We start from the raw sequence: 57,378 nt of genomic DNA on the forward strand, positions 1-57,378 counted from the left end.
CCGTCGGTTGGCGCCGCGAGCTGCCCCCAGTCGCCTTCCCGCCCCCGACGGAAGCGGGGCTGAGCCCCGGCGGTGTCGCTGCCGGGAGCCCGTCGGTTGGCGCCGCGAGCTGCCCCCAGTCGCCTTCCCGCCCCCGACGGAAGCGGGGCTGAGCCCCGGCGGTGTCGCTGCCGGGAGCCCGTCGGCCGGCGCCGCGAGCCGCCCCCGCCCCCGCCCCCTCCCCGCCCCCGACGGAGGCGGGGCTGAGCCCCGGCGGCCGGTGCGGGAGGCGACTGCCGGTGGCCGGGAGTCGCTCCCAGCCCCTCCTCCGCCCTTTCCCGCCCACGGCTCCCTGCCTCCGCTCCCGCCTCCGCCCTGCCCGGCCCCGGCGGGACGCCGGGGCCGAGACCCGTCGGGCGTCGTCGGTTGGCGGAGCCGTTACGCTGGAGGCGTGGCAGTCGTCGATGTATCCGAAGAGCTCAAGTCCCTCTCCTCGACCATGGAGTCGATCGAGGCCGTTCTGGACCTCGACAAGCTGAGGGCAGACATCGCCGTGCTCGAGGAGCAGGCGGCCGCGCCGTCCCTGTGGGACAACCCGGACGAGGCGCAGAAGATCACCAGCAAGCTCTCCCACCTCCAAGCCGAGGTCAGGAAGGCGGAGGCGCTGCGCGGGCGGATCGACGATCTCGCCGTGCTCTTCGAGATGGCCGAGGAGGAGGACGACCCGGACACCCGCGCCGAGGCCGAGTCCGAGCTCGCCGCCGTCCGCAAGGCGCTGGACGAGATGGAGGTCCGGACGCTGCTCAGCGGTGAGTACGACTCCCGCGAAGCGCTCGTGAACATCCGCGCGGAGGCCGGCGGCGTCGACGCCGCCGACTTCGCCGAGAAGCTCCAGCGCATGTACCTGCGCTGGGCCGAGCAGCACGGATACAAGACCGAGGTCTACGAGACGTCGTACGCGGAAGAGGCCGGCATCAAGTCGACCACCTTCGCCGTCCAGGTGCCGTACGCCTACGGCACCCTCTCCGTCGAGCAGGGCACCCACCGCCTCGTGCGCATCTCGCCGTACGACAACCAGGGCCGCCGCCAGACCTCCTTCGCCGGCGTCGAGATCCTCCCCGTGGTCGAGCAGACCGACCACATCGAGATCGACGAGTCCGAGCTGCGCGTGGACGTGTACCGCTCCTCGGGCCCCGGCGGCCAGGGCGTCAACACCACCGACTCCGCGGTGCGCCTGACCCACATCCCCACCGGCATCGTCGTCTCCTGCCAGAACGAGCGGTCGCAGATCCAGAACAAGGCGACCGCCATGAACGTCCTCCAGGCCAAGCTCCTGGAGCGGCGCCGGCAGGAGGAGCAGGCCAAGATGGACGCCCTCAAGGGCGACGGCGGCAACTCCTGGGGCAACCAGATGCGGTCGTACGTGCTGCACCCGTACCAGATGGTCAAGGACCTGCGCACCGAGTACGAGGTGGGCAACCCCGAGGCCGTCTTCAACGGCGAGATCGACGGCTTCCTGGAGGCCGGAATTCGCTGGCGCAAGCAGCAGGAGAAGTAACTTTGTCGACTTGCCCATGACGGGCCGAACGATCGTGAACTGCCGCCCCCGTGGCGGCAGTTCTCGTTTGTCCCGGGAATGTCTGGGTTTTACGTCACACTCACACGCTTCAACTCCCCGCATTCCGCGCGCAACTGGACATCGCGCGCGCAACGGCCTTGACGTTGCTTTGAAAAATGGGAAGGGTGAAGCGTGGCATGCGTATCTCTGGGGCGCATGTGAACCGGGGGACTTGGCAACGCCTTTACCGCCCCCGTCGATCACGGCCGGCCCCATGCGCCCGCTCATTGACTATCAGCTACTGGGGGTAGCAACCAGATGACCAAGAAGACGCGGATCCGGGTCGCGCGGATAGCCGCCTGTGCCGTGATCGCCGCCGGTGCCTCGCTGACCGCGGCCGGCGCGGCCTCCGCCCTCTCCATCGGCGTCAGCGCCGACGAGACCGGCGTCTCCGCCAACGTCAACCTCGGTGCGGACGACGAGACGCCCGACCCGGGTCCGAGCGACACCGGAATCCCGACCGCACCGGCCACCAGCGAGCCCGCCTCCACGCCGCCCGCGAGCCAGGAGCCCTCCGAGTCGAGCGAGCCCACGGACGAGCCGACCCAGCCGACCGACGAGCCCACCGAGCCCACGGACGAGCCGACCAGCGACACCCCGTCCGACGGCAGCACCAGCGGCAGCGGCAGCGGCAGCCACGGCGGCGGCAACAACACCGGCACCGACGGCAACTCCGGCACCTCCGCCCAGGAGGCGGGTACCTCCTCCCTCACGGACACCGGCTCCGACACGTCGAACACCCAGGCCCAGGGTGGCGGCGACCAGCTCGCCGAGACCGGTGCCGCGCAGACGACCTTCCTGATCGTCGGCGCCGCCACCATGATCGCCGGTGGTGTCGGCTTCCGCGTCCTGCCGCGCCTCATGGGCGGCCGCGGCGGCGCCGCGGCCTGACGGTAGCCCTACGCTCACGGAGCGTACGAGCGACGCATGAGGAAGGGCCCGGAGCTACGGCTCCGGGCCCTTTCGCGCTGGGGTCGCGCCCCCGGGTCCGCGCCTGGGTAAGAACTTCGCTACGCGGTCTGGTGCGCCAACAGCGCCACCGCGGCGATCAGCACCGCCAGCAGCCCGATCAGCGCCATCGGGTTCAGACCGCCGAGGAAACTCTCCTGCTGAAGACGCTCGCGGTTGGCGCGGCACACGGGGCACCGGCCTTCGTTCACGGGCGCCGCACAGTTCGCGCACACCAACCGGTCGTACGTCATGCGCTCGCCCTCCTTGCACCGGCCATTACCTACACAACGCTCCGCGGAACGAGAACGTTCCCCTCCCACTGTGCCAGGTTCACCCCGAAAGAGCGCGGCCGTCCGCGGAGCCCGTACCGGTTCTCCGGGGCGTCGGGGGGAATCCGTCCCGGAACAAAACAGCACAAGCACCGCTCAACCATGACCGGCGCCTGCGCTTCCTCACCCGGTTCGCGTATGGTCACGCTCATCTACCCCCGGCGACCCGTGGTGCATCCGTGATCCGATTCGACAATGTCTCCAAGGTCTACCCCAAGCAGACCCGCCCCGCACTCAGGGATGTGTCCCTGGAAGTGGAGAAGGGCGAGTTCGTGTTCCTCGTGGGGTCCTCCGGCTCCGGAAAGTCCACCTTCCTGCGGCTGGTGCTCCGCGAGGAGCGATGCAGCCACGGCCAGGTGCACGTCCTGGGCAAGGACCTCGCCCGGCTGTCCAACTGGAAGGTGCCCCAGATGCGCCGCCAGCTCGGGACGGTCTTCCAGGACTTCCGGCTGCTGCCCAACAAGACGGTCGCCGAGAACGTGGCCTTCGCCCAGGAGGTCATCGGCAAGTCCAAGGGCGAGATCCGCAAGTCCGTGCCCCAGGTGCTCGACCTCGTCGGGCTCGGCGGCAAGGAGGACCGCATGCCCGGCGAGCTGTCCGGCGGTGAGCAGCAGCGCGTGGCCATCGCGCGCGCCTTCGTGAACCGGCCCAAACTGCTGATCGCGGACGAGCCCACGGGCAACCTCGACCCGCAGACCTCGGTCGGCATCATGAAGCTCCTGGACCGCATCAACCGCACCGGCACCACCGTGATCATGGCCACCCACGACCAGAACATCGTGGACCAGATGCGCAAGCGCGTCATCGAGCTGGAGAAGGGCCGCCTCGTCCGCGACCAGGCCCGCGGCGTCTACGGCTACCAGCACTGACCGCCACGACTTCGCAGACGTCCACGGAAAGGCATAACCCGACGCCATGCGCGCCTCGTTCGTAATGTCGGAGATCGGTGTCGGTCTCCGCCGCAATCTGACGATGACCTTCGCGGTCGTCGTCTCGGTCGCCCTGTCCCTGGCGCTCTTCGGCGGCTCGCTCCTCATGAGCGACCAGGTCAACACCATGAAGGGCTACTGGTACGACAAGGTCAACGTCTCGATCTTCCTCTGCAACAAGAGCGACGCCGAATCGGACCCCAACTGCGCCAAGGGCGCGGTCACCGAGGACCAGAAGAAGCAGATCAAGGCCGACCTCGACAAGATGACCTCGATCGTGCAGAAGGTCACCTACGAGTCGCAGGACGAGGCGTACAAGCACTACAAGGAGCAGTTCGGCGACTCGCCGCTGGCCGACTCCCTCACGCCGGACCAGATGCAGGAGTCGTACCGGATCAAGCTCAAGGACCCGCAGAAGTACCAGGTGGTCGCCACTGCCTTCGACGGCCGTGACGGGGTCCAGTCCGTGCAGGACCAGAAGGGCATCCTGGACAACCTCTTCGGTCTGCTCAACGGCATGAACTGGGCGGCCCGCATGGTCATGGCCCTGATGCTGGTGGTCGCCTTGATGCTGATCGTCAACACCGTGCGTGTCTCGGCGTTCAGCCGTCGGCGCGAGACCGGCATCATGCGCCTGGTCGGCGCCTCCGGCTTCTACATCCAGGCCCCGTTCATCGCGGAGGCCGCCGTCGCCGGTCTGATCGGCGGCACGGTGGCGTGCGGATTCCTGGTGGTGGCCCGCTACTTCATCATCGACCACGGCCTGGCCCTCTCCCAGAAGCTGAACCTGATCAACTTCATCGGCTGGGACGCGGTGCTGACGAAACTCCCGCTCATCCTGGCGACGAGCCTGCTGATGCCGGCGTTGGCCGCCTTCTTCGCGCTGCGCAAGTACCTGAAGGTTTGACCGCTCCCCTCCCGAGAGGGAGGGGATTCCTGGCTCGGACCGCCTCCTGGAGCAGCGCTCCAGGAGGTCTTGTGTCTTCGGTGCCAGCCGGGGCCAGACCGGCCCGGACGAGCATCACACGTGCGGAGTTCTTGTCCCGTGGGGACACCACTCCGCACGCGGTGCACGTGTAGGTTCGTTCCGACAACGGGAGGGCGTGCTTGGTTCTCGCTCCGCACCTTCCGCAGTCCATCGTGGTGTGGGCGGGATGCACGAGACGAATGTCCCGCCCATGTTTGCGAGCCATCTCGACCAGTGCCTTCTTCGTGGCGCCGATGGCGGCGTCGGCTGCTTTGCGGGCCATGGTCGTTCTGGCGAGGAACTTCGGTCGGAAGCCCTCGACCGCGATGACGTCGTGGTCGGTCACGACCCTTTTCGCCCACTTGCGTGCGCTGTCCTGCCGCTGCCGAGCGATCTTCGCGTAGGCCTCGGCGCGCCATTTTTTCGCCTCAAGATAGCCTTTCGAGACGGTCTGTCCTTTTCGGGGCTTGCGGCGAGCCATCATTCGGTCGTATCGAGTCATCCTTGTCTGAGCCTTGCGGCCATGCTGGGGGTGCGGAAGATCGTGTGCGTCGGAGGTCGTGGTGGCGGTCTCCTTGACACCCCAGTCCACGCCGAGCACGTGGCCCGTAGCGGGCAGCGGCTGCACCTTGGCAGTGATCACGAAGGAGCAGTACCAGTGCCCGGCGCGGTCCCGGTACACGCGTACCGAGGAGGGCGCGGCGGGCAGCCTCCGAGACCACACCACGGTCAGCACGATTCCCCCGGCGAGGTGTAGGCGGCCGCTCTTCAGCCGGAAACCACGTTTCGTGTAGTTCAGGCTCGGCGATGCGTCGCGCTTCTTCTTGTGCTTGGGCATTCCGGTCCGTTGCCGCTGTGGCAGGCGTCCCCTGATGTCTTTCTGCGCCTTCGCCCGGGGCTTGCCGAAGTAACGGATGACCTGCTGCTGCGGCACACTGCAGCCCGCAGCCAACCAGGGGGTCACAGCACGAGCAGCGGTCAACATGCGATCAAGTTGTGCCGGACCGCAGGTCTCGGCCGCCTGATGGGCCCTCTTCGATCGGGCCACACATTCGTTCCAGATCCATCGGCAGCGCCCCCACTCGGCCAGCAGCGCCTTCCGGGCGCAGGACGACACCCGCAGTCGATAGGTGTACCGGACATGCCCAGCCGCCGTCTCGGCCTCCTGGCGCCTCTGGGTCATGTCGTCGGTTCCTCTGGTCAGTCGTTCCGCGTCCGTCACCAGACCGTATGCGCGAAGTCCGAACGTCCGGCCGCTGTCGGGCCTTTGCCACTCTGGCGAGTGAACTCTTGATCACCGCGTGGACGATGCGTTCCCCATGGGACAGAGATGCGTGATGGATGCCACGAGGGCCGTACGGGCAACCGCCCGTGCGGCCCTTTTCGTTGTCCTAGACTCACCGGCATGTCAGGCCGAGAGCTGTTCTGTCAGTCCCGCCGGGTTCGCCGGGGGGCGGCTCTGACGTTGGTGTTCGCAGGGCTGTTGGTGACCGGGGCGGCCACCGGGGCGTTCCCCGACCCCGGGCAGCCCGACCGGAAGACACCCGCCAAGGACGCGCGTCCGGCGCCCCGGCGCGAGGACGTCGCCGAGGCCGCCGCCGAGGCCATGGCCGACGGCAAGTCCCCCGTGGAGGCCGCCGAACGGGCCGTGAGCCGCAGCGGGGACCGGTGGGCAGCGGTCTACTCCGAGGGCGAGTACCAGGAGTTCGAGGAAGCGCTCGACGGCCAGTACACGGGTGTGGGGCTGTGGGCGCGGCGGGAGCGGGACGGCCGTATCGAGGTGACCCGGGTGCAGGCCGGGTCGCCGGCGTCGGAGGCGGGCGTCCGGAAGGGCGACCGGCTGCGCAGCGTGGACGGGACGGACGTCGACGGGCGGCCCGTCACCGACGTCGTCTCGTTACTGCGCGGTGACGCCACCGACGCCCGCGCCGGTACGACCGTCACCCTCGGCCTCCAGCGAGGTACGCGCGCGTGGCGCGAGACCGTGCGCCGGGCGCTGCTGTCCACCGACTCGGTGACCGTGCGCAAGGCGGCCGCCGGCATCACCGTCATCAGGATCTCCGCCTTCACCAAGGGCTCGGGCGACCTGGTGCGCGACGCGGTCCGGCAGGCCCCCGCCGACGGCGGGATCGTCCTCGACCTGCGTGGCAACTCCGGCGGCCTGGTCACCGAGGCCGTCACCGCCGCCTCCGCCTTCCTCGACGGCGGCCTCGTCGCCACCTACGACGTGCACGGCGTGGAGCGCTCCCTGCACGCCGAGCCCGGCGGCGACACCGTCAGACCCCTGGTCGCGCTCGTCGACGGCGGCACCATGAGCGCGGCCGAGATGCTCACCGGCGCCCTCCAGGACCGCGGCCGCGCGGTCGTCCTCGGCACCCGCACCTTCGGCAAGGGCTCCATCCAGATGCCGACCCGGCTCCCCGACGGCTCGGTCGCCGAGCTCACCGTCGGCCACTACCGAACCCCCTCGGGCCACGCCGTCGACGGCCGGGGCATCACCCCCGACCTGGAGGTGGGCTCCGGGGCGCTGCGGCGGGCGGAGACCGTGCTGAGCGGGCTCGGCGACCCCTCGTAGCACCCGCATAACCGCTTCCCTCGCACCCCCTCCGTAGTGCGAAAATGGAGGGCACTATGGCCAAGGGAATGTACGTACCGAAAGAGTCCCAGCAGAAGCAGCAGGGGACGGCCGCCAAAGCCAGGGACGGCGAGAAGGGCGGCAAGCGCAAGATCGTCGCGCAGAACAAGAAGGCGCGGCACGACTACGCGATCATCGACACCTACGAGGCCGGCCTGGTGCTGTCCGGCACCGAGGTGAAGTCGCTGCGTCAGGGCCGGGCCTCGCTGGTCGACGGCTTCGTGCAGATCGACGGGAACGAGGCGTGGCTGCACAACGCCCACATCCCCGAGTACAGCCAGGGCACCTGGACCAACCACTCGGTGCGCCGCAAGCGCAAGCTGCTGCTGCACCGGGAGGAGATCGACAAGCTGGAGGCCAAGGCCCAGGAGACCGGTCACACGATCGTGCCCCTCGCCCTGTACTTCAAGGACGGCCGGGCCAAGGCGGAGATCGCCCTCGCGCGAGGCAAGAAGGAGTACGACAAGCGGCAGACCCTGCGCGAGCAGCAGGACCGCCGGGAGGCGGGGCGCGCCATCGCCGCGGCGAAGCGGCGGCAGCGGGGGGCGTAGGCGCGCGGGAATGCAGTGGCATCGGCGGGCGTTGGTCACGTACGATGGCACCAACACCGGGGGAAGCCGGTGTGAAGATTGAAAAATCAACATGGGGATGATCGGTTTCGACAGCGGATGTCGAGGCAGGGGAAGCGTGTCGAGAAAGCGGCCATGATCTCGTAAACCACAGGCCGAAAAAAATAATCGCCACTTCCAAGCGCGATTCCTCCCAGCAGGCCTTCGCCCTCGCTGCCTGATCTCAGGTAGCGATCGCGAGCCTCCTACACGGGAGTGTCAGCCCGGGGCTGTTCCCGACCCGGATCCTGGCATCAGCTAGGGAACTAAACCTTGATCCCGGTCACGGGGTGAAGAGGGAAATCTAACAGTGACTGGGCCCGTCGGCGACTTGTTCGCGTGATCGCCGGGGCCGAGAAAATCACAGCGAACTGCACACGGAGAAGCCCTGGTTCCGCACCGTTGGACGCGGGTTCGATTCCCGCCATCTCCACAGTCTCCATGTCACGAAGGCCCGGTGGTCCCCGACCACCGGGCCTTCGTCGTGTCCGCGAGGCCGCCGTCCGGCCGTCTTGTGAAGATTGACGCCGCTCAGTCAAAAAACCTTCACAGAGATTGCGCAGCTTCACTAAAGTGCCTACGCGCGTCGGGCCGAGCCGACCGTGAGGCAAAGAGATTCCACCATTTACAGCGACATGACTCAACGGATCAAAGAACTGCTGGACGGTGGCTTCTCAGCCGCGTCCGCACTTGGCGAAGAGATCCAGCACAGGGTTGAGTCCGGAGATTTCGAGTGGGCGACGCTGCTCGGCGCGGAGCTCGCCCGGAGGGCCGCTCATGAAGGCGCGGAGTCGTCCGAACACACCTTCCTGCTCGACCGGTTGCAGACCGCTCTCGCCGCAACGGCGGGCCGGCAGAGCCTGCGCGCTCTGATGTGCCTGCCAAGCACCCTGCAGACCGGAGAGCCGGCACGGACCAGGGCCGAGCGACGCCTGGCCCAGATGGTGGCCCTGGGGCAGCGGCCTGCGGACATCGTCCCGGTCGTCTATGGCGAGCAGCTCGGCACCGCGGCGTCGGACGAGTTCAGAGCCTGCCTGCTGCAGGAGCTGGTACTCGCAGGCGTCGCAGTCCCGGAGCACCCCCTGCTGCAATCCTTCGGCGAAGCGCTCGTGGCGGAGGAGCACCCGCTGGCACCTCTGCCGCTCCACCTGCTGCCGGCGGAGCGTGCGCTGCTCAGGCCAGAACACGCTCCGCACGACTGGACGTGGGCGTCGCCCCCGGCAACGGTGGCGAAGCACAGCGATCGACCCCCACTCCACGTCTCGCCGGAGATGCGTCGGCGCACGGTCGCGATCGATCCGGCGGACACCACCATCCCGGAAGTGGCCGGGGCCATGACCGCTGCGGTGCGGCACTGGCTTCAGGAGTCCAACGGCAGGGTCGCCGCGCAGGAGTTCTGGTCCGCGTCCCCTGTCTCACCGGACGACTTCGCAGCCGTCTTCGAGCGGCTGCCACTCACAGCATGGCCGATGGGGGAGGCCAGGCCCTTCCTATACTCGGCCGCCTCCGACAGAGTGCTGCAGGTGCTGCTCACCACGGCGGTGCGCAGCCCCGCCTACGGCACCGGCATGTTCGGTGCGTACGGGCGACTCGCTGCCTGGCGCTCCCTGGGCGGCCTGGTCGGCGCCGCCCCGGACGCGCCGATCGGTCACACGGCCATGCTGGTCGAACAGGCCCACTGGTTGATCGCCGACCCCTCGTCGGACTGGTTCCATCAAGTGGCCTGGGACCTCGCCGTGGTCGCCTTGCGACCAGGCGGCCAGGAGATCGCGGTCCTCACGGCAACGGACACGGACTGATTCCCGGTGACCACAGCACCGCCCGTGCGCGAGCCGCGTGGGTGACAACGGATACGTGATCGGAGCCAACCCAGTATGACCTGCGAAGAACCACGGTTCCTGCTCGTGCAGGCCCGGGGAGGGCCGTCGCCGCTGTACGAGCCGGAAGTCTCCTGGGCCGACCCGGACCACGACGCCTTCACCCGTGACGTCCCGCTGGATGACGACCGGCTGGCCCTCCCCAAGGAGCTGGCCGAAGCGCTGCACTGCTGGGTACTCACCCGCCCGAAGGAGGGTTTCGTCTCCCGTCCCGAGCTGCGGAGGCACGTCTCACAGGGCCTGGCTCTCGCCCAGCGGCTGGCCCGGCACCTCGGGCCGTCGTGGGCGGTGCGCTACCGGGACGAGCGCCACAGGTCGGCGAAGTGGGTGTGCTGGGGCTGCGACCGTCTCCACTGGGAACGCGACAGCCACGGCACGCCGCCACACCCGATCGACATCACGGTCGAGGGCGAGTTCAAGTACGGTCCCCTGCGCTCCGACGGGTTCGGGGACTTCTTCCCCGACGATCCGGCCGCCGCGCTGGACCTGTCCGAGGGGCTCATAGCCGATCTGTACGCATGGGCCAAGGGCATCGACGACACCCTCAACCTGGACCTGCGGTACCGGGAGGACGGCAAGTACGACGCTGAGTGGGAGAGGCTGTTCCGCACGGGCTCGGCACTCGCGCAACGCCTCGCGCACGAGATCGGTGAGTCGCGGACGGTGACCTACAAGGGCCTGGCGAACGGTGGTCTGGCCGCCATCACGTCGGTCAGCTGGCGAGGAGACCGGCAGTTGTAGCGCGAGGGTGTGTGCCCGAGGACCGGCCGCGCACGACGACCTTGGCGCCTGCACCCGCAGGATCCCGCTGGACAGTGACCGGCCGGCCCTCCCGGCGGACCTGGCCGACCGGGACGCCGTCACGGCCGAGGGCGAGCGGGTGGATTTCCTGCCCGCCGAGGTCCGTAGCGCGCTCGCCAATTGTGCGCGCCATTGCACTGCGGACGTGGCCCTCGGCGGCGTTCCGTTTCGGGGTGGTTCCCGGTGCGGAGCGCCGTTTCGTGTGTGCTGTCAGAGGGCCTCGCGCGGCGCCGTGCTCGCCCGTTCCGTCAGCCGAGGCGCCAGTAGCGTCGCCTCCGGCACGTCCGCTTCGCCGCCCAGTTTCCGCATCAGCAACTCCGCCGCCCGCTCCCCGAGTTCCGCGGCCGGCAGGGCCACCGAGGTGACCGGGACGCGGAGGGACGTCGCCAGTTCGTCGGGGCAGATCGCGGTGACCGACAGGTCGGTGGGGACGCGGAGGCCGAGGTGCTCGAAGGCTTCGACCAGGGGTTCCAGGGCCGCCTCGTTGTGGACGACGACGCCCGTCAACGCCGGCTGTTCGCGCAGCAGCCGCTCGGCGACCCGGCGTGCTCCGGCGGGGGTCGCCTCGCAGGGGTGGACGGAGGACGCCATCGCGTTGCGGTCGGCGGCGGCCGTGAACCCCTGGACCACCCGCTGGGCGAACGCGGTCTCCCGGACGTACACCTCCGGCGGCGACCCGACAAGCGCCACCACCCGGTGCCCCAGCCCCGCCAGTCGCTCCACGCACAGCTCACCGGCCGCACGGAAGTCCAGGTCGACGCAGGTCAGACCCTCGGCGGACGCGGGGAAGCCGATCAGCACCGACGGGCGTTCCAGCGTGCGCAGCAGCGGCAGCCGGGGGTCGTGGAGCTGGACGTCCATCACGATCAGGGCGTCGACCAGCGCCGTGTCGGCGACCCGGTGCAGGCCCTCCTCGCCCTCCTCCTGGGTGAGGAGCAGCACGTCGTGGTCGTACCGGCGGGCCGTGGTCACCACCGACACCGCGAACTGCATCACCACCGGGACGTGGATCCCGGTGCGTAAGGGGATCACCAGGGCGAGCACGTTGGAGCGGCTGCTGGCGAGGGCGCGGGCGCCGGCGTGCGGGCGGTAGCCCAGCTCCCGGACGGCCGCCTGGACACGGCGCCGGGTCTCCTCCGAGATTGGGCGCTTGCCGCTGAGCGCGTAGGACACGGTGCTGGGGGAGACCCCCGCGTGCCGGGCCACGTCCGTGATCTTCACCATCGGCCCAGCTCCAGCGAGAGGAACCCGGTACCGGCCGCCGCCCGCGCCGTCCGCTCCCCGGCCGCCAGGCTCCAGGCCGAAGCCGGCTCACTGCACGAGGCCCGCAGGGTGTTCCCCTCGCGTACGACGGTGAAGGTGACCTCCCCGACCGGGACCGTGACCTGCGCGCCACGCTCAAGGCCGTACGCCCGCAGGGTCACCCCGTCGGCGTGGTCGTAGTCGGGCCGGTCGGCCACCGCGCCCACCGGGATCACGGCTCCCGGCCGGACCAGCAGCGGAAGGCTCAGGAAGTCGTGGCGCTCGCGGATCCAGCGGGGGCCGGTGACCGTGCGGCCGGTAAGGAAGTGGGTCCAGGTGCCCTCGGGGCAGTAGTAGGCCACCTGTCCCTCGTCGTCGAACACCGGCGCCACCAGCAGGTCCGGCCCCAGCATGTACTGGCGTTCCAGATGCGCGCACCCGGGGTCGTCCGGGAACTCCAGCACCATCGCGCGCATCATCGGCAGCCCCTCGGCGGCAGCGGTGCGCGCCACCTCGTACAGGTACGGCATCAGGCTCAGCTTCAGCCGGGTGAAGTGCCGCAGCACGACCACCGACTCCTCGTCGAACAGCCACGGCACCCGGTACGACGACGAACCGTGCAGCCTGCTGTGCGAGGACAGCAGCCCGAAGGCCAGCCACCGCTTGAACAGCGCCGGGGTCGGGGTGCCCTCGAAGCCGCCGATGTCGTGGCTCCAGTAGCCGAAGCCGGACAGGCCGAGCGACAGACCGCCGCGCAGCGACTCGGCCATCGCCTCGTACGTCGACTCGCAGTCGCCGCCCCAGTGCACCGGGAACTGCTGGCTCCCGGCGGTCGCCGACCGCGCGAACACCACCGCCTCCCCCTCCCCGCGGTGCTTGCGCAGCACCTCGAAGACGGTCCGGTTGTACAGGTAGGTGTAGTAGTTGTGCATCCGCTCCGGGTCCGAGCCGTCGGACCAGGCCACGTCCACCGGGACGCGTTCCCCGAAGTCGGTCTTGAAGCAGTCGACACCCTGGGCGAGCAGGGCCGCCAGCTTGGCCGCGTACCAGTCACGCGCCGCCGGGGAGGTGAAGTCCACCAGCGCCATCCCCGGTTGCCACAGGTCCCACTGCCACACGCTGCCGTCCGGTCGCCGCAGCAGGTGCCCCAGCGCCTTGCCCTCGGCGAACAGCGGCGACCGCTGCGCGATGTACGGGTTGATCCACACGCACACCCGGAGCCCGCGCTCACGCAGCCGCCCCAGCATCCCCTCCGGATCCGGGAAGACCCGCGGGTCCCACTCGAAGTCGCACCAGTTGAACTCCCGCATCCAGAAGCAGTCGAAGTGGAAGACGGAGAGCGGAAGTTCGCGCTCCCGCATGCCGTCGATGAAGGACGTCACCGTCTTCTCGTCGTAGGAGGTGGTGAAGGACGTGGAGAGCCACAGGCCGAAGGACCAGGCCGGCGGGAGCGCCGGGCGGCCGGTCAGGGCCGTGTACGTGCGCAGGATCTCCTTCGGGCTCGGGCCGTGGATGACGTAGTACGTCAACTGCTGCGACTCCACGCTGAACTGGACCCGCGACACCGCCTCCGAGCCGACCTCGAACGACACCTTCCCCGGATGGTCGACGAAGACCCCGTACCCCGCGTCGGTGAGGTAGAACGGGACGTTCTTGTAGGCCTGTTCGGTGGCCGTGCCGCCGTCCGCGTTCCAGATGTCGACCACCTGGCCGTTCCTGACGAGCGGGCCGAAGCGTTCCCCGAGGCCGTAGACCGAGGTGCCGACGCCCAGGCCCAGTTGCTCCCGCAGGTAGTGGGCGCCGGTCGCGGAGTCCCGCATGATGCCCATGCCCTTGGGGCCGCTGGAGGTGAGGGTGCGGCCACCGGCGAGGAAGTCCAGCCGCCAGGGCGCGGTCCGGCTCAGCCGCAGCGACAGCGAACCGGAGACCAGGGTCGCGTACTCGTCGTCGTACGACACCTGGGACGCGAGGTCGGCCCGGCCCAGCTCGAAGTGCGGGCCGCGTGGCTGTTCGCCCTCGAAGTGGGTGAAGGTGACGCCGATGACGTCGGGCATCGGGGTGTGGGCGGTGATCGTCAGGACGGGTCCCCTCAGCAGGTCGCCGCGGTGGCGGATGGGCCGGGTCGGCGCATGGATCTCCAGCGCGCCCTCCGCGGCCGTGACGTCGAGGACCTCGACCGGGTGGTCCGCGGTGACGCCCTCGCGCAGCAGCCAGTAGCCGTCGGTGAACTTCACTCACGTACCCCCTACTTGACGGCGCCCACGGCGATGCCCCGGGTGAGCGTGCGCTGGAAGACGAGGAAGAAGACGATCGCCGGGAGCACGCCCAGCAGGGCGGCCGCGTTGGTCATCGTGGCGTCCATCAGGCGCTGGCCCTGGAGGACGCCGAGGGCGACGGAGACCGTCTGGTTGTCGTTGGAGATCAGCATGACCAGCGGCAGCAGGAACTCGTTCCAGGTCCAGATGAAGAAGAAGACCAGCAGCACGCCGAGGGTCGGGCGGCTGACCGGGACGACGATCCGGACCAGGATCTGCCACTTGTCGGCGCCGTCGATCCGGGCCGCCTCGATGATCTCGCGCGGGAACTGCCCGAGGACCGCGGAGAGGAGGTACGTCCCGAACGCCGACTGGATCACCGTGAACACGATGATCACGCTGAGCCTGGTGTCGTACAGGCCCGCCTGCTTGCTCAGGTAGTACAGCGGGTAGACCAGCGCTTCCTGCGGCAGCAGGTTGGCCAGCACGAAGAAGGCCAGCACCCAGGTGCGGCCCCGGATCCGGCCGACGCCGATCGCATAGGCGTTGAGGACGGACAGGACGCTGGCGAGCAGCGCCACCGAGCCGCTGATCAGGGTGGAGTTGACGAGCTTCTGGGTGTAGTCGACGCGCTGCCAGAAGTCCTTGAGGCCGTCGAGGTAGAGGCCGTGGGGGAGGCTCAGCGGGCCGCTTCGGGAGTACTCGGCCGGGGACTTCACCGCGTTGACCGCCACGATGAGGAACGGGACGACCATGAAGAGGGCGGCGAGGCAGAGGGCGAGCAGGACCGGGTAGCGGCGCAGTGCGGTCATGAGTCCTCCACCCGACTCTGCAGCTTCAGGCCCAGCACGGCCAGGGCCAGGATGATCACCGTGAGGACCGTGGAGATCGCCGAGCCGTAGCCGACCTGGGTCTTCTCGAAGAACGTGGTGAAGGAGAAGTAGGAGGGGACGTCGGTGGCGCCGCCGGGGCCGCCCTTCGTCAGCACGTACACCGCGCCGAAGACCTTCAGCGCGGCGATCGTGCACCAGGTCAGGACCACGTACACCTCGGGGCGGATCCCCGGCACCGTGATGTGCCGGAAGCGGCGCCACCAGCCGGCGCCGTCCAGCTCGGCCGCCTCGTACAACTGGGGGTCGACGCGGCCGAGCCCGGCCATGAAGACGACCAGCGGGAAGCCGAGCTGGACCCAGACGAGCACACCCATCACCGTGTAGAGGGCGAGGTCCGGGTCGCCGAGCCAGTCCTGCTGCCAGGAGCCCAGGCCGACCGCCTTCAGGAGGGCGTTGAGGGAACCGTTGTCCGGGGCCAGGATCCAGCTCCAGACGATGCCGGCCACCGCGACCGGCAGGACCTGCGGGAGGTAGAAGCAGGCGCGCAGGACCGCCGCGATCCGGGTGCCGAAGTGCTTGCCGACGTAGTCGAACAGGGCGGCGGCCAGCACCAGTCCGAGCACGGTGGGGAGCACCGCCATCGCGACGACCATGAAGAGGCTGTGCCGGAACGACGCCCAGAACTCGGAGTCGTGCAGCAGCTCACGGTAGTTGGCGAGCCCGGACCAGTGCGGGCTGCCCACGCCCTGCCAGTCGGTGAAGCCGAGGCCCGTGTTCATCAGGAACGGGACGACCACGACCGCGAGGAAGGCGAGGGCACCGGGGAGCAGGAACAGGGCGTACGAGTCCCGGCGCACCCTCACTTGGTGCCCTTGTCGTACGCCGTCTGGAGGTTGCTCAGGTAGGCGTCGGGTTTCTCGCTGCCCGTGATCAGCTTCTGGGTCTCGGAGACCAGGGTGTCGTAGAAGCCGGCGATCGGCCAGTCCGGGTAGAAGGCCAGGCCGTCGCGCTTGCTGACGGTGTTGAAGTCGGCGATGAGCTGCTTCGACTTGGGGTCGGTGATGGCGCCCGGGTCGGCCGCGACCGGGACTCCGCCCTTGTTGCCGAGCAGGTTCTGGATCTTCTTCGACATGGTGATGTCGATGAAGTCGTAGGCGAGGTCCTTGTTCCCGGAGTTCTTCGGTACGACCCACAGATTGCCGCCCGAGCCCAGGGTGAGGTTCGAGCCGGGCCACAGGAAGCTGCCCCAGTCGAACTTCGCCTCCGACTGGAAGCGGCCGTACCACCAGCTGCCGGAGAACAGGATCGGCGCCTTGCCCTGGATGAACGAGACGCCCGCCTGCTCGGCGGTGGTCCCGCTGGACGTCTTCGCGATGTAGCCCTTCTTCACCCAGTCGGCGAAGGTGTCCGCCGCGTACGTCCAGGCGGTGTCGTGGAAGTCGACCTTGCCCTTGTACAGCTCGTACCTGTCGACCCACGAGCGGTCGGCCTTCGACAGCGCCAGCTGGTACAGGTACTGCTGGGCCAGGTACTCGGAGCCCGCGTTGGCGAGCGGGGTGACCTTGTTCTGGACGAACTTCCCCATCGCCGCCGTGAGGTCGTCGAACGTCCTCGGCTCGGCGATCCCGTACTTCTTGAACAGGTCCTTGTTGTAGTAAACCATCGTGTACTCGGCGTAGTTGGGCACTCCGTACCACTTGCCGGAGCCCATCACGCCGTCGGCGTCGTACTGGCTGGTGGTGCGCACGCCCGCGCTGAGTTCCCTGTCCCAGCCGCGCTTGGCCGCCTCCGCGGTCAGGTCGGTCAGGAGCCCCTGCTTGGAGAGGAGTCCCGCCGTCGCGTTGCCCTTGTTGTACTCCATGAGGTCAGGGGCGTCGGAGGAGTTGAGGACCATCGGAGCGGTCTTCTGGATCTGCTCGAAGCTCTTCTCCTCGTACTTCACCTTCACGCCGGGATGGCTCGCCTCGAACTCCTTGACGGCCTCGTTCCAGGCGATGCCCATCGCGCTGTTCGGGGCCTCGTAGTGCCACAGCCGCAGCGTCTTGGCGTCGGACGTGCTGCCGCCCGAGCCGCCGCAGGAGGTCAGCAGCAGTGATCCGGAGAGGACCACCGCCGCCGCCGTCAGCCGTCGTATCCGCCCTGTTCGCGTTCGTGTCGTCGACATCCAGTGCCTCCAGGGGAGTTGTGGATGATGCTCGTCCCGCGTCGAATCGATTCGATGCCGGACGTCGAAGCGCTTCGACGATGGAAGGTAGGCGGAGGCTGCGGGACCGTCAATGGGGCCGACGGGATTTGTGCGAAGCGATTCGACTGATGGTGTGGATCAGGAAGGCCGTGGCGGCCGCGGTGACCGGGGTGAGGTAGGCGGCCGTCGGAGCGAGGTGCTCCGCCGCCCAGCCGCCGGCCGCGGAACCCGTCGCGACACCGGTCAGCAGGGCGGTGACGACGAGGCTCATCCCCTCGTTGAGGCGCCCCTCCGGGGTGCGGTCCTGGACCAGGGTCATCGCCGTCACCATGGTCGGCGCGGTCGCCATACCGGCCGCGAGCAGGGCAGGGGCGACGGCCCACAGCGAGTCGAGGGTGCGGGCCGCGAGCAGGGGCAGGGACATCAGGGCCGCCATCGCCAACAGGCAGACCGGCAGTCGTCGTTCGGCCGGGCCGGTAGGTCTGAGCGCCCCGTACACCAGGCCCGCCGCGCAGGACCCGGCGGCCTGGAGCGCGAGGACGGCACCGGCGGCCGAACGGTGGCCCTGCGCGTCGGCGTAGGCGATGGTGACGACCTCCATCGAGCCGAACACCGCACCGGTGGCGACGAAGCAGGCGAGGAGGGCGGCGAGACGCAGCGGGGTCCTCGCGGTGCTCGTGGCGGGCCGGGGCGGCGGCTCGGTGGCGCGCTGGGCGGTGAACAGCAGCATCCCGGTGAGCAGCAGCACCGCGCCGACCAGGGTGCCGGCCTCGGGGAAGAAGGTGCCGGTGAGGAAGGCGGCGAGGACCGGGCCGAGCATGAAGCACAGCTCGTCGGCGGCCTGTTCGAAGGAGTTGGCGGTGTGCAGGGCGTCCGGGTCATCGCGCAGCAGATGGGCCCAGCGGGCGCGGGACATGCCGCCCAGGTTGGGGGTGGTGGCGGTGGCCGCGTAGGCGGCGAACAGGGTCCAGTCCGGGGTGCCGAACCGGACGCAGAGCAGCAGGGCGAGGCTGCCGAGGACGGCGGTGACCGTGGCGGGCACCGCGACCCTGGCCTGCCCGTACCGGTCGACGAGCCGCGCGATCCACGGCCCGGCCACGCCGGTGGCGGCGAGGCCGGTCGCGGTGACGGCACCGGCCAGGGCGTACGAGCCACGGGCGCCGGCGATCATCACGACCGCGCTGACGCTGAACATGCCCATGGGGAGCCGGGCGATGAGGTTCCCGACGGTGAAGGCCCGGGTGCCGGGGCGGGCGAAGAGACGGCGGTAGGGGCCGGGCGGGCGGGATCCGGAGCGGGAGGGGGAGGGGGAGCGCGAGGGGCCGTCGAACCGGGGGCTGAAATCGACGGTGACGAGGGAGTCGGCGGTGACGGTGTGGGTGAACGCGCGGGGGGCCGGATGGGTTGGAGGGGTGGGGTGGGTCGAACGGGTGGGGCGGGTCGGCCTGATCGGCCGGGCTGGTTGCGGCATGGACACCACCGTCGCGCCGGGCGGTGCGTGGGGTCCAACACCTGATCAGCGCCGATTCACGCACCTGTGTTGTAAGTTCGCCCGATGTCGTCGCCCGCGTCGTCCGCCCGTATCGACCCCCGGCTCCTGCGCGTCTTCGTCACCGTCGCCGAGGAGCTGCACTTCACCCGTGCCGCCGCCCGGCTCTACGTCGCACAGCAGTCGCTCAGCCGGGATGTACGGCGGCTGGAGCGGGAGTTGGGCGCCGAGCTGTTCCTGCGCACCACCCGGCAGGTCACCCTGACCCCCGACGGCGTCCGGCTGCTGCCCTACGCCCGCCGGGTGCTGGCCGCCCAGGACGCGTTGCTCGCCGCGTTCGGGCAGGCCAGGCCGCTGCTGGTGGACCTGAACTCGCCGGGCCTCGAAACCGGCCGCCGGGTGCTGCACCGCGCCCGCGAACTCACCCCGGACTGCGAGCTGATGGCCCGCTACGAGAGCGGGCTCACCGGAGCGGCGGCCGAACTCCTCGCCGGGCGGCTCGACGTGTCCTTCGGACGGTTCGCGGGACTCGACCCGGCGCTGCGCTCCGGCCTCGAACACCTGCCCGTTCGATTCGAACCCATGGCCGTAATGCTTCCCTCGGACCACCGGCTGGCGGCCCTGGAGGCGGTGCCGCTGGCCGCGCTGGCGGGCGAGACCGTGTACGCCGGCGCCGGGAACGAACGCACTCTGGAATGGACCGACCTGGCCTTTCATCTCTTCGAGGGGCGACGGATCACCGTCGCCCCGCCGCTGCCGTTGGCTGTCGGCGAGGAGGAGTTCCAGCGCGTGATGGCCAAGGACCGGTATCCCGTTCTCGCGGTAGTGGGTTTTCCGGCCATACCTGGAAGCGTGTCGCGGCCCTTGGTCGATCCGGTGCCGTTGTCGCCCGTGTCGCTCGTGTGGCGAAAAGGGCTGGTCCATCCGGGAGTCGACGCGCTACGGCGGGCGGCAGCCGAGATCGGGCACGCGGAAGGGTGGCTTCAGCGACCGGCCGACGGGTGGATTCCGGCCAGTGATCAAGAGGTGATGGACGACCACAAATGACACATCCGGACAACGGCACCCTCGCGTGCGCTAGCTTCATGGCCCCGGGTACGGAGAGCTGGAAGGGGGCGCTCGGAACGGGTGGGGGCCCGATCCGTTGACGTGTGCTCGGGTTCGTCAGCGTGCCCGGAACTGTCCCGTGGGGGGATGTGCGCGCATGAGGAACTGGCGAGAAGAGACCCAACCGGTGGCGGGGAGTGCCGAGGAGGTGCCGCTGATCGGTTGCGCGGAGGACGTGCCGCTGGTCGGGGGAGACGAGCCCGGGGGCGCCGGGGCGGCGGGTACCGGGGCAGCCGGTGCCGGTGCCGGTGCCGGTGCCGGGCCGAGTGGGTTCCGGGTGAGCGGTGGTGGTGGCGTCGGCGCCGGGGCGGCCGAGGCGGCCGAGGCGGTGACAGAGGTGCTGCGGACGGCGGAGCCGTTACGGAACCCCTGGAGCATCGTCGAGGCGGCCGCGGGCCGTCCGCGGGCCCCCCACCGGACGACCGTCGAGCACGACGCCGGCGAGGTGCGGACCCGCCCCGGCGAGCGGGAGACCTCCGACGCACCCGTCCCCGCGTCCGCGGACGCGGGGACGCGCCGCAGCCGCCGGTTCCGCAGGATCGGGATGGCCATCGGGCTGGCCTGCGCCGCCTACGCGGCCGTCATCGTCGTCACCCTGCTGTCCGGCAGCTCGGACGCGCCCTGGCTGCCGCTGCCCGGGCAGCACGGCGACCAGCCGGCCGGCCGGGTCGAGAACTCACCGGCGCCCAGCGGCTCCGCCCGGTCCTCGGACGGCGGCTCCTCGGTGGCGGGCCCGGCCGTGAGCGACGGCACGACCCCCTCGGCCGGCGCGTCGCCCCGGGCGTCCGGCACCGGCAAGCCGGGAGCGGCCCGGCCGAGCCCGTCGACGTCGGCGAAGGCGACCCCGCCGGCCGGGGTCAGGGCCACCGGCTCCTCGCCGGACCCCGGGGCGTCGTCCACGGACGCATCACCGACCGCGTCGTCACCGTCACCGGCCACCCCGGCCTCCCCGCCGGTCTCACCCTCGGCCGGACCCAGCGAGTCGGCGACGCCGACCGGGGGCGGTTCTTGAACGGGCACGGTCGCCTAGGGGCCGGTCGCGGCTCCGCCACCGGTCGCCGCGGAACGACCGGCCTCGGTGTCGGGAGCTACCCGTCCCTGCGCCGCTGGGACGGCATCACCTTCTCCACGGCTTTTTGGATGTGCGTGACGGTCTGGCCACTGTTCACGCGTAAAACACGGTCCGTCTCGGCCGACCACCGCGGCGTGATCTCCGCATTCACGTCTGCGTCACCGCCCATGGTGATGGTATCGGCCCGGCATGGTTACTCTCTGGCGTTTTCTCTAGGCAGCCGTGACACGTAAATGCCGAACTCGGCCAGGGACTTCTCCAGGTCCTCCCGCCCTGCGTCGTCCCCGGGCAGGAGCGAGAGCCGGGGCCTCGCGAAGCGTTCGGCTCCCGTGTGCACTGCGCTCGCGAGGTCAGGGACAGACGAGCGGTCGATCACCTTCCCGTCGTGAACGGTCTCGATCGAGCCGTCCTTCGCGCGCCGGAACGTCAGCGAGAAGGACGAGTCGACGGCGGACGTCGTGAAGAACCGGTCTCGGCCCGGCAGGAAACGGCGCAGACCGTCCAAGAGGAGGGTTAGCGAAAGGTAGATCATCATCGCTTGGTCCGGGGTGTGGTCCCGGGAGCTCGCCTCTCCGCGGTCACCCCGGACGTCGATGTGCCCCAGGTCGAACCCGGACGGCGGGGGTGCCTCGCTCTCGTCCACGGAGAACACGAACTCCATCGAGACCACTCCTTCCTTTCAGACGGCGCTCTTCCCCATGGGGAAGAACGTGATGATGTTGTTTCCGTCGTGCGAGTCGACGGTCACGCTGTACCGCGCGCTGTGCCCATTGACGGTCATTCTCTTCTCGAAGGTTTGGATGCGCTTGGCGGGATCCGAGATGCGGGTGCCGCGCTTGACGATCGTCTTGGCGGCGGCGTGAACCTGTTCCCTTGTCGTCGTGGGCGGCATCATGTCCGCGTGCCTGGTCGACGGGTTCGTGCCGGTGATATGCCTGGACTCGATGTGGATCCACCCCTTCTTGAGGTCGCCGGTCTCCAGACGCGGTGTCGTACGGCACAGTGCGAGTCCGAAGGGGTCGATCCACACCATCGGGTTGGGTACGTACCAGCCGGGGTTCGGGCCGCCGCCCAAGCCGATCGGGTCGAGGCTCAAGTACCGCCCCAGAGCGGGGTCGTAGTACCGGTGGTAGTTGTAGTGCAGCCCGGTCTCGTCGTCGTGGTACTGGCCGGGGAAGCGGAACGGGCACGACGTTCCGATGCCTGGATCGGCCAGCGGCAAGCCCCACAGCGTGGTGCGCAGCCGCCAGCCCGTCTCGCCTGTGTCGTCGATCAACTCCGTCGGCGCACCGACGAGGTCGGTGACGATGGCGTAGAACCGCGCGTCGATGTCCGCCTGCGGCGTGGAGGGCGTGGCCTGTGACACTGCCTGGGCGACCGGTTCACCGGTGTGCGGGGACCACTCCCAGCTGAGCACCTGGTCGCCATCCCCGCCGCACTGCTCGGCCAGTTCGTTGCCGTCCCAGATGAAGTCGGTCGACGACAGTTCCGCTCCGTCCTCCGCCAGCAGTCGCTTGGCGACACGCCTGCCGAAGGCGTCGTAGGCGTATCTCCAGCGGCGGCCGTCCGGGGTGACTACTTCAACAAGCCGGTCTTCGTTGTTCCAGCCGTACCGCCACTCGTGTGAGCCGCCCGAGAGCAGTCTCCGGGTGCGTCGGACCATCCGGCCCTGTGCGTCGTGCTCGAAGAAGGTTCTGCCTGCCTGCCGGGTGCCCAACGGGCCGTAACTTCGTCGGCCCGCCGTCTCCTCGGACTCGGCTGGCTGAGTTACGGTTCCTGTCCAGGACGCGTGTGTGACGTCCCCGGCCGGGTCGTAGGCGTACCCCTCTGTCCAGGAGTCGGCGGTGACCGAGATGACACGGCCCACCGAGTCGAGTTCGAACCGCCGACTGCCCGAGACGCTGTCGGCCACGCCGACGGGATGGTGGTCGGCGCGATAGAAGTAGCCGCGCAGCAGCGCCGACCGTTCCGGAACGCCGCTGACACTCTGCGCCACCAGCCTGTCGTCCCCGTCCCAACGCCGGGTGAGCTCCACCGGGCCGAGCCGGCGTCCGGTCTCCCGGCCGGTCCGGTCGTAGCCGAGAGTCATGGACCGGCCTGCCATGTGCAGCGCAACCGGCCGATTGTCGGCGTCGTACTCCCAGGTACTGCGCAGACCGCTCGGCGTGCACCGTTGCACGCGTCGGCCGATAGCGTCGTAGGTGCTGTGGATTGTACGTCCGTTGCACGTTTCGCGGACGATCCGGCCCAGGGCGTCCCGTTCCAGTGTCACCAGAGCCGCAGAGTTCTCGGCCCGTACCACGCGCCCGAGTGCGTCGTACGCGAAGGTGGTCACACCGTCCGGGGTGCGCTGTTCGACAAGATTGCCGAGGAGGTCTCGGCCGTAGTGCGTGCTGCGCCCCAGCGCGTCGGTACGGGAGACCAGTTGGTTCGCTGCATCGTACGCGTACGTGAGGACACGCCCGGAGAAGTCCTCCTCCTTGGTCGTGTTGCCGACGGCGTCGTACGTATAGCTCCAGGTTCGCCCTGCAGCGTCGGTCACACCCGTGAGCCGGCGTTCCGTATCGTGCCGGAAGAGAAGCCGGGAGCCGTCGGGGCCGGTGCGCGCGGTGATCACTCCGAAGTGCGTGTACTCGCTCCGGGTGACCCCGCCGACCGGATCGTGATGCTCGGTCTCATTGCCCTCGTCGTCGTAGCTCCAGCGCTCCGTCGCGCCGCCGGGTGTGACGCGCCAGGTCATGCGGCCCTCGGGCGTCCAGCCGTACCGCGTCTCGGCGCCGCGCGCGTCGGTCATGGCGACGACCCGCCCGAAAGAGTCGTACGTGAACCGGGTCACCGCCCCCAGCGCGTCGGTGACGGCGTCGACGCGCCCGTGGTCGTCGTACCGGAAGTGCCGCGTCTGCCCAAGCCCGTCCGACACAGCCACCATCCGGCCGGTGCGGTCATAGGCGTGACGGGTAGTCGCTCCCGCGGGATCGGTCACGGCGAGCAGGCAGCCGCGTTCGTCGTACTCGAAACGCCACTCGGAGGCGTCGACCTCCGTGACGCGCACCGGCAATCGGAGTTCGTTGTACTCGGCCGTGGCCTCCAGCCCATCGGGACGGACCACCGTCCGCAGGTTCCCATCCAGGGTGTACGCGTAGCGAGTTGTCCGCCCCAGAGCGTCGGTCTCCGCAAGCACTCGGTCGTTGTCGTCCCACTCGGTCGTGGTGGTGTGACCGAGGGGGTTGGTCTCCTCGGTGACGCGGAAGTCCCGGTCGTACCGGTAGACGGTGGCGCGGCCCAGCGAGTCGACATAGACCGTCGTGTGCCGGTCCACGTCGTACTGGAAGGTCCCGTTGTGAAAGCCGTCGGAGCCGATGGTTCGGATGCACCGGCCTTCCTCGTCGTACACGTACTGGTAGTCGGTGTCGTTGCGGTCCCGCCACGTGGTGATCCGGTGTTCCGCGTCGTATGACAGCCTCAGCGCGCGTTCCGAGGAGTCGTATGTCTCAGAGAGGTTACCGGCCTCGTCGTAGCGGTACCGTGCGATCACCGGGCGGCCCGGGGCACTGTCCAATCGCAGGGCAGTGACGCGCCGATCGGCTGTTTCCAACCCCAGCCGGTAGCCACCCTCGCGGAGTACCGCTCGCGGCACACCATCGGTGTCGTACTCGACGTCGACGCGACTGCCGTCCCGTTCGCTGATCCTTATCAGCCGCAACTCCGAGGTGGTCAGCCCTGGCAGGGCACGGAAGTGCCGGGTCTGACCCGTGTCGGGCACCAGCAGGCGCATCCCGTCGATCTCGGAGCCAGGGGCGCCGGACCATCCCAACGGCCAGCGCGGGCCCATGACGGGCAGCATCGGCAGGCCGGCCTCCGGCGTCGGATAGTGGAGCACCATGCCGTCCGCGGTCACCAGGCGGACCCCGTCGGCGTCCAACAGCACACGCTCGTCCAGTACCGAACTCCAGGACGACCCGAACCACTGGCCGTCCCGGAACGAGGACACGTGATGCCGTTCGAAGACAAGGGGCCGCGTCCCGAGCAGTTCCACGTCCACGACCGAGGCCACTACGTCACCCGTCACGACGTCGACGGGATCGCTCTTGCAACGCCGCTCGGCCATCAGCTGAGCCTCTCGGCGCAGCTTGCCCATGTTGCCCCGGGCTGCCTTTGCCATGCCCTTGAGTCCCAGCTTGCCAAGTCCCCGCATACCCTTGGCGAGTTTGCCGAGGCTGGTGATGCCCTTGCCGCCGGGTATGCAGTCCATGGCGGCGAAGGCCACGTCCCATAGGGAGGCTTGGCCCTTGGAGTATTTGTAGAGGGTGTCGGCGAGGACGACGAGTGCGGCGATCAGCACGATGGCGCCGAGGATGGGTCCGCCGATGATCATCGCGATGATGCCGACGACGGCGACGACGACCTTGCAGACGGTGACGATGGTGTCCCAGTTGTCCTCGAACCAGTGACCGATGTCCTGCCACCAGTGCCGGTTCGGGATCCCGGCGTCCGAGGCTTCGTCGATCTTCCGCTTCGCCTCACCCGCTGCGTCGTCGCGCATCTTCCGGGCGTCCTCGGCCATCTTCTTCGCGGCGTCGAGGGCGTTCTGGGCGGAGGTGACGTCCGACTGGGCCTTGGTGTGCGCGGACTTGGCGCTCTGCACGTCCCGGGTGGCGGCCCGCACCTTGCCTTCGTCCGGCTTGTCGGCGTCCGATTTGCTGCCGGTGGGGTCGTCCTTGTACTTGTCGGCTTCCTTGGTGGCACGGGTGACCCAGGAATCGGCCGAGGAGAGACGGGACTTTGCGGAGGACAGGTCGGACTGTGCCTCTTTCGCCTTGGCGAGGGCCTTGTCGGCCAGGGCCTGGGCGCGCTCCAGCTTGGGCCAGTAGTCCGCGAGGGCGTCTCCGCACAGCTCGTAGGACTTCTTCAGCTTCTTCAGGTTCTTCGGGACGTCCTTGAACTGCTCCTTGAAGACCTCCGCCGACTTCCCGGCCCACTGGAGAAGAGCGTCCTCGCCGGCCATGCCCTTGACCAGACGCAGCGCGTCGGAGACGTCGTCGGCGAAGGTGTGCAGCTGTGCGGCGAGGGTGCGGACGCGTTGCGGGTCACCCGGGGTGGGGTCCTTGTCGAGGTCGAGTGGATGCCAGTCCGCCGGTCGGTACCCCGCCATGATCTCGCAACCCCCGTCGCGTACGCCTCTTGAGCAGTTCTGCGCGCATGAACTTACAGGGCTCACTCGTACGAGGTGAAGTGACCCTTTGCAAGGGCCAACCGCGCGGCCACGGACAGCTGTCGCAATGTCACAGGAAGGCAACCAATCGACCGTCGGAGGGGGAGAGTTGGCGTCGTTTTGCCCTGCTCATGCACCCTTTGCGCGGCTGGTGTTCAGCCATTCGCTCTGGTGTCTTCGTGTCCGACCCGGTTACCGTGTCGGCTGTTTTCTTCGACACCAGCCGCCCCATCAGGAGCCCACCGTGACCCGCCGTTCCCGCCTGCTCACGACTGCCGCCGCCGGTGCGACTGCGGCACTTCTGCTCGCCGGTTGCGGCGGGGGAAGCGGAGACAAGTCCGACTCGAACGGCAAGATCGCGGGCGCGGACACGGGAGCATCGGCGTCGGCTTCGCCGAGCGCTTCAGCGAGTGAATCTGCGGGGCGTCCGAAGATCACATTGCCCGCTGGGGACAGTCTCACTTTCACCCCTGAGGAGGACTCCGATCCCGTGAAGGACGCGATCCTCAAGGACAACGCGGAATTCGTTCGGGCGCTGGATGCGGCGATCGGTGCTCAGAACCCGCGACTTCCCGCTCTGGAGTACTACACCGAGGGCGAGGGTGCCGCCGCGGCCCAGCAGTGGGTTAAGTCGTTTGTGGACGCGGGGCTGACGGTAACTGGAACCGTCCACTACTACGACCGGCAGGTCACTGTGGAGTCCAAGACCAAGGCGTCGCTGACCTATTGCGGGGACGAGAGCAAGGGCTACAACAAGGTCATCAAGACCGGCGTTGTCAAGAAGACGAAGACCACCAAGAACAGTTATGTCGCATATGGTGTCCAGGTCGAGAAGAACGCAAAGGGAGTTTGGGAGCTCGTGAAAATTGCGTCTACTCGTGGAGCTGACAAATGCCAGCCGTGACCTGGTTCCGCCAAGGAACCGTAACGATCGTGCTGGCGGCTTCTGTCTGCGTGCTATCAGCTCCTTCGGCCATGGCCGACCGACCCGGAGGCGGTGGATCAATCGGCGGTGGGTCCGGATCGGGCACCAGCACATCCGGTGGAACTGACGGCGACACCATCAACTCGACAGCCGGCGCCATCGTCTACGACCGTTCCAAGAACGGCACCGGAGCCTCCGTTGGCCCGGTCACCTCCACCACGTCCTGGACGCCGCCGGCCTGCTGGTATGCGCCCAAATACAGCCCGGCCGAGCTCAAGGCGTACCTGGAGCCGATCTGGGCGGCGGACTCCACGGGGTACCAGTGGGATGCCGAGCAGCGTGACCGCTACGTCAACGGTCACCCCTACAAGGACTTCAACGAGGACAAGACCGGCAAGGGCTACTGGTGGGACTCGTACGTCAACAAGTCCTTCCCGCCGGGGTGGGACAAGTGTGACAAGCCCTATTTCTGGGTGGACAAGGGAGCCGCGCCGCCCGCCGACATCCCGAACACCATCTCCACGAAGATCCTCGGCGAACTCGCGTACAACGAGATCCGTGTCCCCACCACAGAGGTGAGCCTGAAGCCCGCGGGCACGACCAAGGTCAACCTCGCCACCTGGGCGTGGCTGGACAAGGCCACGTTCAAGCCGGTGTCGGTCACTGCGAGCGTTCCGCTGCTCGGCATATCCGCGACGACGACCGCCGAACCCGTCTCCCTCAGGATCGACCCGGGTACTTCTGACGCGGTGACCTATCCGGCCTCCGGAGTCTGCGAGTTCAACAACGGCAGTGTCGGTGAGGAGTACACCGCGGGCGACGCAGGCAAGACGCCCCCCTGCGGGGTGAAGTACCTCCGTTCGTCCGGCAACGGCTCGTACCAGCTCAAGGCGACGGTCACCTGGAAGATCCACTGGACCGGAAGCGACGGCAACGGCGACAACCTCCCCGACGGCGCCTTCGGCCGATCGCAGGACGTCGTCGTGCAGGAGATCCAGTCTGTCAACAGGTGAGGCGCCGTCCCGCCCGCGCGGCTCATCGTGCCGAGTGGCACGCAGTCGTCCATGAGGCTGCAAGGGGAGCGGAAGCGATGAGCGCGCGGTAAGTACGGAAGAGGTTCCAGCGAGCCCGTCGAACTAACGGACGCCTGGTTCTCCGTGGAGCCCGGCCCATACGGCGCCGGGCCCGGCCCTTACGATCAGCAGCCGCTCACTTCCCACACCCCGGGCCCACACACCCGGCCTCCACCAGCAACCCCCACCCCACCCCGCCCATACCCCTCCCCCTGAGGCGCCCCCGTAGCCCGACCTCTCACCCGCCCCCTCCCCGGGGTGAGAGCAACGTTCCCTTCCGGTCACCCGCAGCCACAGCGCGGAAACGCCGCCTCCCTACCTTCGGGCTCAGTCACTCATCCGAAGTCGGCAGACCGAGCACGCGGAGCACCGTGGAGGCGTCATGACAGCCCCAGCCCCTACTTCACGTAGCCGCTGGATCCAGGAGTGGGATCCGGAGGACGAGACGTTCTGGAAAGAGACCGGGGAGAAGGTCGCACGACGCAATCTGTACTTCTCCGTGCTCTCCGAGCACATCGGGTTCTCGATCTGGACGCTGTGGTCCGTGCTGGTGCTCTTCATGGGCCCGGAGTACGGGCTCACCCCGGCCGACAAGTTCCTGCTGACGTCGATGGTGACGCTGGTCGGTGCCGTCGTCCGCGTCCCCTACACCTTCGCCGTGGCGATCTTCGGCGGGCGGAACTGGACGATCATCTCAGCCAGCCTCCTCCTCATTCCGACCATCGCCGCGTTCGCGGTGATGAAGCCGGGGACCTCGTTCGACACGTTCCTGTGGATCGGGCTCCTCGCGGGTATCGGCGGCGGCAACTTCGCCTCCTCCATGACCAACATCAACGCTTTCTTCCCGCTGAAGAAGAAGGGGTGGGCCCTCGGGCTGAACGCGGGCGGCGGCAACGTCGGTGTCGCCGCGATCCAGCTCGTGGCCCTCGCGGTCATCGGTGCCAACGGCGGTCCGCGCGTGCTGCTCGGGATCTACATCCCGCTGATCGTCGTCGCCGCCGTCTGCGCCGCGCTGTTCATGAACAACATCGAGAACGTCAAGAACGACACAGGCGCCGCCAAGGACGCCGCGAAGGACGCCCACACCTGGATCATGTCCTTCCTCTACGTCGGGACGTTCGGGTCGTTCATCGGCTACAGCTTCGCCTTCGGGCAGGTGCTCACCAACCAGTTCGGCCGTACGCCGCTGCAGGCGACCTACCTCACCTTCATGGGCCCGCTGCTCGGCTCCCTGATCCGTCCCGTGGGCGGCTGGCTCGCCGACAAGTACGGCGGCTCGAAGATCACTCTGTACAACTACGTCGCCATGGCCGCCGCCACCTCCGTCCTGGTCGTCGCCAGCATGCAGAAGTCGCTGCCGCTGTTCGTCGTCGCGTTCGTGGTGCTGTTCTCGCTCACCGGAATCGGCAACGGGTCGACGTTCAAGATGATCCCCGGCATCTTCCACACCAAGGCCCTCGCCCAGGGGCTGGAGGGCGAGGAAGCCGTCAAGTACGGGCGACGCCTCTCCGGCGCCTCCATGGGGCTGATCGGGGCGGTCGGCGCGCTCGGTGGCGTCGGCATCAACCTCGCCTTCCGGCAGTCCTTCCTCTCCTATGGCTCCGGCACCGGCGCCTTCGTCGCCTTCCTGGCCTTCTACGGCCTTTGCTTCGCCGTCACCTGGGCCGTATACCTTCGCCGGCCGGTCGCCCAGGGGCACCCCACAGCCGCCTCCGAGGCAAAGGCGCAGCTCAGCTATGCCGAGGTGTGACGTAACACTGGTGACATGAAGCGGAACCGAGCCTGTCACGCGCCGTTGACAGGCTCGGTTCGCCTGCGGGTCAGCTAGGAGAGCAGCCATGTACGAGGAACAGCAGCGACCGGACGACGGCGGTCGGCACGGTCCCCTCGCGGGGTTCACCGTGGGGGTCACGGCCGCGCGCCGCGCCGACGAGCTGGGAGCACTGCTCCAGCGGCGCGGCGCCGCCGTGCTGCACGCCCCCGCCCTGCGCATCGTGCCGCTCGCCGACGACGGGGAGCTTCTCGCCGCCACGAAGGACATCATCGACCAGGCGCCGGACGTGGTCGTGGCGACGACCGCGATCGGGTTCCGCGGCTGGATCGAGGCCGCGGACGGGTGGGGTTTCGGCGAACAGCTGCTGGAGAGGCTGCGGAACGTCGAGCTGCTCGCACGCGGGCCCAAGGTGAAGGGGGCCGTCCGGGCCGCCGGGCTCACCGAGGAGTGGTCGCCGTCCTCCGAGTCCATGGCGGAGGTGCTCGACCGGCTCCTGGAGGAGGGCGTCGACGGCCGCCGGATCGCCGTACAGCTGCACGGGGAACCGCTGCCGGGGTTCGTCGAGTCGCTGCGAGCCGCGGGCGCGGAGGTGCTGCCGGTGCCGGTGTACCGGTGGATGCCGCCGGAGGACCTCGGGCCGGTGGACCGGCTCCTCGACGCCGTGGTCTCGCGCTCGGTGGACGCCCTCACCTTCACCAGCGCGCCCGCCGCGGCCTCGCTGATCTCCCGCGCCGAGGACCGCGGACTGCGGGACGACCTGCTCGCCGCCCTAGGCCACGACGTCGTCCCCGCCTGCGTCGGGCCGGTGACGGCCCTGCCGCTCCAGGCCGTCGGGGTCGACACCATCCAGCCGGAGCGCTTCCGGCTCGGCCCCCTCGTACAGCTTCTCTGCCGGGAACTCCCCTCGCGTGCCCGGGCGTTGCCCGTCGCCGGACACCGGGTGGAGATCCGGGGGCACGCCGTCCTCGTCGACGGCGACCTGAAGCCGGTACCGCCAGCCGGCATGTCCCTGCTGCGGGCGCTCTCCCGCCGTCCGGGCTGGGTGGTGGCCCGCTCCGAACTCCTCCGCGCCCTGCCCGGCGCGGGCCGCGACGAGCACGCGGTGGAGACCGCGATGGCCCGGCTGCGTACGGCCCTGGGCGCGCCGAAACTGATCCAGACGGTGGTCAAGCGCGGGTACCGGCTGGCCCTGGACCCGGCGGCGGACTCGAAGTACGGGGACGCGTGAGGGGGCGCGGCCTGGAACGTGGGCCCAGCCGCTCCCTCACACGTAGGTCACCTGGTGGATGTACAGACACTCGTGTCGCGGGACGATGAGGTACAAAAAGAACCCGCCAGGGACGTCCGCGACGTTCCCCTTGGGCCCGGCCTCCTGGTAGGAGGCGCCGTCGAGGTAGAAGGCGGACGCGGCCCGCACCAGTTCGTCGGCTCTTTTCTCGATCTCGGCGACAAAGGCAGGCGGCGATCCGCCGACGACGTGCTCCTCGGTCGGGTCGTACTCCCACCGCCAGGTCACCCGGACACCGCCTGTTGCGCTTCGGCCTCGACAGCTCGCAGCTCCGCCGTCGCCGCCCGGAAGCCGGGGTCGTCCCGGCTGTCTGTGGCGTGCACGGCCGCGAGGGCGGCCTGGTAACGGGAGTGGAGATCGGGCCGTCGTTCGATCTCCAACTGTGCCTGCCAATAGGCCAGCCAGTGCCGAAGGTGACCGATCTTGCCGTCCGTAAGCGCGGCGGCCAGCGCCTGTTCCTTGTGCTGTTCCATCTCGGACAGTCGGTGCGGGGCGATGCGGGCCAGCGCGACCCGAACCGCTTCCGGCGTCGGCTCGGGGCGCGGGATCAACTCATGACCATGGTCGGGCTGTGTGGTCACGCGGCGGCTCCTCTGTCCTTCGCTTCCTGCCCCCACCGTACTGGGCATCACGACAACGGCGTGGTTGCACGGCACCTGCCACATCACGCGACGGCCTTACGCGTTCCCTCGGGTCCCCGGCCCCTCACCTCGAACCACAGCAGCTTCCCGGCACCCCGGTCCCCTGGGCCGCCGTCGCCGATCGGCCAGCCGCCCCATGCGTCGGCGTATTCCTGTACGAGACGCAGCCCGCGTCCCGCTTCGGCATCCGCGGGGGCGAGCCGGACCTGGTCCCAGGGAGGTGCGCCGAAGGGAGCCGGGATGCGTGGGTGACTGTCCCAGACCCCGACCCGTAGCCGACCGTCCGCGAGGGCGGTCAACCGGAGGGAAGCGGGACCATGGGTGTGCCGGTAGGCGTTCGTGACCATCTCCGACGTCAACAGCTCGACTGTCTCCAGGGATTCATGCCTGCCGTGGCCGCTGAGCCCCGCCCGTACGGTCATACGTGCGACGCGTGCCGCGCGCGGATCATGGGGCAGGCGAAGGGCGTACGACCAGGTGTCGGACGGGGATACGGTGTCCACAAGGACCTCCTACGGGAGACGCGACTCGGGTTCGCTCAACGACCGCGTCGGGCGGTGGCTCTGCCTGGAAAGGTGCGCTTCCGGCTTCTCGGACGGCTGGTTGAGCGGTGTGCTCTCACCGTAGGGCAGTTGGTTAGATGCATCTAACTGAATGCCGTGAATGCATCCATGCTTCACTCGTGCGAGGGAGCGCAAGGTCGCCTCACAGCAGAAGGGAGACGGTGTGCCGTCCACCGAAAGCCCCACGCTCCGGCAGCGACGGCTGGGAGCGGAACTGCGGAAACTGCGGGAGCGGGCCGGACTCACCGCCACCGGCGCCGGTGCACTGCTTGGCGTCAACCAAGCACGCGTCAGCATGATCGAGACCGGCCGCACACCGGTCAGCGCCGACCGACTGCGCTCCATGGCCCGTGCTTACGACTGCTCCGACGAGGAACTCATGGACGCACTGGCCTCGATGACGGGCCGACGCGGTCGGGGCTGGTGGGAGGAGTACCGCGAACATGTGCCGGTGGCGCTCGTCGACCTGGCCGAGTTGGAGCACCACGCCTGCGCGCTGAGGGTGGCACTGCTCATCCACATCCCGGCGTTGCTGCAGACGACCGACCACGCCCGCGCGCTCTTCCGGTCGGTGGTGCCGCCGATGCGCCAGCACGAGATCGAGCACCGGCTCACTCACCGAATCAAACGGCAGGCCATCCTGCACCGGGCAGACCCACCCTCGTACACGGCGATCATTCATGAGGCCGCCCTCCGTATGGGATTCGGTGGCGCGAGCGTCGCCCGAGGCCAGCTCGCGCACCTGCTCGACATGAGCGAACTCCCGAACATCTCCGTCCGGGTGGTCCCCTTCGGCGCTGACAACTTCCCCACGACCGGCCAGTCCTTCGACTACGTCGAGGGCCCTGTCCCACAGCTCGACACGGTTCAGCTGGACTCCCATCACGGCGCCTGCGAGTTCCTCGACGCCGAAGCCCAGTTGGCCAAGTACCGAGCCGTACTGGGTCGCATGGAGTCCTGCGCGCTCTCACCGGCCAAAAGTCGGGACTTCATCCACCGGCGGATGCTGGACCTTTGATCGCCGAGGAGGCACCTGTGCACATACTTCACTGGCGTGCGTCGACCCACAGCGGCGACGGCTCGAACTGCGTCGAGATAGCCACGGAACCCCAGGCCGTCCACATCCGCGACTCGAAGCACGCCGGCGGCCCCCATCTCACCGTCACGCCCTCCACCTGGGCGGACTTCCTTGCCCGTGGGCTCTCCACGACGTCGAGTACGTGACGTTCGCCGACGCTTTCCGGATGGGCGGGACGCCCGGCGAGGGGGCCGAGGTCTTCTCCCGCATGCGGGCGAGCGACCTGCCCGCGGGGGAGTACGTACGGCGGTTCTTCGCCGCGGGGGACGAGCGAGTGGGCTGACCGGCGTACGGCGCTCCGAGTACCGGCTGCCGGTGGGGACTCGGGTCAGTTCGCCTCGTTCGCGGGCCTCTTCTGTGGGGTGCCGCCGCCGCGTCGCCCCGGAACCGCACCCAACCACCGTGCGAGGGCTTCCGGCCGGTCCTCGTGCCGGGCACTGTGAAGGGACACGGTTCCCTGTCCTAGGCGGTGGCAGGCACATGGCACTGGGTACGGCCGCGGCCCCCTACGAGCTGCGCTTCGACGCCGGGCGGATCTGCCTGGACCTGCTGGCGACCACGCATCCCGGCGAACGGCTGGACGCGACGGGGCCGTTGCGGGCCTGGATCATCGGATCCGGGCTGGTCCCGGCGGGCACGCCGTTGGCGCACGCCGACCCGGGATGGTTGCCGGGCTTCCGGGAACTTCGGGGCCACGTGGCCGAGTTGGTGCGCGGCCGGAACGCGGCGCGGACCCGGTCGTACGATCTCGCGCTCGCCCGCGTCAACGAGCTGGCCGGCGGCGCGCCCCCGGCCCCGCGTGCCGTGTCCGGCGAGGACGGCTCCCTGGTGCGGGAGTTGGCGGGACCCCCCGCGTGTGCCGCGCTGCTCTCGGCCGTCGCCCGGGACGCCGTGGAACTGCTCACCGACCCCGCCGCCCGGGCGGCGATCCGGGAGTGCGAGGGCGACAACTGTCCCCTCGTGTACCTGGACACCTCCCGGGGCCGCAGGCGCCGTTGGTGCTCCAGCGAGGTCTGCGGCAACCGCGAACGGGTGGCCCGGCACCGCCGCCGGGCCGCACTCGCCCGCGCCTGAACCCCGGGCCTCCCGTCATCCGGCCGGCCGACCCGAGCGGTCAACTCCTGTCCCATTGACGGCTTCTGCCGGACCTTCACCGAAGCTCCCGGAACGTGATTTCGACAACACTCCGTTTGGTGACCGCCGCGTACGGGCAGCCCGCCCCTCCTCGACGATGTGTCGGAAATGTAAAGATCACGAGGGGGGAATGTGCTGTCATGTCCCGCTCGTCATGGCACCAGGCAGAAAAATGTGGGGTCTTGTTGAACACCCCGCGAGCCACTTCCGTACCGGTGGGGGAGCGACCGACTGGGGGAACCCCCGGACACCGGAGGTGGGCGTGCGCAAGGATGCGGCCGTGGCCAATGAACGTGGATCGAGGGCCCGACATCGCATGTCCCAGCCCTCGGAGCCTGATGAGGAGCTGATGCGTGCCCTGTACAGGGAGCACGCCGGACCTCTCCTCGCGTATGTCCTGCGACTGGTCGCCGGTGACCGGCAACGCGCCGAGGACGTCGTGCAAGAGACACTCATCCGTGCCTGGAAGAACGCCGGCCAGCTCAATCGAGCGACCGGATCGGTACGCCCCTGGCTGGTGACGGTCGCTCGCCGCATCGTCATCGACGGTCACCGCAGCCGGCAGGCCCGGCCGCAGGAGGTCGATCCGTCGCCGCTGGAGGTCATCCCCGCGGAGGACGAGATCGACAAGGCGCTGTGGCTGATGACGCTGTCCGACGCGCTCGACGACCTGACCCCGGCCCACCGGGAGGTGCTCGTCGAGACGTACTTCAAGGGGCGTACCGTCAACGAGGCGGCCGAGACGCTGGGCATACCCAGCGGCACCGTCCGCTCTCGGGTGTTCTACGCCCTGCGGTCGATGAAGCTGGCACTTGAGGAGCGGGGGGTGACGGCGTGATGAGTGTGTACGGGGGGCACGGCGGGTTCGGCACAGGTGGTGCGGGTATGTCTGGTGCCATGCAGGAATCTCCGGTGCCCAATGAGCACGAGACCGTCGGCGCGTATGCGCTGGGGATTCTCGACGACGCCGAGGCAACCGCTTTCGAAGCCCATCTGGCCGGGTGCGAATGGTGCGCCCAGCAGCTCGACGAGCTGGCCGGGATGGAGCCCATGCTGGCGGCCCTGGCCGATCTGCCGGGCTCCGGAAGCACCCCGTCCATCGGCGAGTCGCTGTCCGCGAAGCCCAGCCCCCGGATGGTCGAGAAGCTGGTCGTGGAGGTGGCCGAGAAGCGGAAGGTCCGCAGCCGGCGCAACCTCTTCGCCCTCGCGGCCTCGATCGCGCTGATCGTCGGCGGCCCGCTGGCCGTGCTGGCGGCGAGCGGCGGATCCTCGGGCGGCACCTCGACCACGGCGGGCGGGACGGCTGCCCAGGCGGCCTTCCAGACCCTGTCCGACAAGATGACGGCCACGGACCCGACGACCCACGTCACCGCGACCGTCGCCCTGGAGAAGAAGGACTGGGGCACCCACGCGGTCCTCCAGCTCAAGAACGTCAGCGGCCCGGAGAAGTGCTCGCTCATCGCCGTCGGCAAGAACGGCGAGCGTGAGACGGTCTCCTCCTGGTCCGTCCCGAACTGGGGCTACGGCCTCGCCGACGCCAAGACGGAGAAGGCCAAGCAGCCGCTCTACGTCAACGGCGGCGCGGCCTTCACCCCCAACGAGATCGATCACTTCGAAGTGATGACGTTCAGCGGCAAGAAGCTGGTCTCGGTCAGCGCGTAGCTTCGGCGGGCCCCCTTCGCGTACGGTTGACGGCTGCCCAGCACGTCAGAAGGGGGCCCGGTGGCCGCTCAGGCTCAGCAATCCGCGGTCGGCTCGCACGGCTCCGCACCCGACTCCTCGGAGGACTCGGTTCGGGACCGTGAGATCAGCGTCGAACAAGCACACCTCGACCGGGTGTACAGGCGCCTCGAGGAGAAGATCCACGAGGCGGAGTTCCTGATGAACGACGCGGCAAAGCGCGGTCAGGTAGGCACCCCGGGTGCGCTCGCCGAGCGGGACGCGCAGGTCTTCCGGGCCGGCGTCCATCTCAACCGGCTCAACAACGAGTTCGAGGACTTCCTCTTCGGCCGGATCGACCTGCTCCTCGGCAAGGACGGCAAGAAGGGCCCCGACGGCGCCTACACCGCCGTGGAGCCGGCGGAGGGCGCGGTCCGCGCCGACAACACCGCCGACATCGCCGAAACCCTGCACATCGGCCGCATCGGCGTCCTCGACCAGGACTACGCGCCCCTGGTCATCGACTGGCGGGCGCCGGCCGCGGCTCCCTTCTACAGGTCCACTCCGGTGGATCCCGGGCGTGTCGTACGACGCCGGGTCATCCGCTCCAAGGGCCGCCGTGTCCTCGGTGTCGAGGACGACCTGATGCGCCCCGAGCTCACCGCGTTCCTGGACGGCGACACGCTGCCCGTGATCGGCGACGGCGCCCTGATGGCCGCCCTCGGCCAGGCCCGCAGCCACACCATGCGGGACATCGTCGCCTCCATCCAGGCCGAGCAGGACCTGGTCATCCGCGCCCCCGCCGCCTCCGTCACCTACGTCGAGGGCGGCCCGGGCACCGGCAAGACCGCCGTCGCCCTGCACCGCGCCGCCTACCTGCTCTACCAGGACCGGCGCCGCTACGCGGGCGGCATCCTGATCGTCTCCCCGACCCCGCTCCTGGTGGCGTACACCGAAGGCGTCCTGCCCTCCCTCGGCGAGGAGGGCCAGGTCGCCATCCGCGCCATCGGCTCCCTGGTCGACGGCGCGGAGGCCACCCTCTACGACACCCCGGCCACCGCCCGCGCCAAGGGCTCCTCCCGGATGCTGCGGGTGCTGCGCAAGGCCGCCCGCGGCGCCCTGGAACTGAACGACTCGCCGACCCGGCTCCGGGTGGTCGCCTTCGGCCGCCGCCTGGAACTGGAGGCCGAGGAACTCGACCGCATCCGGCAGAGCGCGCTGGGCGGCACCGCCCCGGTCAACCTGCTCCGCCCGCGCGCCCGCAAGCTGCTCCTCGACGCCCTGTGGGCCCGCTCGGGCGCGGCCGGCCGGCACGCCGACCCGGAACTCGCCGCCGAACTGCGCTCCTCCTTCGACGAGGACATCCTCACCGAGGACCCCTTCATCGAGTTCCTCGACGCCTGGTGGCCCGAGCTGACCCCGCTGACCGTGCTGACGGCCATGGCCGACGAGAGACGCCTCGGCCGCTGGGCCCGCCGCATCCTCAACCCCGGCGAGATCCGCCGGGTGGCCCGCTCCCTGAAGCGGGACGGCCACACGGTCCACGACATCGCCATGCTCGACGAGCTCCAGGCGATCCTCGGCGCCCCGGCCCGCCCGAGGCGCAGGCGCGAGGCGGACCCGCTGGACCAGCTCACCGGCCTGGAGGAGCTGATGCCGATGCGCGAGGAGTCCCAGCGCGAACGCGCCGAACGGCTCGCCCAGGAGCGCGTCGAGTACGCCCACGTCATCGTCGACGAGGCCCAGGACCTCACCCCGATGCAGTGGCGGATGGTCGGCCGCAGGGGCCGGCACGCCACCTGGACGGTCGTCGGCGACCCGGCCCAGTCCTCCTGGTCCGACCCCGACGAGGCCGCCGAGGCCCGCGACGAGGCCCTCGGCAGCCGCCCGCGCCGCCGCTTCGAGCTCACCGTGAACTACCGCAACCCCGCGGAGATCGCCGAGCTCGCCGCCAAGGTGCTGGCCCTCGCCATGCCCGGCGCCACGTCCCCCTCGGCCGTCCGCTCCACCGGCGTCGAACCCCGCTTCACGGTGGCGCGCGACTCCCTGGAGAAGACCACGCGCGAGGAGGCGGAGCGGCTGCTCGGCCTGGTGGACGGCACGGTCGGCGTGGTCGTCGCCATGGACCGGCGCGCCGAGGCCGCCCGCTGGCTGGCCGGGCTCGGCGACCGGGTGGTGGCCCTGGGCAGCCTGGAGGCCAAGGGCCTGGAGTACGACGCGACGGTCGTCGTGTCGCCCGCGGAGATCGCCGACGAGTCCCCGGCCGGGCTGCGCGTGCTGTACGTGGCGCTCACCCGGGCGACCCAGCAGCTGACGGTCGTCTCCGCGGAGCGGGACGAACCGGACGCGGCCGGGGTGCCCGACCTGCTCAGGGACTGATGCGACGTGTGTCGGGAGCGGCCCGTGGAGCCGTTCGGCTGGAGGTTTCCTGTGAAGTCGGCGGAGGGGAATGGCCGGACGGGATCTGTTTGTTAGCCTTGTCGTGACACCGGCCCGATCCAAGCCCCCGGGCCCAACCTTCGTCGCTGCGAGCGACCACTTGCCGCGAGGCGAGCATGGCGGGTCGGTGTCATGAACGTCGGAGAGGCCCACGTCACCGTGTGACGTGGGCCTCTTTTTCGCGCGAACAATAGGTACTCAATCAAGCCCGGCTAACGCCTACCCGGCGGTAGGTGCGACGATCGGACGGCAAAACCAGCGACACGGTGAAACGAAGGAAGTCGGCCATGGCAACGGCGCCCAGCGTCTCCTACTCGATGACCATCCGGTTGGAGGTGCCCGCGAGCGGAACGGCCGTCTCGCAGCTCACCACCGCCGTGGAGTCCTCCGGAGGCTCGGTCACCGGCCTCGACGTCACCGCGTCCGGCCACGAGAAGCTCCGTATCGACGTCACCATCGCGGCCAGCTCGACCGCCCACGCCGACCAGATCGTCCAGCAGCTGCGCGGCATCGAGGGCGTCACCCTCGGCAAGGTCTCCGACCGTACGTTCCTGATGCACCTCGGCGGCAAGATCGAGATGGCGTCGAAGCACCCCATCCGCAACCGTGACGACCTGTCCATGATCTACACCCCGGGCGTGGCCCGCGTGTGCATGGCGATCGCGGAGAACCCCGAGGACGCGCGCCGCCTCACCATCAAGCGCAACTCCGTTGCGGTCGTGACGGACGGCTCCGCGGTCCTCGGCCTCGGCAACATCGGCCCCAAGGCCGCGCTGCCCGTCATGGAGGGCAAGGCGGCCCTCTTCAAGCGGTTCGCGGGCATCGACGCCTGGCCGCTGTGCCTGGACACCCAGGACACCGACGCGATCGTCGAGATCGTCAAGGCCATCGCGCCGGGCTTCGCGGGCATCAACCTGGAGGACATCTCCGCCCCCCGCTGCTTCGAGATCGAGGCGCGGCTGCGCGAGGCCCTCGACATCCCCGTCTTCCACGACGACCAGCACGGCACCGCGATCGTCGTGCTCGCCGCCCTCACGAACGCGCTTCGCTGCACCGGCAAGGCGATCGAGAACATCCGGGTCGTCATGTCCGGCGCGGGCGCGGCCGGTACGGCCATCCTCAAGCTGCTGATCGCGGCCGGCGTGAAGAACGCCGTCGTCGCCGACATCCGCGGTGTCGTGCACTCCGCCCGCGAGGACCTCGTGGACGCGCCCGCCGACTCGCCGCTGCGCTGGATCGCCGACAACACCAACCCCGAGGCGCTCACCGGCTCCCTCAAGGAGGCCGTGCGTGGCGCGGACGTCTTCATCGGCGTCTCCGCCCCGAACGTCCTCGACGGCGCGGACGTCGCCGCCATGGCCGACGGCGCGATCGTGTTCGCACTCGCGAACCCGGACCCCGAGGTCGACCCGGCGGTCGCCCGCCAGACGGCCGCCGTGGTGGCCACCGGCCGCTCCGACTTCCCCAACCAGATCAACAACGTGCTGGTCTTCCCGGGTGTCTTCCGTGGCCTGCTGGACGCGCAGTCCCGTACGGTGAACACGGACATGATGCTCGCGGCCGCGAAGGCTCTCGCCGACGTGGTCACGGAGGACGAACTGAACCCGAACTACATCATCCCCAGCGTCTTCAACGAGAAGGTCGCGGGGGCGGTGGCGGGAGCGGTCCGGGAAGCGGCGAAGGGCGCCTGAGCCCCGCGTCGGGGGCGTGGCCCCCGGGCAAACGACTGTGAAACTTGCCACGCTCCGGAACCGGCGCGTCGTGAAACCCCCCCTTCGGCCCAGCCGTAGGGTAGGCGCGGCGCCCGGATTGGCGTTCCCGCCGCAGGTGGGGGCAGGATGCGTCCCGGCCCAACATGCGGCTTCGCCGCGTGGCACGCCTCAATGGCAAGAAGAACACGGGAGTAACAACATGAACCGCAGTGAGCTGGTGGCCGCGCTGGCCGACCGTGCCGAGGTGACTCGCAAGGACGCCGACGCCGTGCTGGCCGCGTTCGCCGACGTCGTCGGCGACATCGTCTCCAAGGGCGACGAGAAGGTCACCATCCCCGGCTTCCTGACCTTCGAGCGCACCCACCGTGCCGCTCGTACCGCGCGCAACCCGCAGACCGGCGAGCCGATCAACATCCCCGCGGGCTACAGCGTGAAGGTCTCCGCGGGCTCGAAGCTGAAGGAAGCCGCGAAGGGCAAGTGACCTTGCCGTCCGTAAGCCACGGGACGGCATACGGCGCGTGACACGACGATGGGGCGGCCCCTCCACCAAGGGGCCGCCCCATCGTCGTACCGGCACCGCAACCGCCGCCCGAGCGCAAGCGGCGCCGGCCCGCGACACCTGCCCCGCACCAGCGACGCCACCGCGACCCCCGACAGGGCCCTCACTGGGCCCTGTCGGGGGCTGCGGTCAGTTGTGAGGGCCGTCGGGGGGTTGTGCCTTCGTGCCCGGGTCCAGGAGCTTGTTCGTGTCGTGGCTGCCCGGGGTGCAGCTCACCCCCGGCCGGAGGGTGTTTCCCGGGCCGGGGGTGGGGTGGGGTGGGCGCGGTGGTCAGCCGAGAGCCTTGCCCGGGAGTTCCACCTTGGCGCCCAGTTCCACGAGCTTCTCCATGAAGTTCTCGTAGCCGCGGTTGATGAGGTCGATGCCGTGGACGCGGGAGGTGCCCTGGGCCGCGAGGGCCGCGATGAGGTAGGAGAAGCCGCCGCGCAGGTCGGGGATGACCAGGTCGGCGCCCTGGAGCCGGGTCGGCCCCGAGACGACCGCGGAGTGCAGGAAGTTGCGCTGGCCGAAGCGGCAGGCCGAACCGCCGAGGCACTCGCGGTAGAGCTGGATGTGCGCGCCCATCTGGTTCAGCGCGGAGGTGAAGCCGAGGCGGGACTCGTACACCGTCTCGTGGACGATGGACAGGCCGGTGGCCTGGGTCAGGGCGACCACGAGCGGCTGCTGCCAGTCGGTCTGGAAGCCGGGGTGCACGTCCGTCTCCAGCGCGATGGACTTCAGTTGGCCGCCGGGGTGCCAGAAGCGGATGCCCTCGTCGTCGATCTCGAAGGCACCGCCCACCTTCCGGTAGGTGTTCAGGAACGTCATCATCGAGCGCTGCTGGGCGCCCCGGACGTAGATGTTGCCCTCGGTCGCCAGCGCCGCCGACGCCCAGGACGCCGCCTCCAGGCGGTCCGACAGGGCGCGGTGGGTGTAGCCGCCGAGCTGGTCCACACCGGTGATGCGGATCGTGCGGTCGGTGTCGATCGCGATGATCGCGCCCATCTTCTGCAGCACGCAGATGAGGTCCTCGATCTCCGGCTCGACGGCCGCGTTCGACAACTCCGTGACGCCCTCGGCGAGTACGGCCGTCAGCAGCACCTGCTCGGTCGCGCCGACGGACGGGTACGGCAGCTGGATCTTCGTACCGCGCAGCCCCTTCGGCGCCTCCAGGTACTGCCCGTCCGCACGCTTCTCGATGGTCGCGCCGAACTGCCGCAGCACGTCGAAGTGGAAGTCGATCGGCCGGCCGCCGATGTCGCAGCCGCCGAGCCCGGGGATGAAGGCGTGCCCGAGCCGGTGCAGCAGCGGGCCGCAGAACAGGATCGGGATCCGGCTGGACCCCGCGTGGGCATCGATGTCGGCGACGTTCGCGCTCTCCACGTACGTCGGGTCCAGCACCAGCTCACCGGGCTCCTCACCCGGCCGTACCGTCACCCCGTGCAGCTGCAGCAGGCCGCGTACGACCCGCACGTCACGGATGTCCGGAACGTTGCGCAGCCGACTCGGCGCACTGCCCAGCAGCGCGGCGACCATGGCCTTCGGTACGAGGTTCTTCGCACCGCGGACCCGGATCTCGCCCTCCAGCGGGGTGCCGCCGTGGACAAGCAGGACATCGTCGTTGACGGTCATGAATCTCGCGTTCCGTGGAGTTGGGCAGGGCTGGAGAGACAGAGTAATCGCCCATCGGCCCCCTGCCGTAAGCCCAAGTACCGCCCGGCTGCGTCATAGCCGTGTCACAACACGAACCGTTTCTCTTCGGGCACGAGGGGTCACCGGCTGTCACCGTGCGCCGGGGACGCTTCCGTCCTCCCTGAGCTGCATTCACTCCCACACCCCGATTGGCTCCCCACCGGGCGGGAAGATGCGGGATCATGTCTGGCATGACCGAGGTGTCCTCGCTCACAGGGCGGCTGCTCGTGGCCACGCCCGCCCTGGCGGACCCCAACTTCGACCGCGCGGTGGTGCTCCTTCTCGACCACGACGAGGAGGGCTCCCTCGGTGTCGTCCTCAACCGGCCCACCCCGGTGGGCGTCGGCGACATCCTGGAGGGCTGGGCCTCCCTCGCCGGCGAGCCCGGGGTCGTCTTCCAGGGCGGCCCGGTCTCGTTGGACTCCGCGCTCGGTGTCGCGGTCATCCCGGGCGGCGGGAACGGCGACCGGGCCCCGCTCGGCTGGCGCCGGGTGCACGGCGCGATCGGACTGGTCGACCTGGAGGCCCCGCCGGAACTGCTCGCCTCGGCCCTCGGCTCCCTGCGGATCTTCGCCGGGTACGCCGGGTGGGGCCCCGGCCAGCTGGAGGACGAGCTGGTGGAGGGCGCCTGGTACGTCGTCGAGTCCGAGCCCGGCGACGTCTCCTCCCCGTCCCCCGAGAGACTCTGGCGCGAGGTCCTGCGCCGCCAGCGCAACGAGCTCGCGATGGTGGCCACGTACCCCGACGACCCTTCGCTCAACTGATTCACGCGCGCCTCGGTACCCTTGGCGGCATGAGCACTCTTGAGCCCGAGCGCGGGACTGGTACGGGGACCCTCGTAGAGCCGACGCCGCAGGTGTCCCATGGCGACGGCGACCACGAGCGCTTCGCCCACTACGTCCAGAAGGACAAGATCATGGCGAGCGCGCTCGACGGCACTCCCGTCGTGGCGCTGTGCGGCAAGGTGTGGGTGCCGGGCCGCGACCCGAAGAAGTACCCCGTGTGCCCCATGTGCAAGGAGATCTACGAGTCCATGAGCGGCGGCGGCGACAACGAGGGCAAGGACAAGTAGCCCCCCGCTTTCCGGCTCGGCTCTCTGAGGCCCCGAGCGCGCTCCGGCGTGCTTCGGGGCCTTTGCCGTGCCGGTCACAGAGTGGTCCAGACCTCTTGCCGAGGTGTTCGCGTTGTCCCTAACCTCCGTTGTGGTGTTGTGCCGAACGAAACCGCTATTGCGCATGCTGCAACGACGTCCGTCGCGTGCGGGGGAGGAGCTGTGACCGTGGTGAATCTTGTGCGCGGGTTCGTACGGCGGCCGGGGCTTCGGGCGGCGGGAATTCGGCCGCCGCTTCGGAGGCGGCCCGGCAGTGCGACGGGCGGTGCGGTGATCGGCTCGGCGCCTCCCGCCCTTTTCGCGGCGACCGCCGCGCCGCGATTCCGGTTCCGCTTCCGGACCGCTTCCTGATCACGTTTCCGGTGACCTGCGGGAAGGGGTACGCGCTTTCCCCCGGGGATCCTTTTCCTGTTCGCCCGGTGCTCACGATTCCGTTAAGGACTGACATGGTGGACGTGATTCCCGAGCCCCGTGACGCGGTTGTCCACGGGGACGGATTCTTCGAACTGGACGCGCGGACCGCACTGTCCGCGGGCGAGGGCGCCGCGCTCACGGAACGCTGGCTGCGCGGCACCCTGGGGGCGGCCACCGGCCTGCCGCTGCCGCCCGGCGCGAGCGCGGACGACAACGTCGTACGGCTGTCCGTCGCCCCGGCGGTCACCGAGGACCTCGGCGCGGAGGGCTACCGCCTCACGGTCACGCCCACCGGCGTCGACCTGGCGGGCGGCGGCCCGGCCGGGCTCTTCTGGGGCGCCCAGACGCTGCGTCAGCTGCTCGGCCCCGACGCCTTCCGGCGCGCCCCGCTGCCCGGCGGTTCCCGGCGGCTGCCGCTGTGCCGAATCGAGGACGCCCCGCGCTTCCGGTGGCGCGGCCTGCTGCTCGACGTGGCCCGGCACTTCATGCCGAAGGAAGGCGTCCTGCGCTATCTGGATCTGATGGCGGCGCACAAACTCAACGTCTTCCACTTCCATCTGACGGACGACCAGGGCTGGCGCCTCGGGATCGAGCGGTACCCCCGGCTCACCGAGGTCGGGTCCTGGCGGTCCCGCACGAAATTCGGCCACCGCGCCTCACCGCTGTGGGAGGAGAAGCCGCACGGCGGCCACTACACCCAGGACGACATCCGGGAGATCGTCGCCTACGCGGCCGAGCGGCATATCACGGTGGTCCCCGAAATCGACGTACCGGGCCACTCGCAGGCCGCCATCGCCGCGTATCCGGAACTCGGCAACACCGACGTCATCGACACCGCCTCCCTGACCGTCTGGGACACCTGGGGGATCTCTCCGAACGTACTCGCCCCCACTGACAACACCCTGCGCTTCTACGAGGGGGTGTTCGAGGAAGTGCTGGAACTGTTCCCCTCGGAGTTCGTCCACATCGGCGGCGACGAATGCCCGAAGGACCAGTGGCGGGCGTCACCGGCCGCGCAGGCGCGCATCCGGGAACTCGGGCTCGCCGACGAGGACGCGTTGCAGGCGTGGTTCGTCGGCCACTTCGCGAAGTGGCTCTCCGCGCGTGGCCGGAGACTGATCGGCTGGGACGAGATCCTGGAAGGCGGTGTCGCCGAGGGCGCGGCGGTGTCGTCGTGGCGTGGTTACGGCGGCGGGATCGCGGCCGCGCGGGCCGGTCACGACGTCGTCATGTGCCCCGAGCAGCACGTGTACCTGGACCACCGGCAGGCGGACGGCGCGGACGAGCCCGTACCGATCGGCTATGTGCGCACCCTGGAGGACGTGTACCGGTTCGAGCCCGTTCCACCTGAGCTCGACGCATCGCAGGCGCGCCGGATCCTGGGGACCCAGGCCAACCTCTGGACGGAGGTGATGGAGGACCACGCGCGCGTGGACTACCAGGCCTTCCCCCGGCTCGCGGCCTTCGCGGAGGTGGCCTGGAGCGCTCTTCCGGCCCCCCGGGACCGGGACTTCGCCGGCTTCGAGCACCGGATGACGGCCCATTACCGGCGGCTCGACGCCCTGGGGGTCGGCTACCGGCCGCCGGGCGGCCCGCTGCCCTGGCAGCGGCGCCCCGGGGTGCCCGGCCGCCCGATCGAGGGCCCGCCCCCGAACCGGTAGTCCTCTTCGCGTCACCTGCCACCCGTCCCGTCCCGAACGCGTAAGGGAAAAAGCCCCCGAGGGTCACCGAAGAGTGTCAATCGGAACTCACGGCGGATGGTGTGCGAAAACGGAACATGTCGCCGGTGAGGTGGGCGAATGCCTCCTAGCGGACCCGTGCGTTCGAGGCTTGCGAAGATGTGCCAGAGTTGCCACGTCCGCCCTGTGAGCACGTACCGTACGGCCACACAGGTGGGACCAGGTGGGGCAGCGGGAAGGGGCAGCCGGTTTTGACCACGCACGCACCGCAGGCGGGGCAGTCCGTCACGCTGCCCACGACGCTGAACGAGGCCGTGTCGGCCCTCACCGCCATGCCCGCGGCGGTCCCCGTGGCCGGCGGCACCGACCTGATGGCCGCCGTCAACTCCGGGCAGCTCAGGCCGGCCGCGCTGGTCGGCCTCGGCCGGATCAGCGAGATCCGCGGCTGGCAGTACCAGGACGGCAACGCACTGCTCGGCGCGGGCCTCACGCACGCGCGCATGGGCCGCCCCGACTTCGCCGCCCTGATCCCGGCGCTCGCCGCCGCCGCGCGGGCCGCCGGTCCGCCGCACATCCGCAACGCGGGCACCCTGGGCGGCAACATCGCCACGGCCGCGCCGACGGGTGACGCGCTGCCGGTCCTCGCCGCCCTGGAGGCGACGCTGATCATCGCGGGTCCCGGCGGGTCCCGCCGCGAGATCCCGGTGTCGCACCTGCTGGCCGGGGTGGAGATGCTCCGCGCCGGCGAGCTGATCGGCTTCGTGCGGGTCCCGTTGCTGCACGCCCCGCAGGTCTTCCTGAAGGCGACCGGGCGTACCGGTCCCGGCCGCTCGGTGGCCTCCGTGGCGCTCGTCCTCGATCCGGCGCGGCGTGGCGTCAGATGTGCGGTCGGGGCCATAGCGCCGATGCCGCTCCGGCCTCTGGAGGCCGAGCAGTGGGTGGCCAGGCTGATCGACTGGGACAACGACCGCGCTCTCGTCCCGGAGGCGCTGAGCGCGTTCGGCGAGTACGTGGCCGCCGCCTGCATCCCGGACCCGGCCCCCGAGCCCGACGGCTCGGTGCCGGCGCTTCCGCCCGCCGTACTGCACCTGCGGCGCACCGTCGCCGCGCTGGCCCGACGAGCACTGGGGAGGGCGCTGTCATGACCGACGACCAGCACGCGGAGGGCGCGCCCTCCGGCGGCGGCCGGTGGGACCCGCTGCCCCAGGGCGACTACGACGACGGTGCCACCGCCTTCGTGAAGCTCCCCGAGGGCGGCATCGACGCCCTGCTGTCGGGTGACAGCCCGCTGGCCGCACCCGGACACGGCTACGTACCACCGCAGATAACGGTGGCTCCCGGCCCCGAGACCTGGGGCGCGCCGGCCGACGGCGCCCGGTGGCCCGACCCCGAGGCGGCCTCCCAGGAGCAGCCCCCGGGCGACCGGTTCACGTACAACCCCGCGTCGACCCAGCAGTGGACGTACGAGGAGCCGCCGCCCGCTCCCGGTCACGACGTGACCGGCCAGTGGTCGATTCCGGTCGCACGTGGTGACGTTCCGGACGAATCCGGCGAGTTCACCACATCCGCCCTCATGGAGCAGTGGGGCGGCACACCCCCGGCGACCCTGCCCGGCGGCGCCCCCGCCCCCTGGGCGACGGAGGCCCCGGCCTGGGAACAGCCCGCGGAGCCCTCGGAAGCCCCCGCGGACGCCCCGCCGCGGCCCACCCCCACTCCACCCGCGGACGCCGCCCCCGAAGCCGCTGACGCCCCGTCTGCGGCCGATGGCGCCCCGGCGGACGAAGCGGGTGACCTCTCCGGAACGGGCCCGGTCCCGGAGGCCGAAGACGGCCACGGTGCTCCCGAGCCGCCGCGGGCCGCCGACGCCGACGCGCCCCCGGACGAGCCGCCCGCCCCCGACGAAGGCCACCCGGGCGACGCGGACGGGACACAACACACCGAAGACGCGGCCGAGGCGGTCGACGACCACCCCCTCGCCTCCTACGTCCTGCGGGTCAACGGCACCGACCGCCCCGTCACCGAAGCCTGGATCGGCGAGTCCCTGCTCTACGTCCTGAGGGAACGCCTGGGTCTCGCCGGCGCCAAGGACGGCTGCTCCCAGGGCGAGTGCGGCGCCTGCAACGTCCAGGTGGACGGCCGGCTCGTGGCCTCCTGCCTGGTCCCGGCGGTGACCGCCGCCGGCAGTGAGGTCCGCACCGTGGAGGGGCTCGCCCAGGACGGCCGACCCTCCGACGTGCAACGCGCCCTGGTCCGCTGCGGAGCGGTCCAGTGCGGTTTCTGCGTCCCGGGCATGGCCATGACCGTGCACGACCTGCTGGAGGGCAACCCGGCCCCGACCGAGCTGGAGGCCCGCCAGGCCCTGTGCGGCAACCTCTGCCGCTGCTCCGGCTACCGGGGCGTCCTGGACGCCGTCCAGGACGTCGTCGCCGAACGCGAGGCACATGCCGCCGCCGAGGCTGAGACGGACGGCGACGCGGCCCGTATTCCCCATCAGGCGGGGCCGGGCGGCGGCGGCGTCCACGCGTCGGCGTTCGACTCCCCGGGTACGTTCGGCGCGGGCATCCGGGTCCCGCACGAGCAGTCGTACGACCAGACGTTCGGCGGCAGCCAGTCGTTCGCCGGTGACCAGTCGTTCGGCGGCAACCAGTCGTTCGCTGGTGACCAGTCGTTCGGTGGTGACCAGTCGTTCGGCGGCAACCAGTCGTTCGCCGGTGACCAGTCGTTCGGCGGCAACCAGTCCTTCGGCGGTGACCAGACGTTCGGCGGTCACCAGACGTTCGGCGGCGGCCCGTCGCCGGACGAGCAGAGCCAGAGCTACGACGACCAGCCCTACGGCCCGGACGGAGGCCAGGCGTGACCAACGAGACCGTCACCACGAGCGCCGCCGCGGAGGCCCCCGCCCCCGCACCGGAGCCGCCGCACGGCCTCGGCGTGTCGCTGTCGCCCGCGGACGCGCGCGCGAAGACCGAGGGCACCTTCCCGTACGCGGCCGACCTGTGGGCCGAGGGCCTGCTGTGGGCGGCCGTACTGCGCTCCCCGCACGCGCACGCGCGCATCGTGTCGATCGACACCAGCCACGCGCGCGAGATGCCCGGCGTACGGGCCGTCATCACCCACGAGGACGTCCCCGGCACCCCGCGCCACGGCCGCGGCACCCCGGACCGCCCGGTGTTCGCCTCGGAGGTCGTACGGCATCACGGCGAGCCCATCGCGGCCGTCGCCGCCGACCACCCCGACACCGCCCGGATGGCCGCCGCCGCCGTCATCGTCGAGTACGAGGTCCTCGACCCGGTCATCGACCCCGAGCACGCCTTCGAGGCGGAGCCCCTGCACCCCGACGGCAACCTGATCCGGCACATCCCGCTGCGTCACGGAGACCCCGACGCGGCCGGTGAGATCGTCGTCGAGGGCCAGTACCGCATCGGCCGCGCCGACCCCGCCCCCATCGGCGCCGAGGCCGGACTCGCCGTGCCCCGCCCCGACGGCGGGGTCGAGCTGTACCTGGCCTCCACCGACCCGCACGCCGACCGCAACACGGCCGCCGCCTGCTACGGCCTGTCGCTCGAACAGGTGAAGATCGTCGTCACCGGTGTGCCCGGCGCCACCGCCGACCGCGAGGACCAGGGCTTCCAGCTGCCGCTCGGCCTGCTCGCCCTGAAGACCGGCTGCCCGGTCAAACTCACCGCCACGCGCGAGGAGTCCTTCCTCGGCCACGCCCACCGCCACCCCACCCTGCTGCGGTACCGCCACCACGCGGACGCCGAGGGCAAGCTGGTCAAGGTCGAGGCGCAGATCCTGCTCGACGCCGGCGCCTACGCCGACACCTCCGCCGAGTCGCTGGCCGCCGCCGTCTCCTTCGCCTGCGGCCCCTACGTCGTCCCGAACGCCTTCATCGAGGGCTGGGCCGTGCGCACCAACAACCCGCCCTCCGGTCACGTCCGCGGCGAGGGCGCCATGCAGGTGTGCGCCGCCTACGAGGCCCAGATGGACAAGCTGGCGAAGAAACTCGGCCTGGACCCGGCCGAGATCCGGCTGCGCAACGCCCTCGCGACCGGTGACGTCCTGCCGATCGGCCAGACGGTCACCTGCCCGGCCCCCGTCGCCGAACTCCTCCAGGCGGTCCAGGACTTCCCGCTGCCCCAGCTCCCCAAGGACGCCCCCGAGGACGAGTGGCTGCTGCCCGGCGGCCCGGAGGGCGCGGGCGAACCGGGCGCGGTGCGCCGGGGCGTCGGCTACGGCCTGGGCATGGTCCACATGCTCGGCGCCGAGGGCGCCGACGAGGTCTCCACCGCCACCGTCAAGGTCCACGACGGCATCGCGACCGTGCTCTGCGCGGCCGTGGAGACCGGGCAGGGCTTCACCACGCTGGCCCGGCAGATCGTCCAGGAGACACTCGGGATCGACGAGGTCCACGTGGCACCCGTGGACACCGACCAGCCCCCGGCGGGACCTGGCTGCCGTGGCCGCCACACCTGGGTCTCGGGCGGGGCGGTGGAACGCGCCGCGAAGATGGTCCGCACCCAGCTCCTGCAGCCCCTCGCCCACAAGTTCGGCATGTCCACCGAGCTGCTCCAGATCACCGACGGCAAGATCACGTCGTACGACGGCGTCCTGTCGACCACCGTCACCGAGGCGCTGGACGGCAAGGAGCTGTGGGCCACCGCCCAGTGCCGTCCGCACCCGACCGAGCCGCTGGACGCCGAGGGCCAGGGCGACGCCTTCGTGGGCCTCGCCTTCTGCGCGATCCGCGCGGTCGTCGACGTGGACATCGAGCTGGGCTCGGTACGGGTCGTGGAGCTGGCCGTCGCCCAGGACGTCGGCCGGATCCTCAACCCGGCGCAGCTCAACGCCCGCATCGAGGCCGGGGTCACGCAGGGCGTGGGCATCGCCCTGACGGAGAACCTGCGCACCCCGCGCGGTCTCGTCCGCCACCCCGACCTCACCGGCTACGCCCTCCCCACCGCCCTCGACGCGCCCGACATCCGGATCGTCAAGCTGGTCGAGGAACGGGACGTGGTCGCCCCCTTCGGCGCCAAGTCGGTCAGCGCGGTACCGGTGGTCACGTCCCCCGCGGCCATCGCCTCCGCCGTCCGCGCGGCGACCGGCCGCCCGGTCAACCGCCTCCCGATCCGCCCCCAGGCGGCGGTGGTCACCGGTCAGTGAGCGGGTGACTCTGCAGGGGGTCGTCGTCATCGCCGGAGTGATGGCGGCCGGCAAGTCGACGGTCGCGCAGGCGCTGGCGGAGCGGCTCCCGCGCGCCGCGCACGTCCGTGGTGACGTCTTCCGCCGGATGATCGTCTCGGGGCGGGAGGACTACACCCCCGGGGCTTCCGCGCAGGCCACGGCGCAGCTGCGGCTCCGTTACCGGCTGTCGGCGGCCACGGCGGACGCGTACGCCGAGGCCGGGTTCACCGCGATCGTCCAGGACGTGCTGCTCGGGCCGGAGCTGCGGCGCTACGTCGACCTGATCCGCACCCGCCCCCTGCACGTGGTGGTCCTGGCCCCGAGCCCCGAGGCGGTGGCTCGGCGGGAGGCGGGACGGCCGAAGTCCGGCTACGGGCCCGACTGGACGATCGCCGATCTGGACCGGGAACTCCGGCTGCGCACCGAGCCGTTGGGACTGTGGCTGGACACCTCCGGGCTCACCGTGGAACAGACGGTGGCGGCGATTCTGGCGCAGGCGGAACGGGCGCGGGTCGACTGACGTCCTTTCCCTGCGGGGCGTTGTCAGTGGGGCGGCGTAGTGTTCTGGGCAGTGGGGGACGCGCGGTTCGCCGCACTTTTCATCCGACTTCTCACACGACGTGAATTTGTGGAACTCTGTGATCGCGGGGGCAGCGATGAGCACGATCAGCACGACCGGCAGCGGTGCGGCGGCGATCACGCTGACCGAGGCTGAACTGGACAGGTACATCACGCACGAACCGACGCGCAGCTGGCTCACCGGCTCCGAACTGCCCGACACCGACGGCCTGTTGACCTTCGAGCCGCTGCGCACGGCGGGCCTGCGCACCCTCGCCGACGTCACCGACGGCCCGTCCCGGCTCGCCGAGGAGCTGCGGGACCGGCTGGTGATAGGGCGGTTGCTCGCGCCGGTCGGCCTGGACGCCGAGTCGATCCTCCTCGACGGCGGCACGGGCGAGATCACCACGGCCCACCTCGCCGACCCCGCCGACCCCCGCCCGCTCGCCCCCTCGCTGGAGACGCTGCTGCGCTTCGCCGCGGTCACCGAGGAACTGACGGGCCTGCGCGGCCGTTTCGCGTCCCTCGCCGGGACCTACGGCACGAAGACGGCGACCGAGGCCTCCCGCAAGCTCCTGGAGCTCTTCGAGGAGGGCACGGCCGGCCGGGTTCCGCCGTACTGGAAGGCGACGGCGCTGATCCGCCCCCTCAGCCTCGTCGCGGGTCCCGGCACGGACTCCGGGCTCACCCTCGACCTGCCGGCCCGGCTCCTGGACCAGGAGTTCGGGCAGGGCCGGGTGGCCCGCTTCGAGGAGGTCGACTTCCCGCCCACGCTCACCCACGAGCCGACCCGCCGCTTCCTGCGCGAGACCGGGCTGCCGGAGCGCGCGGTCCTGTTCCACCTCGACCCGGACGCCGCGCTCCCCACCCTCACCGAGTACTTCACCGACATCCACCCGGGCGGCTTCCCGGCGGACGCCCTCCCGGCCCACGCCGACCGCCTCATACGCCTCGGCCACCTGGTGGAGGACAACAGCCTGGTCGTGGACGGCGGCACGGGCGCGATCCTCAACTTCTCCGAGCCCGAGGCGACCCTCTACCCCCTCAACACGGACATCTCCACCCTCGCCTACACGCTCTGGCTCCTCCACCACGAGCGCACCATCGACGAGCACCTGCACCACGAGCTCACCACGGAGGCCTACGACCAGCTCGCCGCCATCATGCTCCACACCCTCGCCACGATCGACCCCACCCCCACCACGACCGACGCCGACTGGCACTACTGGACGGAGCTGTTCCAGGACGAGGCCGGCGGGGTCCTGTAGGCGGCCTACTGGTCACGGCGCCGGGTCCGTCAGGTCACCAGGCCCCGGCGGTAGGCGTAGACGACGGCCTGCACCCGGTCGCGCAGGCCGAGCTTGGCGAGGATGCGGGACACGAAGGTCTTGACGGTCTCCTGGCTGATCACGAGGGCCGCCGCGATCTCGCTGTTCGAGCGGCCGTCCGCGATCAGACGCAGCACCTCCAGCTCGCGCGGGGTCAGCGGGACGTCCTGCGGTGCCCCGCCGTCGGAGGGCCGGATCCGGGCCGCGTACCGGCCCACCAGCCGGAGGGTCACCTCGGGGTCCAGCAGGGCGGCGCCGGTGGCCACGGTCCGGATGCCGTGCAGCAGCCGGTCCGGGGGCGCGTCCTTGAGCAGGAAGCCGCTGGCGCCCGCGCGCAGGGCGTCGTACACGTACTCGTCCAGGTTGAACGTCGTCACCACCAGCACCTTCACGGGATGCGGCACCCCCGCGCCGGCCAGCAGCCGGGTGGCCTCGATACCGTCCAGGACCGGCATCCGGACGTCCATCACCACGACGTCGGGGCGCAGCCGGCCGGCGAGCTCGACCGCGGTCCGCCCGTCCCCGCACTCACCTACCACCGCCAGGTCCGGCTGGGCGTCGATGATCGTCGCCAGACCGGTGCGGACCAGCATCTGGTCGTCGCAGACCAGAACACGCAGCGGGGCGGCGTCGCTCGCGGCGGTCACGCGGGATTCCCCGCGGGTATCCGGGCCCGGACGGTGAAGCCGCCGTCGGTGGCGGGCTCCGCGCTGAACTCGCCGCCGAGGACGGTCACCCGCTCCCGGAGACCGGCGAGCCCGCGGCCGCCCCCGCCGGGGGACGCCGCGGCCGAACCGGACCCGTCCGTGCCGACCTCCACGGTGATCTCCTTCTCGCCGTGCCGCACCCGCACCGACGTGCGGACGCCATGGGCGTACTTGAGGGCGTTCGTCAAAGCCTCCTGCACCACCCGGTAGGCCACCAGGTCGGCACTGCCGGCGGACTGGCCGGGCGTGCCCTCCTCGGTGAACTCCACCGGCTGCCCGGCCCGCCGCGTCTGTTCCACGAGGGTGAGCAGCCGGCCCGCGGCCGACGTCCTGGCCTCAGTGCCGCGGCCGTCGTCGTGGCCGGGGGCGGGGGCGGGGGCGTGGCCGGGGGCGTGGCCGGGGTCGGGGTCGAGCAGGTCGAGCAGATGGCGCAGGTCGGCGATGGCCCGCCTGCCGGTGTCGCTGACGGCGGTCAGGGCCCGGTCGAGCCGGTCGGGCGCCGCGGTCAGATACCGTGCCGCCTCGGCCTGCACGACCATCGCCGTCACATGGTGGGTCACCACGTCGTGCAACTCCCGGGCGATCCGGGTGCGTTCGGCCGTGCGGGTGTCCTCGGCGACCCGCAGCCGGTGTTCGGCCTCCGCGAGCCGGTTGGCGCGCAGCCAGGCTCCGGCGCCCCAGGCGAGCACCAGCACCAGGTAGAAGGTCACGAACCCGGTGGCCGACTCGCCGCCCGAGCCCAGCCGGTACAGCGCGACCGCCAACGGCACGTAGGCCGCGGAGAACAGGAGTGCGGCGGCTCGCCGACGCCCTTCCAGATGGGCCCCGGTGCTGATCAGCGCGAGGGGCAGGGCGGTCCCCGCGACCGCGTGGTAGCCGCGCAGCTGGTCGACGGCGAAGCCCAGCGACACCAGGGCGAGACAGCCGGCCGGCCACCGCCGGCGCACCGCCAGCGGCAGGGACTCCAGGCCGAGCACCAGGAGGGCCCACGCGTCGAAGGGGCGGGTCGGCAGCTCCCCGACCTCCGTGCCCTTGCCGTGCAGCGCAGGCAGGAACGACCCGGCCAGGAGGAGCAGACCGAGGGGCAGATCCCGGACCGTGACGTCAAGTCGGTGCCACCACCCGGGCGCCTGCCGAGGACTGATCACCGGGGCAGTTTGACATGCTCCTCGCCCCTGAAGGGCGAGGATTCTGGCCTTCTCGACGTGTTGCCGTGCCACTACGCGGCACGGTTTCCGGTCGGGAATCCGTGGCTTCCTGTTTCTTCGGGATCGGTGTCGATGACGAAGGAGGCGAAGTACCTGTCGGCCGCGTCCTTGACGACGGTGACGGAGGACGGTGCGGCGGGCAGGGTGCGGGACCATTTCACCTTCACCGCGCCGATCTTCGGCAGGCTCAGACGGCCGCTGTCGGTGATGGTCCAGCGGGCGTTGGCGGTGAACCGGACCGACTGCCGGGCGTCCTTGCGGGACTTGAAGCGGGGCGGGCCGGTCCTGGGTCCTTTACGGGTGTGCTTGAGAGAGGCGAAGAAGTTGCGGTAGGCGGCCTCGGCGTCCCGCAGGGACTGCTGGAGGACGACGGCGGAGACCTCGCCCAGCCAGGAGCGTGCCGCCGTCCGCTTCGCTTCGGTGATCAGCTTCCTGGATGGCTCTCCGGCCGCCGGGAACGGCTGCCCGGTCTTCCTGGCGTCCTCGCGGGCACGGACCGCGTCGTTGAACACCATCCGGGCACACCCGAAAGCCCTGGCCAGCGCGGTGCGCTGACCGGCATTCGGGTAGAGCCTGAACGCGTACCGGAGCTGCATGACCATCACCCTAGAAACTCGAACGCCTGCTGTCGTCGGGAACATGTGCGCGAGATGCCACCGGCCGGTGGCCTGCCCGGCTACGCCTGGACAACATCGCGATGCTCCGCGTCGCCCCCACATGAGATGCGCTTCACTTCCCGGCCCGAAGGCCGGAGCGCCGCGAATTCACCCCGGTAGCGACCGCGTCGGCCGTGACGCCCGGACGGCGACGGGGCATCAGACGGCCCCGCCGACGGGCCAGCCGCAGGAACACGACCGTCACCAGCACCCCGAGCAGGACCGCGTAGACACTGGCCTCAGGCCCGAACTCGCCGCCGGTGACCAGCGGTGCCCCCGAGGTCGTGGCGTCCAGCAGTCCGTGCTGCGCCCCGCTGCCGGAGACCTCGGTGCCGAAGAGGCCGGACTCGGCGAAGTTCCAGCCGAAGTGCAGGCCGATGGGCAGCCACAGGGAGCGGGTGGCCACGTACGCGGCTCCGAGCATGCCGCCGGCCTCGACCGCGATGGCGAGGGCGCCCCACACGGTGGCGTCCTTGTTGAGCAGATGCATCGCCCCGAACAGCGCACCGGTCGACGTGAGCGCGATCCACGTCCCGAAGCGCTCCTCGACGATCCGCAACAGCACGCCCCTGAACATCAGTTCCTCGGTGGCAGCGGCGGCGGCCATGAACCCGACCAGGCCCACCGCGCCCGTCACCGACCCCAGGCCGTGCACCGTGTAGTCCCCGAGCAGGGCGATGTTCACGATGACCCCGGTGAACACCGCCACGCCGATCAGCACCCCGCGCCCCGACGCCGCACGGGCGCCGTCCCGCGCCACCTCGGTGACCGGCCGGTGCTCGGTGCGCCGCACCACCCACCGGTAGACGTACACCGCGGCCACGGCCGTCAGCAGGCCGAGCACCAGAGTGAGGAACCAGTTCCCGTCCACCGCCGCGGCCGCCTGCCCACCGGTCAACGAGACGGCCGCGACGGCCAGCAGTTGCCAGAACACCCTCATGACGACTTCCTCCCCGACATGCGCGGCCGAAGCGCCGCGACCTGTCCGACGCTAGGGACCGGCCGCCCCGGAATCGTCACCACTGGGAGGACACCCGCACGTAGCTCGCACGGGGGACAAGAAAATCGTTGATGCGGAACCTATTTATCGCTCAACCGCACTGGGCGGTCCTAGCGTTAGGCATCACGGCGTACGAGGAGTAACGTGGGTTTCGCCATCGTCGGTGGGTCATGCGCCTCTGGTGGTTGGCCAGTAGTGGTGTACACCATGAAAAAAGAGCCGGTTCTCGGCCAGCGAGGGTTAACCTCAGCCTTCTTTTAGAGATTGATGTCCGCGAGGAGTCACCTCATGCGTAGGAGTCTCGTCGTTGCCGTTCTGGCAATACCGCCCATGCTCGTGGGTGGGGTTCTTGACAGTGCGTCCGCTTCGGTGCAACAACCGGTCGCGCAAAAAGTGGTGACGGCACAGCAGCGAAGCCCCGATCGGTCATGCAACTACAAGCACTGTAATGGCGGTTCTTATAACGGCCGAAATAGCGGTGGCAACAACGGCCGAAAAAACGGTCGGAACAAGGGCCCTGTGGTCATCTGCCAGACGGGCGCAACATGCAACTTCGGCAACCGGTCGAACGGCACGCCGGGCGGCAGCACGCCGGGCGGTGGCAAGCCGGGCAGCGGCACCACGACGGGCGGTGGCGGCATGTCGGGCGGCGGCATGTCGGGCGGTGCCGGCACGACGGGTGGTGGCGGTACGACGGGTGGTGGCGGCACGACGGGCGGTGGCGGCACGACGGGCGGTGGCGGCATGTCGGGCGGCGGCATGTCGGGTGGTGGCGGTACGACGGGTGGTGGCGGTACGACGGGTGGTGGCGGTACGACGGGTGGTGGCGGCACGACGGGTGGTGCCGGCACGACCGGTGGTGGCTCCTAGCACTGGTGGACCCGGACACCGTCAGGGGACGGACGGGCAAAAGGGCGGCACCCCCTCC

At 70.2% G+C, this 57,378-nt stretch carries 48 protein-coding genes, 1 other RNA gene and 1 pseudogene; 32 read left to right on the forward strand and 18 right to left on the reverse strand.

What is annotated here, in order from left to right:
* Nucleotides 1–430: 430 nt before the first annotated feature.
* A complete protein-coding gene (gene prfB / locus ACZ3KP_RS34560) occupies nt 431–1,537 on the forward strand; it encodes a peptide chain release factor 2 (protein ID WP_132890500.1) in 1,107 nt (368 codons plus the stop codon).
* 318 nt (nt 1,538–1,855) lie between these two features.
* On the forward strand, nt 1,856–2,488 hold the full coding sequence (locus ACZ3KP_RS34565) for a hypothetical protein (RefSeq protein WP_467504410.1): 633 nt from the start codon (nt 1,856–1,858) through the stop codon (nt 2,486–2,488).
* A gap of 119 nt (nt 2,489–2,607) precedes the next feature.
* Here ACZ3KP_RS34565 and ACZ3KP_RS34570 read toward each other — a convergent pair whose 3' ends face one another.
* Complete coding sequence (locus ACZ3KP_RS34570) at nt 2,608–2,799, reverse strand: hypothetical protein (RefSeq protein WP_046729173.1); 192 nt, start codon at nt 2,797–2,799, stop codon at nt 2,608–2,610.
* 257 nt (nt 2,800–3,056) lie between these two features.
* On the opposite strand from ACZ3KP_RS34570, the gene ftsE reads away from it, so the two are divergent.
* Nucleotides 3,057–3,746 carry a cell division ATP-binding protein FtsE gene (gene ftsE / locus ACZ3KP_RS34575; RefSeq protein ID WP_046729172.1) on the forward strand — a complete coding sequence of 230 codons (690 nt, stop codon included), beginning with the start codon at nt 3,057–3,059 and terminating at the stop codon, nt 3,744–3,746.
* 46 nt (nt 3,747–3,792) lie between these two features.
* Complete coding sequence (gene ftsX, locus ACZ3KP_RS34580) at nt 3,793–4,713, forward strand: permease-like cell division protein FtsX (RefSeq protein WP_132890502.1); 921 nt, start codon at nt 3,793–3,795, stop codon at nt 4,711–4,713.
* Here the strand turns inward: ftsX and ACZ3KP_RS34585 are convergent.
* Nucleotides 4,640–5,956, reverse strand: a complete 1,317-nt coding sequence (locus ACZ3KP_RS34585; protein ID WP_467504412.1) for an RNA-guided endonuclease InsQ/TnpB family protein — start codon at nt 5,954–5,956, stop codon at nt 4,640–4,642. The two genes, ftsX and ACZ3KP_RS34585, sit on opposite strands and share 74 nt — an antisense overlap.
* A 222-nt stretch (nt 5,957–6,178) precedes the next feature.
* On the opposite strand from ACZ3KP_RS34585, the gene ACZ3KP_RS34590 reads away from it, so the two are divergent.
* The 5 genes from ACZ3KP_RS34590 (at nt 6,179) to ACZ3KP_RS34610 (ending at nt 10,634) form a co-directional block, all read left to right on the forward strand.
* Nucleotides 6,179–7,348 carry a S41 family peptidase gene (locus tag ACZ3KP_RS34590; RefSeq protein ID WP_467504413.1) on the forward strand — a complete coding sequence of 390 codons (1,170 nt, stop codon included), beginning with the start codon at nt 6,179–6,181 and terminating at the stop codon, nt 7,346–7,348.
* 68 nt (nt 7,349–7,416) lie between these two features.
* Nucleotides 7,417–7,959, forward strand: a complete 543-nt coding sequence (gene smpB, locus ACZ3KP_RS34595; protein ID WP_467504534.1) for an SsrA-binding protein SmpB — start codon at nt 7,417–7,419, stop codon at nt 7,957–7,959.
* A 93-nt stretch (nt 7,960–8,052) separates the two neighbouring features.
* Nucleotides 8,053–8,452, forward strand: a transfer-messenger RNA (tmRNA) gene (ssrA, locus tag ACZ3KP_RS34600).
* Between the two features lie 199 nt (nt 8,453–8,651).
* Nucleotides 8,652–9,815 carry a DUF6183 family protein gene (locus ACZ3KP_RS34605; protein ID WP_467504415.1) on the forward strand — a complete coding sequence of 388 codons (1,164 nt, stop codon included), beginning with the start codon at nt 8,652–8,654 and terminating at the stop codon, nt 9,813–9,815.
* 75 nt (nt 9,816–9,890) lie between these two features.
* The gene (locus ACZ3KP_RS34610; RefSeq protein WP_467504417.1) at nt 9,891–10,634 is read left to right on the forward strand and encodes a hypothetical protein; all 744 of its coding nucleotides are present in this window, start codon (nt 9,891–9,893) and stop codon (nt 10,632–10,634) included.
* A 270-nt stretch (nt 10,635–10,904) separates the two neighbouring features.
* Here the strand turns inward: ACZ3KP_RS34610 and ACZ3KP_RS34615 are convergent, their stop codons facing one another.
* From ACZ3KP_RS34615 to ACZ3KP_RS34640, 6 genes are all read right to left on the reverse strand, one after another.
* Nucleotides 10,905–11,918 carry a LacI family DNA-binding transcriptional regulator gene (locus ACZ3KP_RS34615; protein WP_467504419.1) on the reverse strand — a complete coding sequence of 338 codons (1,014 nt, stop codon included), beginning with the start codon at nt 11,916–11,918 and terminating at the stop codon, nt 10,905–10,907.
* Nucleotides 11,912–14,170, reverse strand: coding sequence for an alpha-xylosidase (gene yicI, locus ACZ3KP_RS34620; protein ID WP_467504421.1), 2,259 nt, complete (start codon nt 14,168–14,170; stop codon nt 11,912–11,914). The genes ACZ3KP_RS34615 and yicI overlap by 7 nt, the downstream gene beginning before the upstream one ends.
* An 11-nt stretch (nt 14,171–14,181) precedes the next feature.
* On the reverse strand, nt 14,182–15,003 hold the full coding sequence (locus ACZ3KP_RS34625; protein ID WP_467504422.1) for a carbohydrate ABC transporter permease: 822 nt from the start codon (nt 15,001–15,003) through the stop codon (nt 14,182–14,184).
* Nucleotides 15,000–15,887 (reverse strand): carbohydrate ABC transporter permease, encoded by an 888-nt coding sequence (locus ACZ3KP_RS34630; RefSeq protein ID WP_467504423.1) that lies wholly within the window; start codon nt 15,885–15,887, stop codon nt 15,000–15,002. Before ACZ3KP_RS34630 ends, ACZ3KP_RS34625 begins: the two co-directional genes overlap by 4 nt.
* Nucleotides 15,884–17,188, reverse strand: coding sequence for an ABC transporter substrate-binding protein (locus ACZ3KP_RS34635; protein ID WP_467504425.1), 1,305 nt, complete (start codon nt 17,186–17,188; stop codon nt 15,884–15,886). Before ACZ3KP_RS34635 ends, ACZ3KP_RS34630 begins: the two co-directional genes overlap by 4 nt.
* Before the next feature lie 109 nt (nt 17,189–17,297).
* Nucleotides 17,298–18,680, reverse strand: coding sequence for an MFS transporter (locus ACZ3KP_RS34640; RefSeq protein WP_467504427.1), 1,383 nt, complete (start codon nt 18,678–18,680; stop codon nt 17,298–17,300).
* A gap of 84 nt (nt 18,681–18,764) precedes the next feature.
* On the opposite strand from ACZ3KP_RS34640, the gene ACZ3KP_RS34645 reads away from it, so the two are divergent.
* Both ACZ3KP_RS34645 and ACZ3KP_RS34650 read left to right on the forward strand, forming a co-directional pair.
* Complete coding sequence (locus ACZ3KP_RS34645) at nt 18,765–19,745, forward strand: LysR family transcriptional regulator (protein WP_467504429.1); 981 nt, start codon at nt 18,765–18,767, stop codon at nt 19,743–19,745.
* A 157-nt stretch (nt 19,746–19,902) separates the two neighbouring features.
* Complete coding sequence (locus ACZ3KP_RS34650; RefSeq protein ID WP_467504430.1) at nt 19,903–20,817, forward strand: hypothetical protein; 915 nt, start codon at nt 19,903–19,905, stop codon at nt 20,815–20,817.
* Nucleotides 20,818–21,070: 253 nt separating this feature from the next.
* Here ACZ3KP_RS34650 and ACZ3KP_RS34655 read toward each other — a convergent pair whose 3' ends face one another.
* Nucleotides 21,071–21,520 carry a hypothetical protein gene (locus tag ACZ3KP_RS34655; RefSeq protein WP_467504431.1) on the reverse strand — a complete coding sequence of 150 codons (450 nt, stop codon included), beginning with the start codon at nt 21,518–21,520 and terminating at the stop codon, nt 21,071–21,073.
* A gap of 36 nt (nt 21,521–21,556) precedes the next feature.
* Nucleotides 21,557–26,029, reverse strand: coding sequence for an RHS repeat-associated core domain-containing protein (locus tag ACZ3KP_RS34660; RefSeq protein ID WP_467504433.1), 4,473 nt, complete (start codon nt 26,027–26,029; stop codon nt 21,557–21,559).
* Nucleotides 26,030–26,333: 304 nt separating this feature from the next.
* Between ACZ3KP_RS34660 and ACZ3KP_RS34665 the strand changes: the two genes are divergently transcribed.
* The 4 genes from ACZ3KP_RS34665 to ACZ3KP_RS34680 all read left to right on the forward strand — a co-directional run bounded on the left by ACZ3KP_RS34665 (nt 26,334) and on the right by ACZ3KP_RS34680 (nt 31,089).
* On the forward strand, nt 26,334–26,993 hold the full coding sequence (locus tag ACZ3KP_RS34665) for a hypothetical protein (protein WP_467504435.1): 660 nt from the start codon (nt 26,334–26,336) through the stop codon (nt 26,991–26,993).
* On the forward strand, nt 26,981–28,027 hold the full coding sequence (locus tag ACZ3KP_RS34670; RefSeq protein ID WP_467504437.1) for a hypothetical protein: 1,047 nt from the start codon (nt 26,981–26,983) through the stop codon (nt 28,025–28,027). The genes ACZ3KP_RS34665 and ACZ3KP_RS34670 overlap by 13 nt, the downstream gene beginning before the upstream one ends.
* Before the next feature lie 442 nt (nt 28,028–28,469).
* Nucleotides 28,470–29,837: a nitrate/nitrite transporter gene (locus ACZ3KP_RS34675; RefSeq protein ID WP_467504439.1), complete on the forward strand. Its 1,368-nt coding sequence runs from the start codon at nt 28,470–28,472 to the stop codon at nt 29,835–29,837.
* 88 nt (nt 29,838–29,925) lie between these two features.
* The gene (locus tag ACZ3KP_RS34680; RefSeq protein WP_467504441.1) at nt 29,926–31,089 is read left to right on the forward strand and encodes a uroporphyrinogen-III synthase; all 1,164 of its coding nucleotides are present in this window, start codon (nt 29,926–29,928) and stop codon (nt 31,087–31,089) included.
* Between the two features lie 36 nt (nt 31,090–31,125).
* Here ACZ3KP_RS34680 and ACZ3KP_RS34685 read toward each other — a convergent pair whose 3' ends face one another.
* The 3 genes from ACZ3KP_RS34685 to ACZ3KP_RS34695 all read right to left on the reverse strand — a co-directional run bounded on the left by ACZ3KP_RS34685 (nt 31,126) and on the right by ACZ3KP_RS34695 (nt 32,293).
* Nucleotides 31,126–31,377 carry a hypothetical protein gene (locus ACZ3KP_RS34685; RefSeq protein ID WP_467504443.1) on the reverse strand — a complete coding sequence of 84 codons (252 nt, stop codon included), beginning with the start codon at nt 31,375–31,377 and terminating at the stop codon, nt 31,126–31,128.
* Nucleotides 31,374–31,730: a hypothetical protein gene (locus tag ACZ3KP_RS34690; RefSeq protein WP_467504444.1), complete on the reverse strand. Its 357-nt coding sequence runs from the start codon at nt 31,728–31,730 to the stop codon at nt 31,374–31,376. Before ACZ3KP_RS34690 ends, ACZ3KP_RS34685 begins: the two co-directional genes overlap by 4 nt.
* Nucleotides 31,731–31,813: 83 nt before the next feature.
* Entirely contained in the window at nt 31,814–32,293 is a 480-nt protein-coding gene (locus ACZ3KP_RS34695) for an ATP-binding protein (protein WP_467504446.1), read from the reverse strand.
* Nucleotides 32,294–32,516: 223 nt separating this feature from the next.
* Between ACZ3KP_RS34695 and ACZ3KP_RS34700 the strand changes: the two genes are divergently transcribed.
* The 8 genes from ACZ3KP_RS34700 to ACZ3KP_RS34735 all read left to right on the forward strand — a co-directional run bounded on the left by ACZ3KP_RS34700 (nt 32,517) and on the right by ACZ3KP_RS34735 (nt 40,856).
* Nucleotides 32,517–33,371, forward strand: coding sequence for a helix-turn-helix domain-containing protein (locus ACZ3KP_RS34700; protein ID WP_467504448.1), 855 nt, complete (start codon nt 32,517–32,519; stop codon nt 33,369–33,371).
* Nucleotides 33,372–33,388: 17 nt separating this feature from the next.
* A complete protein-coding gene (locus ACZ3KP_RS34705; protein ID WP_467504449.1) occupies nt 33,389–33,577 on the forward strand; it encodes a DUF397 domain-containing protein in 189 nt (62 codons plus the stop codon).
* A 334-nt stretch (nt 33,578–33,911) separates the two neighbouring features.
* On the forward strand, nt 33,912–34,505 hold the full coding sequence (locus tag ACZ3KP_RS34710; protein WP_467504451.1) for a CGNR zinc finger domain-containing protein: 594 nt from the start codon (nt 33,912–33,914) through the stop codon (nt 34,503–34,505).
* A 376-nt stretch (nt 34,506–34,881) separates the two neighbouring features.
* Nucleotides 34,882–35,403: a sigma-70 family RNA polymerase sigma factor gene (locus tag ACZ3KP_RS34715; RefSeq protein WP_010039908.1), complete on the forward strand. Its 522-nt coding sequence runs from the start codon at nt 34,882–34,884 to the stop codon at nt 35,401–35,403.
* The gene (locus tag ACZ3KP_RS34720) at nt 35,403–36,227 is read left to right on the forward strand and encodes an anti-sigma factor family protein (RefSeq protein ID WP_360567526.1); all 825 of its coding nucleotides are present in this window, start codon (nt 35,403–35,405) and stop codon (nt 36,225–36,227) included. Before ACZ3KP_RS34715 ends, ACZ3KP_RS34720 begins: the two co-directional genes overlap by 1 nt.
* A 60-nt stretch (nt 36,228–36,287) precedes the next feature.
* Nucleotides 36,288–38,603: a HelD family protein gene (locus ACZ3KP_RS34725; protein WP_467504453.1), complete on the forward strand. Its 2,316-nt coding sequence runs from the start codon at nt 36,288–36,290 to the stop codon at nt 38,601–38,603.
* Nucleotides 38,604–38,950: 347 nt separating this feature from the next.
* A complete protein-coding gene (locus ACZ3KP_RS34730) occupies nt 38,951–40,354 on the forward strand; it encodes an NAD-dependent malic enzyme (protein WP_467504454.1) in 1,404 nt (467 codons plus the stop codon).
* Between the two features lie 220 nt (nt 40,355–40,574).
* On the forward strand, nt 40,575–40,856 hold the full coding sequence (locus ACZ3KP_RS34735; RefSeq protein ID WP_046733427.1) for an HU family DNA-binding protein: 282 nt from the start codon (nt 40,575–40,577) through the stop codon (nt 40,854–40,856).
* 348 nt (nt 40,857–41,204) lie between these two features.
* On the opposite strand, the gene murA is transcribed toward ACZ3KP_RS34735, so the two are convergent.
* Nucleotides 41,205–42,545, reverse strand: coding sequence for a UDP-N-acetylglucosamine 1-carboxyvinyltransferase (gene murA / locus ACZ3KP_RS34740; protein WP_358983422.1), 1,341 nt, complete (start codon nt 42,543–42,545; stop codon nt 41,205–41,207).
* A gap of 251 nt (nt 42,546–42,796) precedes the next feature.
* On the opposite strand from murA, the gene ACZ3KP_RS34745 reads away from it, so the two are divergent.
* The 8 genes from ACZ3KP_RS34745 to ACZ3KP_RS34780 all read left to right on the forward strand — a co-directional run bounded on the left by ACZ3KP_RS34745 (nt 42,797) and on the right by ACZ3KP_RS34780 (nt 52,819).
* Nucleotides 42,797–43,369, forward strand: a complete 573-nt coding sequence (locus ACZ3KP_RS34745) for a YqgE/AlgH family protein (RefSeq protein ID WP_358983442.1) — start codon at nt 42,797–42,799, stop codon at nt 43,367–43,369.
* A gap of 29 nt (nt 43,370–43,398) precedes the next feature.
* Nucleotides 43,399–43,677, forward strand: coding sequence for a DUF3039 domain-containing protein (locus tag ACZ3KP_RS34750; protein ID WP_132890535.1), 279 nt, complete (start codon nt 43,399–43,401; stop codon nt 43,675–43,677).
* Nucleotides 43,678–44,162: 485 nt separating this feature from the next.
* Nucleotides 44,163–45,791, forward strand: a complete 1,629-nt coding sequence (locus tag ACZ3KP_RS34755) for a beta-N-acetylhexosaminidase (protein WP_467504457.1) — start codon at nt 44,163–44,165, stop codon at nt 45,789–45,791.
* Between the two features lie 269 nt (nt 45,792–46,060).
* On the forward strand, nt 46,061–46,954 hold the full coding sequence (locus tag ACZ3KP_RS34760) for an FAD binding domain-containing protein (RefSeq protein WP_132890537.1): 894 nt from the start codon (nt 46,061–46,063) through the stop codon (nt 46,952–46,954).
* Nucleotides 46,951–48,666 (forward strand): (2Fe-2S)-binding protein, encoded by a 1,716-nt coding sequence (locus ACZ3KP_RS34765; RefSeq protein ID WP_467504460.1) that lies wholly within the window; start codon nt 46,951–46,953, stop codon nt 48,664–48,666. The genes ACZ3KP_RS34760 and ACZ3KP_RS34765 overlap by 4 nt, the downstream gene beginning before the upstream one ends.
* Nucleotides 48,663–50,972: a xanthine dehydrogenase family protein molybdopterin-binding subunit gene (locus tag ACZ3KP_RS34770; protein ID WP_467504462.1), complete on the forward strand. Its 2,310-nt coding sequence runs from the start codon at nt 48,663–48,665 to the stop codon at nt 50,970–50,972. The genes ACZ3KP_RS34765 and ACZ3KP_RS34770 overlap by 4 nt, the downstream gene beginning before the upstream one ends.
* A gap of 10 nt (nt 50,973–50,982) precedes the next feature.
* Nucleotides 50,983–51,513 (forward strand): AAA family ATPase, encoded by a 531-nt coding sequence (locus ACZ3KP_RS34775; RefSeq protein WP_467504536.1) that lies wholly within the window; start codon nt 50,983–50,985, stop codon nt 51,511–51,513.
* Between the two features lie 136 nt (nt 51,514–51,649).
* Nucleotides 51,650–52,819 (forward strand): SUKH-4 family immunity protein, encoded by a 1,170-nt coding sequence (locus ACZ3KP_RS34780; protein WP_467504464.1) that lies wholly within the window; start codon nt 51,650–51,652, stop codon nt 52,817–52,819.
* A 29-nt stretch (nt 52,820–52,848) separates the two neighbouring features.
* Here ACZ3KP_RS34780 and ACZ3KP_RS34785 read toward each other — a convergent pair whose 3' ends face one another.
* The 4 genes and pseudogenes from ACZ3KP_RS34785 to ACZ3KP_RS34800 all read right to left on the reverse strand — a co-directional run bounded on the left by ACZ3KP_RS34785 (nt 52,849) and on the right by ACZ3KP_RS34800 (nt 56,390).
* Complete coding sequence (locus tag ACZ3KP_RS34785; protein WP_467504465.1) at nt 52,849–53,526, reverse strand: response regulator; 678 nt, start codon at nt 53,524–53,526, stop codon at nt 52,849–52,851.
* The gene (locus tag ACZ3KP_RS34790; protein WP_467504466.1) at nt 53,523–54,734 is read right to left on the reverse strand and encodes a sensor histidine kinase; all 1,212 of its coding nucleotides are present in this window, start codon (nt 54,732–54,734) and stop codon (nt 53,523–53,525) included. The genes ACZ3KP_RS34785 and ACZ3KP_RS34790 overlap by 4 nt, the downstream gene beginning before the upstream one ends.
* A gap of 113 nt (nt 54,735–54,847) precedes the next feature.
* Nucleotides 54,848–55,390, reverse strand: a pseudogene (locus tag ACZ3KP_RS34795) (RNA-guided endonuclease InsQ/TnpB family protein); the annotation flags it as partial.
* Nucleotides 55,391–55,523: 133 nt separating this feature from the next.
* Nucleotides 55,524–56,390 carry a lysostaphin resistance A-like protein gene (locus ACZ3KP_RS34800; RefSeq protein WP_467504467.1) on the reverse strand — a complete coding sequence of 289 codons (867 nt, stop codon included), beginning with the start codon at nt 56,388–56,390 and terminating at the stop codon, nt 55,524–55,526.
* Nucleotides 56,391–56,738: 348 nt separating this feature from the next.
* Here ACZ3KP_RS34800 and ACZ3KP_RS34805 point away from each other — a divergent pair, with 348 nt between their 5' ends.
* Entirely contained in the window at nt 56,739–57,320 is a 582-nt protein-coding gene (locus ACZ3KP_RS34805; protein WP_467504468.1) for a hypothetical protein, read from the forward strand.
* Nucleotides 57,321–57,378 lie beyond the last annotated feature (58 nt).

The organism is Streptomyces sp. NPDC020958, from assembly GCF_055562175.1.

Bases quoted from the DNA above. Each gene is read 5' to 3' on its own strand.
- ACZ3KP_RS34565 (WP_467504410.1), top strand. From the start codon at position 1,856: ATGACCAAGAAGACGCGGATCCGGGTCGCGCGGATAGCCGCCTGTGCC.
- ACZ3KP_RS34570 (WP_046729173.1), bottom strand. From the start codon at position 2,799: ATGACGTACGACCGGTTGGTGTGCGCGAACTGTGCGGCGCCCGTGAAC.
- ftsX (WP_132890502.1), top strand. From the start codon at position 3,793: ATGCGCGCCTCGTTCGTAATGTCGGAGATCGGTGTCGGTCTCCGCCGC.
- ACZ3KP_RS34585 (WP_467504412.1), bottom strand. From the start codon at position 5,956: ATGACCCAGAGGCGCCAGGAGGCCGAGACGGCGGCTGGGCATGTCCGG.
- ACZ3KP_RS34590 (WP_467504413.1), top strand. From the start codon at position 6,179: ATGTCAGGCCGAGAGCTGTTCTGTCAGTCCCGCCGGGTTCGCCGGGGG.
- smpB (WP_467504534.1), top strand. From the start codon at position 7,417: ATGTACGTACCGAAAGAGTCCCAGCAGAAGCAGCAGGGGACGGCCGCC.
- ACZ3KP_RS34605 (WP_467504415.1), top strand. From the start codon at position 8,652: ATGACTCAACGGATCAAAGAACTGCTGGACGGTGGCTTCTCAGCCGCG.
- ACZ3KP_RS34610 (WP_467504417.1), top strand. From the start codon at position 9,891: ATGACCTGCGAAGAACCACGGTTCCTGCTCGTGCAGGCCCGGGGAGGG.
- ACZ3KP_RS34615 (WP_467504419.1), bottom strand. From the start codon at position 11,918: ATGGTGAAGATCACGGACGTGGCCCGGCACGCGGGGGTCTCCCCCAGC.
- ACZ3KP_RS34625 (WP_467504422.1), bottom strand. From the start codon at position 15,003: ATGACCGCACTGCGCCGCTACCCGGTCCTGCTCGCCCTCTGCCTCGCC.
- ACZ3KP_RS34635 (WP_467504425.1), bottom strand. From the start codon at position 17,188: ATGTCGACGACACGAACGCGAACAGGGCGGATACGACGGCTGACGGCG.
- ACZ3KP_RS34640 (WP_467504427.1), bottom strand. From the start codon at position 18,680: ATGCCGCAACCAGCCCGGCCGATCAGGCCGACCCGCCCCACCCGTTCG.
- ACZ3KP_RS34645 (WP_467504429.1), top strand. From the start codon at position 18,765: ATGTCGTCGCCCGCGTCGTCCGCCCGTATCGACCCCCGGCTCCTGCGC.
- ACZ3KP_RS34650 (WP_467504430.1), top strand. From the start codon at position 19,903: ATGAGGAACTGGCGAGAAGAGACCCAACCGGTGGCGGGGAGTGCCGAG.
- ACZ3KP_RS34660 (WP_467504433.1), bottom strand. From the start codon at position 26,029: ATGGCGGGGTACCGACCGGCGGACTGGCATCCACTCGACCTCGACAAG.
- ACZ3KP_RS34670 (WP_467504437.1), top strand. From the start codon at position 26,981: ATGCCAGCCGTGACCTGGTTCCGCCAAGGAACCGTAACGATCGTGCTG.
- ACZ3KP_RS34675 (WP_467504439.1), top strand. From the start codon at position 28,470: ATGACAGCCCCAGCCCCTACTTCACGTAGCCGCTGGATCCAGGAGTGG.
- ACZ3KP_RS34680 (WP_467504441.1), top strand. From the start codon at position 29,926: ATGTACGAGGAACAGCAGCGACCGGACGACGGCGGTCGGCACGGTCCC.
- ACZ3KP_RS34710 (WP_467504451.1), top strand. From the start codon at position 33,912: ATGGCACTGGGTACGGCCGCGGCCCCCTACGAGCTGCGCTTCGACGCC.
- ACZ3KP_RS34715 (WP_010039908.1), top strand. From the start codon at position 34,882: ATGTCCCAGCCCTCGGAGCCTGATGAGGAGCTGATGCGTGCCCTGTAC.
- ACZ3KP_RS34720 (WP_360567526.1), top strand. From the start codon at position 35,403: ATGAGTGTGTACGGGGGGCACGGCGGGTTCGGCACAGGTGGTGCGGGT.
- ACZ3KP_RS34730 (WP_467504454.1), top strand. From the start codon at position 38,951: ATGGCAACGGCGCCCAGCGTCTCCTACTCGATGACCATCCGGTTGGAG.
- ACZ3KP_RS34735 (WP_046733427.1), top strand. From the start codon at position 40,575: ATGAACCGCAGTGAGCTGGTGGCCGCGCTGGCCGACCGTGCCGAGGTG.
- murA (WP_358983422.1), bottom strand. From the start codon at position 42,545: ATGACCGTCAACGACGATGTCCTGCTTGTCCACGGCGGCACCCCGCTG.
- ACZ3KP_RS34745 (WP_358983442.1), top strand. From the start codon at position 42,797: ATGACCGAGGTGTCCTCGCTCACAGGGCGGCTGCTCGTGGCCACGCCC.
- ACZ3KP_RS34750 (WP_132890535.1), top strand. From the start codon at position 43,399: ATGAGCACTCTTGAGCCCGAGCGCGGGACTGGTACGGGGACCCTCGTA.
- ACZ3KP_RS34755 (WP_467504457.1), top strand. From the start codon at position 44,163: ATGGTGGACGTGATTCCCGAGCCCCGTGACGCGGTTGTCCACGGGGAC.
- ACZ3KP_RS34765 (WP_467504460.1), top strand. From the start codon at position 46,951: ATGACCGACGACCAGCACGCGGAGGGCGCGCCCTCCGGCGGCGGCCGG.
- ACZ3KP_RS34780 (WP_467504464.1), top strand. From the start codon at position 51,650: ATGAGCACGATCAGCACGACCGGCAGCGGTGCGGCGGCGATCACGCTG.
- ACZ3KP_RS34800 (WP_467504467.1), bottom strand. From the start codon at position 56,390: ATGAGGGTGTTCTGGCAACTGCTGGCCGTCGCGGCCGTCTCGTTGACC.
- ACZ3KP_RS34805 (WP_467504468.1), top strand. From the start codon at position 56,739: ATGCGTAGGAGTCTCGTCGTTGCCGTTCTGGCAATACCGCCCATGCTC.